This window comes from Paenarthrobacter sp. PH39-S1, assembly GCF_030063245.1.
Taxonomy (GTDB): Bacteria; Actinomycetota; Actinomycetes; order Actinomycetales; family Micrococcaceae; genus Arthrobacter_M.
The window spans coordinates 1-50,792 of the sequence record NZ_JASISR010000029.1; the positions used below are offsets into that span (position 1 = coordinate 1).

Sequence of the window (50,792 nt, forward strand, 5' to 3'; positions counted from 1 at the left end):
TCATTATCGGAAAAGCCTGTGGTCAAACCCGGGTCTGCCACGCATCTGATACCTGTAAGCGATGTCATGAGAGATCCTGTAAGCGATGTTGTGAGTGATGCTGTAACCGATGTCCAGAGAGATCACATACCATCACGCCGTATTTGCCAGTCGGACGCCGGCTGCAGCCCCGAGATCAGCGACAGCGTCGTGGACTTACCGCAGCCGGTAGGGCCGACGACGGCGACGAACTCGCCGGGCGCGACGCTGAGATTAACGTTTTGGATGGCGGTGTGAATGCCGCCGCCGGTCTTCGGGAATCGTTTGGTTGCCGCCCGCAGCTCGATCAGCGGAGCGGTCCGCTGATCGGAGCCCGCCCCCGGCAACGGTTCGTGCCGCTCGTGCGCGGCTAGATGGGTGGAAGGCATGTGTTCTCTCCTGGCTCAATGGCGTTATCTGTCGTGTGAGTTGTCCGTGCTGGCAACCGCGGTGTTCTAAGTCACACTGACGCTACTTTTACTCGGCATTTCGGGCGGGTTTAGCGCGGGAATCGCGACACTTCTGCATTGCGCAGGTTTTGCGCATTGTGCGCACACCCGATTGGCATCCTTCCCGCTGGACGAATACGGTTAGCTGTGCGACGGGTCACACTGGTCCTCGCGCGAGGGATATGGAGCTGCTGTACGTGCCAGGTTTTCTTCGTACTTCGGCGCGGCACCCGACGTCTCCCGTTCGTCTCCGGCCCGCAGCGGAGGAATGGCCCTCTGGCCATGGACGAATAGCGGCGGCAGCGCTACCGGGGGAGGCACTGCCTGCGGAGGCCCGGCCTGGGGAGGCCCGGCGCTTGAGGCACTTCCGGGCGAGCGTGCCATTCTCCACGCGGATGCTGCTCCAGCAGCTCGTGGTCATTGTGCTGATGATGACTTTGGCCACGGTGGTCTACGGCTGGCTGACGTTTCAGCGGCTCAGCTCGGAGGTCGGTGCCAAGTCGTTGGCGGTGGCGCAGAGCCTGTCCGAGGACCAAGGCATCCGGGCAGCGCTGTCCGGCAGACAGCCCGCGCTTCCCGATCCCCGGGTTTTGGCCGTGGGACCGGTGCAGCGGGTCGCCGAGGTGGTGCGGGTACGTACCGATGCCTTGTTCGTCGTCGTGACTGATGGTCAGGGTGTCCGCTGGTCGCACCCCAATCCCGCGCTGTTGGGCAAGAAGGTCAGCACCAGTCCGGAAGCGGCGCTCAGCGGCCAGGAAATCACCGTCCAAGAGGTGGGAACCCTCGGCGCTTCCGTACGGTCCAAGGTGCCGGTGCGCTCGCTCGCCGATAACTCCATTGTCGGCGAGGTAAGCGTCGGCTACGCAATGCAGGACGTGCTGGATGGGCTGTGGACCTCCGCCGGGCCGATCCTGGGCGTCGGCGTCATTACCTTAGTTCTCGGCGCGCTTGGGTCAAGTTTGCTCAGCCGCCGGCTCCGGGTGCACACGCTGGGTCTGGAACCGGAGGAAATCGGTGCGCTGGTCCAGGACCAGGAAGTAGTCCTCTATGGGATCGCCGAGGGAGTCATCGGCCTTTCGGCGTCCGGGCTGGTGACGGTCTGCAACGCCAAAGCGACGCGGCTGCTGCACTTGGACGATCCGGTGGGCAAGACGCCGGCGGAGTTGGGACTGCCGCGGCCGGTGCTGGCGCTGTTGGAAGCCGACGCGGGGGACGCCGCGGAAAGCGTGCAAGTTGTCATTGAGCAGTCGGTACTGATCGTTTCGGCGCGCAAAGTGGTGCGGGCCAAGCGGGATCTGGGCTGGGTGATCATGGTCCATGACAGGACGGATGTTGTGGCGCTCACGCAGCAGCTGGGCGCCGTGGGTGCGCTGACCACGGCTTTGCGGGCGCAGCGGCATGAATTCGCCAATCGGCTGCATACCGTCTCGGGGCTGCTGGACCTGGGTCATGCCGAGCAAGCCGCCGACTACCTCCATCTAACGCTGGAAAACGGCCCGCTGAAATATCCGCTGGAAAATGGTGGGCTCCTCAGCGATACCTACCTGCTGGCCTTCTTGGGTGCCAAGAGCGCCGAGGCGGCGGAAAAAGGTGTCCAATTGCGGATCGGCGAGGGCACCGTGCTGCACCATCGGGTCGAGGACGCACAAAATGTCACCACCGTGCTCGGTAACCTGGTGGACAACGCCGTGATGGCTGCGGTCGCAGGAAGCGGACCGGACCGATGGGTGGAGGTTGAGCTGCTCAGTGATCGCGCAGCACTGCATCTGCTGGTATCTGATTCCGGGAACGGCCTCCAGACGGCGGATCTCGAGCAGGTCTTTACGCAGGGCTATTCGACGGCGGCCAGCGGGCAGGGAACCGGCCACGGCGAGGGGCTGGGGCTTGCTCTGTCCCGGCAGCTTGCCCGGCTGGGTGGAGGCGACGTCTGGTTGGTCTCCGCGGGGAGCGATGATGGCCCCGGGGCGGTCTTCGCGGCGCGGTTGGAGAATGCTCTGGACTTCAACGCCCAAGTGAGAGGGGAGGGAACGCATGGCTGAGGACCTGCGGGTACTGATTGTTGATGATGATGATTTCCATGTGGCTAGGCTCCATGTGGCCTATGTCGAAGCGGCGCCCGGATTTACCGCCCTGGATCCGGTTGGTGGCGGCGAAGCAGCGGCACGGGCCGTGCAGACGCACCGACCCGAGCTGGTGCTGATCGACGTTTACCTGCCGGACTGGAACGGGCTGGACATCTTGCGCGGGCTGGACGTAGACGCCTTCGTGCTGTCCGCCGCCTCCGATGCCGAATCCGTCCGCAAAGCCATCCGCCGCGGCGCCCTGGCGTATCTGATCAAGCCCTTCAGCGCGGACATGCTGGCGGAGCGGTTGCGCGGATACGCCCGCTACCGCCGCCTGCTGGACACCGAAAACGCCCTCGATCAGAAGGCGGTCGAACGCGCCTTGCGGCAGCTTCATCCGGGCGACGGCGGCGGCCGGCCGCGGTCCGTCACGGAACGGGCGGTGCTGGAGGCACTGACACGGGCGGCACAGCCGTCGACGGCGGTCGAGGTCGCCGCTGCCGTGGGCGTGTCCCGCGCCACCGCCCAACGGTACCTCTCGTCATTAGTCGAAGAGGGCACAGTGGACGTTGCGCTGCGCTATGGGACCACCGGACGGCCCGAGCACCAGTACGCGCCGCGGAGCCCGGCCGATGGCGGTTATTGATGCAGCATCACGTCAGGCAGTGCTCAGATGAAGCGGGGGTCGTCGGTTCCAATCCGACGGGGGGCCCAGAAAGCCCAAAACACGGGGCTTGAGTGATGAGACTTAAGTTTCCACAAACTCTCCAGATGGCGATGGACGGGCTTGTTCATTTTGGTCGAGAGCTCAGTGTTTCCCGCCCCAGGGGAACAGGCCTTCCGCGATCAACGAGGCTTCCGTTGTGTCTGTGCCACGATCCCGTCCTGAGGCTCACGGCTTTGACGGTTTATCGCGGAAGCGCCTCGTCGAAATCGTTGCCAGAGATGTCAACAGGGATCGAGTGCTCGCTGTGTCGTGGGCACACAGCCAGAGATGCCCAGTCAGTCACTTTTCGTTTGGTATGTGTGTGCGTGTTGTCGTAAAAGTCGAGCCACTTTTCGGGTACTTGCTGGAAATGGAGTTTCTGGTTTCTGCACTCTGGGCAGCGCTTTGATAGGCGAAGAGAGTATGGGTAGGTCCTGCCGTTCTCTTCTTTAATTCCTGCCCAAGCGCGGAATATCCACAGCTTCGGCAGCCGGAGTACATTCCGGTGGAGGAACCGAAAAAACAACCAACCGATGAGACCGAAGACGATCATGATCATAGACCCTAAAAACCACCAGGGGCCATGCGGAAGCCCGCCCACTGCATCGAAGCCGTTGCCGGACAGGTAGACGTCGATGAGTTGCTTGACTGAGAAGCCGCCGGTGATAAATCCCGCGATGGTGATTACCCCAGAAACGGTGCCAATGAGCGATGCAGGGATTGGGATCCTTGTTTTCTTGCTGACCTCGAAGGAGCGCCGCGGCTCATCGGCAGTTGCAATTGAAGTGATCACGACGCCGAAGTTGTTACCGCCGATGTTGACACCACCATCCATCGCGGATGGGGCGTTGACATCCCCATCCGCCTGGATCTGTTGGTTGTGGTTGCTGTTGCCGCCGGTGGATTGAGAGTGCATCACGTTTGCTCCTGGTTCGTTCCGAGATGATGAAGCTCATCGTAGCGAGTACCTCTGACACTGCCCGCTCAGCGCCATCGGGCGTTCTGTTTGGTCTTGGCAGCAATGATTCGAGATTGGAGTTCAATTTAATGGGCGTCGTTGGGAGTATTTTGGATTGCGGCGAACTGGCCATAGGAGTCCGTTTCTTCGTAGAGCATGCCGTCCGGGGCATTTTTGTGCGAACACACAGTTTCAAAGTGAATCGATCGCCGTATTACTTGACCTGCCGCAGGATTTTTGGACCGGTCGTTACGGTGAAGCGGCCAAAATGTTTTGAACCGATCCGCACGACGGTTGTCTGAGGGTTCTTTGGCAACGTCGGAGACAGGTCGTTAGTAGAAGTTCGCCGGTTCTGCCGCATTTACAGATCAGCCATCAGTTGCGCCCTCCTGACCCGCTGCCACGACTATGGCGAATCAGCAGACTCCAAATCCCGAAACTGTTCCGCCCGGTGGGCGGCACCCTGGCCCACCGTTTCATACAACCACTTGGCCACATTCTCAGCCGCCAAACCCAGCTTCCTGTCGAGCACGTCGGTGCTGGCTGCCGCCGGGGCGAGTCCGACGACGCAGCCCTCATCATAGGTCTGCTCCCAGCAGTCGCGGATGGCTGCCATAGTGGTGGTCTTACCCGAGTCTGCGGGACCGACGACGGCGTCAAGGAACCGGCCGCTTGAAAGCACCTCATGCGCTGCGGAGCTTTGGTCAGGGGCCAGCGCTGTCCTGCCCTTGCCATCTTGGGTGAGGAAAATGTTGGCGAGATGAGGCGCGATGGCGGGTCCGCCGTCATCGTTCCTGGTGTCCAGGACCAGCTGTTCGTTGGCAAGGATACCGGCCTCCGTGTACAGGCGGCCGCCGTGAAACTCGAAGAGGGCGTGGTCAGCGAAGGCGACGTCAACGCTGGCGTTGAGGGGGACCTTGTACCGGTAGGCGTTGAGCGCGATGCACTGGGACGCTGCAGCGGCGGCGACGGCGTCGATCATGTGGCGGCGGTCGGCGGCGGAAGAGCACCTGATTTCGGCGCAGATGCGCTCTGCCTCGGCCAGGAGATTCCAGCGGTTCCACGTGGCGCGGCTGTGGGCCATTGCCTGCCGTGCGGCGGTGGCAGCGGCGGTGACCCATGGCTCGGTGAGGTCCGCGGCGGTGACGGGGCGTTCGTGGGAGCGGTTGATGGTGTTGCGGATGGTCTCTGTCGGTTCAAAGCCGAGTCGTTGGGCTTCACTAGGAACGTGGGTCAGTAATGAAGACTCATTGATGAATTTTTGCAAATTTGAAGCAATTTGGCGCCAAATAGGCCTATTTCTTGTGGGTTCTCAACATAAAAAATCGGCAAAATCGACTACTGACCCACGCTCGCTAGCATGTATTGTCATGCTCCTGCCGGCAACGGGGGCCAGGAATGGCTTTTGACAAGTCGAAATAGTCCATCGAGTTGAAAGCGGGGGTCATCAGTTCGAATCTGATAGGGGGCCCAAAAAGCCCGGATCTACAGGGATTTTGGATGTGAGAATGGCCCCGAAAGGGGCCATTCGTCCTTAACTCTCCACAAACTCTCCAGATTGACTCTCCACTTTAGTTATTTGCCGCTAGTTTCCGCTGTTTTTGGAGGGTCTTCATGGGGCCCATTGTCCTCCGAAAGTGGGGACTTGTCAGCCTCCGGCGGAGCACTTGGTGCTGCCGACTCCCCAGCTGTGGCTCCTTGGGTGGAGGCGCTCAGTCCATTGTTAGGGACTGTTCATGCGTGGGTAGTGACTTGCGTGGCGGGCTGAAGGCGTCAACGATCGCCCTAGTGTCTAAAGCCCCGCGGCGTTCTTCAATGTAGTGCTCCTGAGTCATGGACACCTTTGAATGGCCGGCCTGGTAGGCGGCAGCCTCAGGCCCCATGGTTCTGGCGATGATGGTCGCGTTGGTTTTCCTGAAGGTCTTCAGTGTCACCCAGTCGTAGCCAATCGCATCCGAAGCTACCCGCCAGATCTTGCCAACGTTGTTCGCATCCATCACAGTGCCGGTGGACGATGGATAGATCAGGCCCAGTGGGTTGGGCATCGCTGATCTAGTTTGGCGTATGTGGCGTTCGCGAAGTTGCTTGACCAAGAAGTCGGGGACGGTGAGTTGGCGGATGCCATGTCTGGTTTTCGGATGGTCCTGGATTCTCACTCCACCAGCGGTGGTTCTGATGACCGTCGTGTGGATGAAGATGGTGGGCGGGTTGGCTTCCATATCAAGGTCTTCCCAAAGCAGTGAGAACAGCTCCCCTGGCCGGACCCCCAATGCGACCAGACCGTCCGCTATTTCGTGGAGTTCCTGTGAACGCGGCCGACCGAGCGTCGAAGCTCTTTCCCACTCAATGAGCTTCTTCCGCAGGTCCTGATATTGCCCTGCGTCTAGGGCTTGAGGTTTCTTCGTACGAAGCCGGGGGATTTGTACCCCGAGGACTGGGTTGACGATGACGGCGTCGTGGCGGAGGGCAATTTTGAACATCCAAGAGAGCACGGCGCCGCAAGTCCTTGCGGTGGACGGCCCCGACTCCTCGACAATCGAGCGAATGAAATGATCAATCAGGCCTGAGGTCGCCTCACCTACTCTGACCGAGCCGATCCTAGGGGAGATATGTTTCTTTACCATGTAGGCGTATTTGTCTTTGGTACGCGCTGCCCTGTCGGACGCCTCCAGATCAACGAGAAATATCTCAATGAGGCGGTCAATCTTGTCGGTACTGGAGACCAAGCCGAATCGTGGGGTCTTGCGGTTGGCAAGCTTTTGTTGCAGTTCTCGGCGGGCGCCAGCAGCGGAAGGACCGCGTGCCTCCACTCTCCGGACTTTTCCGTCCATGTCACGGTAGCGGGTCTCCGCCAACCAAGTCTTGGCCGATGAGCGTTTGGTGTGGATGGATCCCCAAGCACCGAGGGGGAGGGGTTGTCTGCTCATTTGAAGCGCTCCTTGCCTTAGCCGTCAGGTCTCGGACTGGAGGGAGATCCATGCATCAAGGTCCGAACGGCTGACGCGCACGTGCCTGCCGATCTTGTAGGCATGCGGACCGATTCCCTTCGAACGCCACTGGTAAAAGGTTGGCAGCGGGATCTGCAGCTCCCGGCAGATCTCCGTGGGGGACAACCACTCTTCAGCGAGGCCTTGGGTGGTTGTTGAGTTGGCTGGCTGATCGGTCATTGGGGGTCTCCTTAATTGTGCGGCATTCATCAGTCCATGACATATACCCATCGAAGTTGCATGACTTGAGTTAGCGGCCAGGTGATTCGGAGACAAAAGCCGAGCACGGGGACGAGGCAGCGAAAGGAACACGACCGTGCGTAAATAGATGAATTCCTGATGTGTGCCTTACTCCGTGGCAATTCCTGAATAGTTGCCGTTAGATGTCCTCAGACCCATCCACTAGGGTTGGGTGGCAGGTTCTGTCTTGGGTCTGGAGGTCGTCCTAGCTAGTGGACTGCGTCTAGGATGATCACCACTATGACTGGTAATTGTGTGGGCGCTGTGGGGTAGGTTCGAGGCGAGAAGAAAGATCGGCCTGTCTGGGGACCACAATGTAGGGAGAGTAATGACGACAGCATGGGTGGTCCGACAGGGCTCGGGTGGCAAAAACGCCGAAGAGATGATCAACGCTGGATACCTGGGTGTTGGCTTCATCCGCGACTACGACATTAAGCCTCACCTTGGCAGTGGAGCAGCGGCCTTCCGAGCGGCGATGAACACTGTGTACTTGGAGATGTACCCGGACAAGTCGCGCATCGCTGCGGGGCTGGCCATGGGCAACCTGTGGGCAGCGTGTGAGGGCATCAGCGAAGGCGATATGGTGCTTGCACCTAAACCCGGCCGTACGTACCAGTTCGGGATCGTCACAGGGGGATACGAATTTCATTCTGGCACTGAACTGCCACACCGGCGTCGGGTTGAATGGAAGGGGGCATTGAACAAGGATGATATGAGCCCCGTCTTGGCTTCCTCGGCAGGGTCATTGATGACGGTCTTCCAACTGTCCGCGCACGTCGCAGAGTTGGCCGCCCTCACGCAGTTGGCAGACCAGACTCAGCCAATCGCCCAAGCAATCTCCTCCCAAGTCGAAGATCAGCTCGCTTTTCAGATGGAGAAGCAGCTTGAAGATTTTTTGGTCCATAACTGGCGTAGCACCGCCCTTGGCCGCGAATACGACATTTACGAAGAAGACGGCCACCTGGTCGGCCAACAGTACCCCTCTGACACCGGACCCATGGACATACTCGCGATCAGCAAAGACCGCACACGGCTTCTGGTAGTTGAGCTGAAGCGGGGCAGGGCCAGTGATGTTGTAGTTGGCCAGATCCAGCGCTACATGGGGTTTGTTCAAGAAGCCCTGCTTGAACCTGGTCAGACTGTTGAGGGCGTAGTTATAGCCCAGGAAGACGACCTGAGAATCCGTCGGGCACTGTCCATTGCCAGAGACATCCGGTTTATGAGGTACCGAGTTGAATTCCATCTAGAGGCCTGACCTCTGCTCCCAGTGCTGGAGTGCAAGGCGAGTACTGGCAGGAGAGCTTCACCAAGGCGTGACGGTGCTATAACCGTGCCGCTGGCGCTGATCCATGCGCTCCCATTCTTCCGGGCAGTCTCCTATGACCAAACTGCATTGAGTTGCGACTGATTTTCAACCGGTCGTTCAAAATGAAGGCGCGACGTCCACCGTATGTCCATGCGGAATCTCCGATTTGGGCGACGGCCACGTATTTAACACACTCATGTCAGTCAGTATTCGTTAGGTCCCGGGAGATGGAAAGGTACTTCGGACGCCCTTTCTGAAATGGTGGACAAGATTCCTTGGGGGAAATTATCCAGCTGCATCCGAGCTGAGCGCGCCGCGCCTGAGCCATATCCAAGCGTCGATACAGATGTGAGTCCAAGCTGGGGCATGCATGATCGTTTCGCCTATCGTGGTTCGGCTCGTGAGCCGCAAGACCAGACGTCACTCGAACGTGACGCCAGTCCACCTCGGTGCCAGAAGTGTGAAGGATTTTTTGGTTGCGGAAACTGCGCGGTAATTAGGGGTTCTTTTGCCAGGGGAATGGTCCTGGTGGGCTCTGGCTGCAGCGTTGGGTGGGGGAAATTTCGGTGAACTGGTGGTGGCGCAAAGGAGTGCCGCATGAGTTTTTCATGCGGCACTGGATCTCCATCTGGGGCGTGATTAGTGGATCGCGAGCTTGAGCCGTTCGATTTCGGTGGGGTTGAATCCTGACCAGTGGTGGTGGTCGTTCACGACGACGATCGGCGCTTGGGAGTAGCCGAGGTCTTGGACGTATTCGAGGGCGGCTGCGTTAGCCGTCAGGTCAACGACCTCGTAGTGGATGCCGGCATGGTCCAGGCTGCGGCAGGTGAACTTGCATTGCTGGCAGTCCGGCTTGCTGTAGACCGTGACGTTCATTTTGCTCACCTCGTTCTCTTTCGGTTGTGGTGTTGAACTTCGTGGTGACCCTATTGGTGGTTGCGGTAGGCGGTGTTTTTGTGTTGTGCCCAGCCGGACACAACACCTGCTCCGAGCATCTGGTCCAGCAGCCTGGCCAGGTGGTAGTCGGGATCGAACGTCAGGGCGACGTGCATGTAATTCGCGGCTGCCGTTCCCCTGCCTTTCCACCAGCAGATGTGGCCGAGCATCGTCAACGGGGCGGCAGCATGTGCCGGGGCTGCGATGGTGAGCAGCTGGCGCAGCAGCTTTTCGGAGTTGTCGATCCGGTCCCATTGCGGGGCTTCTTCTGTGGCACCAAAGAGTGTGGCTGCCATGGGTTGGTTGATGCCGGGCATATCGGCCAGGATCTGGTCGCGGAGTCCGACATGCTGCAGCCCGGCCAGGACCTCGGCCAACTGCTCATGGGTGGGTTCCCCGCCGTGGTCGATGAGTTCCATCCACAGCCGGTAGGCCGCGTCAAGGCTCTGGGCAGGGCTGATGGCCATGTCTCGTATTGCTGAATCGACGGCGTCGTGGTCGGCGTGTGTGGCGGCCAGCTCGGGGATGGCGGGTGCGTCGTTTTTTTCGATGAGGCTGCCCTGGTAGACCAGCTCGACGTTCAGCATGCTCGATTCAATTGCGGCCAGCGGAGTTTCCTTGTCGCAGTTGGTGGGGTTGGCGCCGTCGTACGTGGCGAAGGATGTGGGGCCGACGATCCACATCATGGACGAGCAGTCCGGCCGTCAAGAGTCGCCGTTTGAGTCCTTGGATCATGGAAACGAAGGGCTTGGGGTGGCCCTGGCCCCATGGCTGGTGGGTGAATAGGGCTATGAGGACGGCGGTGGCGTCGTGGTCGATGCCGATGGAGTGGGCGACGACTTCGGCGTAGTTCTCAGCGGGTCCCGTGGTGCGGGGGAGGTTGACGCGGAGGGTGGGGCCCAGTGTCTTGCCCTCGAGGGCGACGCAAACGAGGCTTTCCTTTGGCCAGTAGCCGAGGCTGTGGCCCATGTAGCTGATGGCGTCGGCCGGGCTGCTGATTCTGATCGGTTCCATTGTCCTGCTCCTCCTGTGTGAACGGTGGCTGGGTGTTCGAGGCCGCCTGCTCTGTTGGTGCCTTCTGGTAAGAGGAATCACCGCTGGGTGTTAGGGGCCGGAGGGCAACTTGGGGTACCGGGCGCGGGGCAAAAATTGTTTCGAGGAAATAAGCGACGCAGGAGCGCCGAGGAAGAATTTTTGGGGGAGGGACCGGCGCGTAGCGCCCTGGTTGCGTGGAGGGCCCGCCCAGCGATGATGGGGTACCAGAAGGCACAACGAGGTTTGGCATGTGTTCATATGGGTCCATCAACTCAGACGCTATGTCCGAATGACCGCTCGAACTCCGCGGCCGTTGCCCCCCGACTTTGCCTGTCTATTTCATATCAGTTCACAGGGTGGGCCCAGTCTTACTACAAGGCTGGCCGTCCCGAGCCCGATAGAGAGGACTAAGTCTTGAAAGAATCCGCATGAGATGTCTCAGATCTGAGACGAATGCAGTGGTTACTGTGCAGGATTCTGCACAGTAACCACTGCGAGAGAGCCAGTCTGACGATGCAGCTCAAAACAAGACCAGCAGGCGCGGACGGCACCAAGAAATGCGGCCGACACACGGCAAAGCTGAGGGCTGTCCACCTATAACTGTTGCCAATTGTTCCTAGGTATCCGGTGCGCAGCCTTGCTTCGTTGCACTGGAATTAGGCGTTTCACGCGTAGATGTGGGCCTGACTCTCACCTCACATCTTGACGGTTCCGGGCAACCTTGGTTGGAGGGCCTGTTCGAGTGCCTGCTCATAGTTCACGCCTGGAAACTCCTTGAACGTGTAGCGCTGCCAACGAGATGGATGTCTAGGTGCTTTTCCAACCCACCAGACAGGGAGGGCTCTTGTGGCTATTTGTTCTTCCAACCATTCGACTTGTTCGCGGTGCCATCGACGAGCCAGCCCGTTCGGAGCCGAAACACCGTATGCGAGGAGGACACCATTACATTCGTCGAGATTCGTCGAGAGCGGAGCTCTGGCATCCATCCATCCATCGACTGATGCCCCGACCTCGCCGATGTTGTCCGTACGGTATGTCGGCAACGAAAAGATGTTAGCAATCCTGACTTCGTCGAACCTCAACAGTCGACGAGCTTGTTCGATCCGTCCACGTGTTCGGCTTCCATCTGTAGTTGAGGGGTTGGTCCCCACAACCAGTAGTTGACGTTGATTCCCCTCGAATTTCAAACCGACCACACTAGGACTCGAAGCTGTTTGGATGCCTCGCACTGCTTAAAATCGCTTCGAGGTAAACGTCTGATGACCGAAAGATCCTTACAGACCACGAACGCAGTCCTTGAGTCTGGACTATCAATGAGAAAGTAGCTCGACTGCGCAGGTAGGTAGGTAGGCCGGCTCATTCCATCGACCAATCGTCTTTTCCGAAGCCGAGAGTCTGCAGATTCTCGCGAATAGCAACACGTTGGACGGCAGTGAGTTCGCCAATCTTGTCGGACTCTATGTCGATGGTGACACTGACCCCGACTCCAGCACTAACAAAGTGTGAGATAATCTCCTCGTAGATTTGGCCGACATCTCGAACGAGTCTAGTTGGACTTAGCTCTTTGGTGGCGTGGAACCGTGTTACCAATTCGGCCGATGTGTGCGTCGCGGAGGCCGATTCCTCTTGTTGGTTACCCTCTGCTGATGGTGCATCAGATTCGTTTGCTCCTGATGCTGGCCGCCCTGCGGGCGTGCCGTTGCCAGACTCGTCTTCCGCCTTCTTCGCAGCTGCAAGATCAGCGGCAAATTGTTTGCGGGCGACTGCGGGGTCAACGATGAGTCCCTTCGGCCGGACGTCGGTGGGAGAGCTAAGAGTCAGTCCCAAGAAGCGACCGTTTTCATAAGCGTCCGCGTAGGCGAACCCGTCAATGTCCGCGTGCAGGATTTCGTCTAGTCGCCATACCGCCTGTATCACGACCTGTGGATTGACGACCTTGGGCATGTATACATACTGGGTGAAGTAGCCAGCCATTGTGTCAACAGGAATATATGGTTGGTCACTCCATAGTCGGAGCTTATTGATCTCCATGCGAAGGAGTGCCGCAGAGTAGTTGCGGACTACGAACTCGCTTGCGTCAGCCTTCTTTGTCACCCGGGCAGCAAGTGACCCGTCTCCGTTCATATGCATTGCTTCGAGCTCAATGACTGCAGCACCAGGCTGCTGATGCGGAACCAATATCCACTTGTACGCTTCACGAATTGACTCAGCAACAGTTTGGCCGGCTTGCCTTACTCGTGAAGTTGCTAGCTTGACGTTGTGCTGGTCGAGATTAAGCGAGTCCTTATTGTCCAGAATGTACTCCCACGCCAAACGGTCTCGTACCGCATTGAGCATGACGTCCACTCTGTCGACTTCCGGGGCAAGGAATACGAGGCTATTTTTGTGAATACGAGCGTTGGTTCCTCTTCTAGTCAAGAACTCCAGCGCCGCTACCTCGGCTTCGGACTTGGCTCTCTTTGAGAACGCCCGATCAGGACCGAATATCACCAAGCCGATGCCCGGGTCATCCTCTACATCAACACTGCCTGCAGGGAACCTATGGATACGTTGGAATAGACCTTTGTCTGTTTCCTGCCTAATGACAGAAGCCAACTCATCGAAAACCTGATCCTCGTGGTAGCCGTCGGCGCGCTCCTGAACGATCTGCGACACGGTTTGTTGGAGGCTAAGCCAGTATCGGTCGTGGTCCCGATTCATATACTTTCCGTAGTCCCCAAGACGCCGCAATGCATCAGCAAGGTGTGCAGGGTTGTCACCCGGGTAGGTGGCTCCAAGGACAACCCGTTTTTGTTCGATGCCTCTGATAGTCGCTGCCGAGCCGTTGCGTTCCCGGCGGTTTGCCATCGGCGCCGTACCGAGAAATACACACCGGGCGGCGCGCTTCGCAGCCATGGAGCGCCCGAGGATCTTGATTTCGTTGTCGATGGTGTTTGCGGCCGACGAGTCGCCAGCGATATCTGCATCTACTATGGGTTTCCACATGTCGTCGAGGTGATTGGTAATTTCCTCGAAGACCTTCTGGTTGTCCAGGGGGATAGACGATGGAAGGATGAGAGGTGATCGGTCACCGCTCGTCCACAAAGCGTGTACGACAGTAGCCATGAGTCGCAAAACTCCACGGGTCCGTTGGAAGCGCTCCAATGTAGACCAGTCCTGATAAAGGCGGTCAAAGACCTCCGGGTGGACTGGGTAGGCCGCCTTCATCGTAGAGCGATACCCGGGTTGCATCACTTCATTCGGCAGATCCGCCGCGTGTGTTCGGTAGTGTTCCAGGAATTTTCCGACAACCAGTTCGCGAGAAGCGGTTTCAGAACTTCCAAATGGCTTGAAGATTCGGCGTCGAACGATTTCGAACGACTCTTCCGATGTCGCGGGCTGCCATGCGGTCTCTAGCCGGTGAATCACCGAGCGAAGGTGGCGGAGGGCTTCGAGACCAGCTGTCCCGCCAATTTCATGTTCGTTTTCGATCAAAATATCCGACTGCTTCATATCGCGTACGACGTCGGAGGCGGGTAGTGAGACAACGAGGAGCGCGTTATTGACAGCCTTGGTTGCCTCGGTTAGCGATTGCACGAATGTCATATGGGTGTCGAATGTACCGGCCGGGAGTGAGTCAGCTCTTGACCACAGCTGCCGCAAATATGCTACCCATTCGTCGATGAGGATGATGCAGGGGCCGTACTTTTCGAATAGGGCGGCAAGATCGCTAGTCGGTGGGGGAGCAGAACTCTCGTCGTATCGCGCGACCATCTCGAATCCCTCACGACCACCAAGCTGCCATGCGAGTTCCCCCCACATGGTGTTCACTACAGTGCCATCAGACTTGGTGGAACCCAGCACGGATAGGTCGTTGCCAACCAGAACAGCACGATTTACCTTGCTTGGAAGCTCCGTGAGGCCGAGATTGTCAAGAACCTCCCGCATTCCGGGCAATTTATCTACGGGCGTACCGGACGCGGCATGATATACCGCGAGTAGCGAATGAGTCTTCCCTCCACCGAATGTAGTCATCAAATCAATTACAGGTTCACCGCCGACTCCATTGAGTCGCTGAACTGCTTGCTCCAGAAGATACCGAAGACCACGAGTCAGATAAGTACGGCCGAAGAATTCTGTAGGGTCACCATATTCGGGTCCAGCGACCCCTTGGTGAACCTGCCTTAAGTCGGCCGCGAATTGTGCCAGCTGGAACGATCCACGTGCCACGTCGTCGTGGGGCTCCACAACATCTCGCCAAGCAGGGAGTCCGGTGGAATCGACTTGGACCGAAAGTGACTTTTCTGTCGCACGTTGGAGGCGCTTCTGATCTTCCTCGAACATTATCCGTCGGAAGTCACGACGCATTTCATCGACCGCATCGGCCTGATTGACAGCACCTATGGCTCGCAATAGATGCTCACCATCCATCAGTACTCGCTCAGTTCTCTCGGAAGAAATCTTTGCTCCATGCGCCCATTCCTTACGTGCGTCCCAGAGAACTGAAATCGCGCGCTTCTCTTCAAAGCTGGCATGATCCTTGAACAAAGGGTGCCACTGCTTATCAAAGACCCAGAAAAGGTATGCAGGGTCTGTCGAATTTGGTGTCGCGTCTCGACCCGATAGCCCCGGTGTACGGCCCACCTGGTCTGCCCAGTCGGGCCCGCACTTACTTTCCAATAGACCAATCATCCATGGGCCAAGACCCTCAGCCACAAGGTCAAGAACTCGTCCTACTCGTTCTTTGTTTGTAGGTGCCATTTTTAGAACAACCCTTCGGTTGGAGCAGACAGTGTAGAGGCTAGCTTGACCAATTCGGCCCAAGAGTTGATCAGTGCGTTGTAGCGCTCCTGATCCGAAGTGCGGCCCTTCTTGGCGGCAATGTCGTGCAGTCGATAAACGAGCGCCATCGCGGGATCCTGTAGATTTCCAAGTACAGACATGAGTTGGGAGGCCTCCAACTCGCCGCCCCGGTCGATCAGCCGGTGGGCAAGATGATGGACCGCTTCCCAGGCAGTAGGACAGATATCCGATGACGGGACCCAGCCTTCGTCAAGGTCGTTGGCGCCGAGCAGTTGCACCTTGTTTCCTTGGCTGGAGATGACTTGTGCCCGGGCAACGTCGTCAACTCCGATACCGAGAGGACGCGCCGTCTTGTCTGCCTCACCAAACGATGCGGGTTCCCATCCATACGATTCCCACCAGCGCACGGCGAACCTAGATTCTGGATCCAATTCACCTTCTTGCTCATCCAAGACTTCCGACAGAGCAGCGTTGATCAGGCGAAGAGCCTTATCCACCGGAACGTTTTCTCCTGACTGGTCGAGCACTGCTCTGTACCGTGAGTACACCTGCATCCCTGGCCCTATTGCTGCTTGGGCCAAGTCGACCGGGAGAATTGAGGCGGCTTGGAGATCACGGACTGAGGGCCCGAGCTCGCGTCGAAGAGCTCTGTTAAAGTCGGCCAGGGTGCACGAACTGGCCGAGCCCGAACGGGGGCGGCAAATCATTACAATGTATGTTGCAACCGCATTTGACCCGATACCGCGCATTCGAGTACTGCCAGTTCCGTGGACGGGCCATGTGCCCGTGATTTCAAGCCCGGCGTTGATCATTGCTGTAAGGATGGAGGACCAGCGAGTTTCCTCTTCGCGACCTCCCTTCTGTTCTTTGGAGGCGTAGACGACCAGTATCGGCAATTCATCAGCTGCGGCCTTTTGCAGGCTCTTGAAGGTTTCCGTAAAACCCTCGATGAAATAGGCCTGGGCGGTTTCCTTCGTCCCACCGTTACGCCAGGGGAATGCTGTTAACTCGCCAGCCTTGGGCGCGGCAATTGTGTGGTACAAATCTGGGTGTACCGCACGGAAAGCAATACGATGCCACATGTAGAAGAAATCGGACAGATCTGCATAACCAATTGCATCAAAATAGGGAGGGTCAGTAGCTACCAAAGCCATACCTGTTCCGCTGGCTTCTCGAGCGTCACGGCGAACGACTGTGCCGGAACCTTCCGCGACATAAGGGAAAGCTCGCGTAACGGATTTACAGATCTGTGTCCAATCGCCCACTGATCCCCCATCAAAATAGGTCTCAGCAAAATCCCACATCATCGGAAGGTCTGCCCGGCTAAAGGCTGCCTCTGCCTTTGAGTTTGCGGCAGCGCGGAGTCTCCACTGACAGAGGCTAGACCCGAAGCGTGCCAATTGACCTACGGCCAATCCCAGCACTGTAGTTACCGCCTTGGACCAGTCTTCGCTACCGCCTTCTTTGCGGACTAGCTCCGCTGTGTCGGCTACAAGCTGAGCAAAGGTAGAAATCGTGAGTAATTGACGAGGCGTGTATAGATCTTTGAACTCCGTAAGCCCATATCGCGGTGGTGCAACATACTGGTTCGCAGGACCAAGACTAATATTCGAAACTATATCGGGGACTTGTACATCCGCGGCTGCTAGCTCCTCTTCGGGGCTGGGAATCCGGTACTTTCGGTGCCCATCTACTTCAGTCGCAACCGCAACTATTCGTAGTCCCATCCTGCCACTCTCGGCCAGGCCACGTACGTCAGCTTCAGTGACGAGCTGGGCACATGAAACACATGCGAACGAAGCACCTCTTCCGAGCTTGGGCGGATCTTGGGGCCCGCCGGATTGACTGGCCTGTTTGACTTCGAGAATGACTTTGCCATGGCGGGTTGAGGGCTCGAGCCACACTAAGTCGCCCTTCTTTTTCGAGAGCCACCATGTTGTGGTGAGAATAGTCTCGATGCCGCAAGCGGGGTTGGTACAGGGAACAGTCCGTGCCCACAACCAGGCAACTGGCGTTTCTCCCTGTGTAGGAGGGAACACAGCCCTAAGTCGCTCAATCGCGGCTTGGCGGATTCGTTCAGCGTGGTACTCGACGTCACGGACCAAGCCATCGAGACCGCTGAAGGGGCCTGCCGTATCGGCGAAGAGACGTTGTTGCTTTGTCGAGACATTTTCAACTACTTCGGCTCGTCCGAGCGGATGACAAGGCTGGATGCCCTTGACCGCGGGTAGTAACTGAGTCAGGGTTCGGCTGATAAGCACTGGAACGGGATTGAGGTCTGATCCTTCTGACTTCAATCCGAGCCGCTGTGCTTCAACCAATGTAGAGCCGCCACCACAAAAAGGATCCATGACCGTCGGTGTGCCGTCAGGGAATTGTTGACTGATGATTTTTTGGGCTTCTTCGAGGGTGTCGTCGTCCGGGAGATCGGCACCGTTGACGACAAGGCGCTTAATCAAATCAAGGAGATATACGCGACGATTGTCATGTTCCGGGTCGTCGATAAGGGCCGCGAAAAGTAGCGCTCGCCAGGCCGGCAATGGCATCGGCGCGAACCATTTGTGCATGTTGCGAATTGTGCCCGTCTTGCGGTCTTTGTCGGCCTTGCAAGCTGCGTTTATCTCTTCGAGAGGCAGCGCAACTTCGATTAGCTTTCTCTTACGACTGGTCTCTGCCACTATGGCTCCATCTTCTCGGCATTGTTCCAAAACGGGTCCCAGTCGAATTCGACGCGGGCAGCTCGGGGATCTATTGATGAAGTGATTGGGTTGCGTATGTATCCAACGGCGGTGCTGTCGTCGGAGTTTACCCGTACGAGTGCGAGGACGCTGTGAATACCCTTGTTTAGGGCGGTGACAGCTTCCTGCCTGGTCAATACGAAGGTAGTCCCCCCATGGAATCGTCCTTTGACTTCTATAAAGTCGAGTCCGTCAGGAGTCCCTGATTCGATGTCGTAGCCAGGATTATTATGCGGCATTTCCGTGCAGGAATGCCCGAGGGAATCTTCCACTCGGAGCACGGCATCTACGGCTAGACGTTCAATACGGATGGTTTCCTTCGCTCGATAAGTTGCGGCATCCGGGTCCTCTAGAGCATCTAACCAACCCTGAGTAATAACTAGACACGCCCCGGTGATTCGGGGTGGGCGTGCCGAGACGTCTCGCTCCTTTTCGAGTTCTTTGAGCCTACGCTCGAGGCGTCTCGACAGAGCTTCGGCGCGCTGGCGGAGCTGGGATGCAGGGAGACGGGTTCGCTTTCCCGCACGCTCATGCTCAGCGAGTTCGAAGGCGCGCTGGTCCCAGTAGTTGATCTCCTTAGTGAGACGATCCCGTACTAGTCGTTCCGTCTTCGTGACACGTTCTACTGTGCGCGCCAAAACCACTTCCGCGTGTTCCCGAGCCACTGTCTGGGAGGCGTATCGAACGACGCGAGTATCGAGATCGAGAGACTGACACCAAGGTTCCGTGAGTATTTCTTGGCCGGTCGAACTTTCCTCTTCACTCGCCGCATCCAGATTAGGTATTGGGCTTTGTGTGAGCGCGGAAATAGTACTGTCCGCATCGACTCTCACATATTGAGCACGTCGGGAAACTACTAATGGCTGGCCGTCCTTTCCAGTTCGTCCGTCTGTGACGTCATGTTCGAGGAGGCAAACAACGTACGGTGTTGTGGCCAGGGCGGCCCGATCAACGAGAATGGCGCCTCGGCGCAGGGCGTCACGGTAATGGTCCGTGATTACATCCATTGTTGCTGCCATGAGCGGGTGTCCAGGGTGAAGTAGCGTGGCGACATGGGCGTTACCTGCCACTCGCACGTACTGCGGGTCGAATGCGACGCGATGATAGGCGTTCACCACCGGGGCCCCGGAGCCTGTGAGTCTGTTTTGCTCCCTGACATCGGCAGGAACCGTCTTGATTTCGTAACGATGGTTCTCGCGAATACGGAGGTTTCCGCCGAGATCTTTGAATGCCTTGTGGAAGAATGCCTCCACGTGGTGCGGCTGCAGACGCGCCGCCTCAGCACGGTCCATTTGTCGGCGTACTTCCTCAACCGTAGACTTCGCAAGGTTTGAGGACACAAGTTGATTGGCCTCAAGTAGGTCGGCAACCCCGTCGGCGATCTTCGCGTCTACTACCTCGGTGAGATACCTCTGCCTTTCGGGCGTGTTTTCTTCGCGGACAGCTTGAATCATAAGGTCGCGCAGACTATTACCCTCGAACAAGCTTCCCAGCACATCGTAAACTCGCCCTCCGAGTGCGGAGCGTTGTTCACCCATTTTTTCCAAGAGCCTCGTGTAGACGTTTCCTTCACGGGTGTCCTTGGCCACAAGGGACCACATATGGCATACGTTTAGTTGTCCGATGCGGTGGACCCGTCCGAATCGCTGCTCTATGCGATTCGGATTCCAAGGCAAGTCGTAGTTGAGAACTAGATGTGCGTTCTTATGAAGATTGACACCTTCGCCGGCAGCATCCGTCGCCACGAGGAAAATACACTTTTCGTCCTGTTCAAAAGTTTCTTTCGCCTTTTTTCGATCCTCGCGCCGTGTACCGCCGTGGATGGTGACGACAGCATCTTCCCGTCCGAGGTGATTGATGAGCCTCGCTACGAGGTCGTCGAGGGTGTCTTTGTGCTCGGTGAAAATAATAACCTTACGGCGGGACCCTATGGCGTCACGCATTTCACTGCTGTCCTCTAGGGTGTCTCGAAGTGCATCCCACTTAGCGTAGGAAGTGCTTGTCTTGACTGCAAGCGATTTTACTAGAAGACAATCCAGTATGATGATTTCCGCTTTGAGCTCTTCCGGTGTTCTAGCAGTGGTTGCATCCGAAACCGTTTTGTCTTCTAATGCCTCACGCTCGGCATCCGTAAGGTCTTCGATGTCCGCGTCGTCTTCAGGGACTTCAATGTCGTTGTACAAGTCGGAAGGCGAAAGGTGGCTGTCTTGGAGCTCGCTTGTAAGCCGAGTCCTTCGTCGTTCCAAAGAGCGATGGATGGCTGCTGGCGACGAGGCCAGTCGCCTTTGAAGTGTGGTCAGAGCGAATCCCACGGCGATCTTTCGCCGCCTGTCACCCTCCATGCTGTCTGCACGGTTCATCTGATCCCGCACATAGTTGGTAACTGAGGTGTACAGGTCCTTTTCAGCCTGGCTGAGTTCGTACTGGACTGTGTATGCAAAACGTTCAGGGAAGAGCCTAGTGCCTTCGAATGTTAGAAGTTCTTCCTTGACAAGACGCCTCATCAGGTCAGAAACATCGGTCTTGCTCGTACCTTCGCGAGCGACGCCTTCGAATCGATCGGAGTCGAGAAGAGCCATGAATAGCTGGAACTGGGCCTCCTTACCGGAATGCGGCGTTGCCGTCATCAGCAAGAGGTTCCGTGTGTGCCTTCCGAGCTCTTCTGCCATCTGGTAACGCCTGGTTTTCTTTACCTGGGACCCGAATGCTGTGGCAGACAATTTGTGTGCCTCGTCAAAGACGATGAGGTCCCAGTCGAGGCCACAAGCCTTGTCGAGAATTCCCTCGCTATTTCGAGCCAGCATGTCAAGCCTCGCTAGCCACAGCCCGCCACGAGAGAATGGGTTTACTTGACCGAGAATTCTGTCGCGGGTAAGGACTTCGAATTCGAGCCCAAACTTCTCCCGCATCTCCTCGTCCCACTGATCAACTAGGACACCCGGCGATACAACGAGAACGTTTGCAGCGTCTCCGCGCAGAAGTAGTTCCTTGATGAGTAACCCGGCCATGACGGTCTTGCCGGCGCCAGGATCGTCCGCAAGCACGTACCGGAGGGGTTGACGAGGTAGCATCTCCCCATAGACCGCTTGGAGTTGATGCGGCAATGGGTTCACATTGGATGTACCCAAGGCGGCGAGCGGGTCAAACAAGTGTGCCAGCTTCATCCGTCGTGCCTCCGCGGCAAGGAGGAAAGCTTCTGGAGTGGCATCAAACGAAAAAGCGCCCCCGACTGACGTGGGCTGCAAATGTGGCAAGGCGTCTGAGAACACGATCTTCTCAGCCAAGTCGCCGTTCTCCATCCGATACGCCACAGAAGCCGAGTCGTCTGTGAGGCGGTCAACGGAAAGGATTTTCACTGGGGCTGGTCCTGCAAGGCCGGAGACCGTTGCGCCGACTCTCAGGATTGAATACAACAAGCCCGTCAGTTCATTAGCCATGTCCCCAAATGTTCTCTTGCCAGTCTATTGTCCAAACAACCCTACACCGGTGAGCAGGCCCTAATAATTGGGACATACCACGCTGGACAGACTTTCCTGGTGACAACCATGTGCCGTCTACTTTGGAAGGTGCCGGTACAGCGAGTCAAGGGCTCCGATTGCTTCGGTCGAGTCATGGCGTCTGCCATGCTCTGCGACGGGAGTCGTGAGACAGCCTTAAGTCTTTGAGAGGATTCCCGATTGTGTAGTTGTGCAGTGGTGTGCCCAGCTCACAAGCCGACAAGGTACCCCCTCGATGGTCTCAACGGACACTATCTGTGTCGCCGACAATTTCCTAAACGAAGTCCAAGTCATGTATCTGGCGTCGAAAGGCCACGGGTTAACAGAGCTGGCAGAGGGGCCGTAGGCCTCGGTCCGCAAGGTATTCTCAAATGACAATCGCTATCAATTGATAGCAATAAACGCTGCAATGACTAGCTGGGGGAAAGCATGCCAATTTCCTATCGATCAATTTTGAGTGTTCCGTCGTCCTCAACGTTAATTGCGGACGTCGACAAAGTTGTGGCCTCATGGTTGGAGAGCAAGCAGATCACCGTCCCGCTCCTACCTGGGACGACGATTCATGATAACCAGGAGATATCGCGCATCGATTGGTCCAATGAGGTCGTTGCGAGCAGGCGCTGGCAGCTGCGGGAGCATTGGGACGAACCCATCTGGTTCACTGGAGATCGGCAACCAGAGCGTATCGCTGTGACGTCAATTACGGTCATTCAGGGTCGCGACCAAGCACGGATCTGGGTAGATATAGATGCTCCCGTTCTCCGCTACACGAATAGACTCGGCGAAGAGGTCACTGAAGTTCAAGAGTCCGGCACCCCGCGTGTCATCAGGGCTTTGATAGCAGACCTTGAAACGAATGACGGTGCAGCTCATCCGTTCGCAGCTCCCCTTGTAGTCCGAACCGTAAAGCATGTTCAAGAGTTGGTTACCATACTGGCCGATGACCAACGGATTGGTTCATCTTTGGTTTCCTCGCCGCCTCTTGGAATCGAGTCCGCACAGTGGGTCACTGTCGTTGCCGACCTGACTCGCGGCCTCGACGGGATGGCAACCAGCTACGTAATCGATCCTGAGCAGCTGAAGGAATTTAACACGGCAGCGGGGGCTGCTCTGTCCATAGGTCCGGGCAGCCTCAGAACATTTCAGCCGGGCGTCAAGCTTGGCATTCCTGCGGATGCATTCCGTCATCGTGTTCTGAGCGCTCGGAAGATCAGGGAAACCCCGCTCAAGAAGATTGCCCGGATGCTTCGGAATGCGGAGGTCAAAAGACTGGCCGACCTGCGGCTACCGCTAATTCTGCGCGATGTCGACTACGGACTCCTTCGTAGCCAGCGCTACCAGCCACTGCAAGGAATCGAAGAGCTTCGCGAGGAAACGAAGACCGTTGCTGAGGAGCGCGACATTGACCTTGCCCTGCAGCTCAACGATCGCCTCGCAGCGGAACTCGAACGCCAGAAGAAGGACGCGCTTGATGCGCTAGAGCAGGCTATCGGGCTGATGACACAGCTTGATGATCTTAGAGAAACGATCGAGATCATGGAGCTGGAGACTTCAGAGGTGGCTGCTCGTGCAGATGAATCTCAAGATACCGTAGAGGTTCTTCGCCGCAGGCTCATTGGTCTTACGGCTGTTGCCGAGGCATATGCGCCACTTACAGATGACGAGAGAACCATCTACCCAGAGAGCTTTGATGACCTTGTGGATCGGCTCGAAGATTTTGATCGCCTCTCGTTCGTCGGCGATGCTGAAACCGCTCGAGCCTTGGATGAACACCCCAACATGACCGTTGCTGTGCACAAAGCTTGGGACGCCCTGGCGTCGTTGCAGGATTACGCGGCGTTGACGTCAGACGGCAGCTGGACTGGCGGGGGCATCTATAGCTATATCAATGATGGCGGTCACAGTGGGCGTTGCCGACTCTTGGGCTTTCGGTCAACGGAGAGCGACACAGTGCAGAATAATCCAGGAATGATTGCTCAACGGACTGTGACAGTTCCCGCAACTGTCCATTCGACTGGACGACTAATGATGACGACACACGTGGCACTTCTGAACGGGCGCGCGGGTGCTCCACGAATGTACGTGTACGACAATGTTTCATCCGACGGACGTGTCTACGTGGGGTATCTAGGAGAACATTTGCAGACGGCGCGGTATTGAAGTTGATCTAGGGCATGCAGTTGAGACTCACGGGGCAATCATCATTTCGCTCGCGTAGGTGGAGGAAATCAGCTAGGACTGAGGTTGCCGCCCCGTGAATGGGTTGGCCTTTCAAGGTGACTTGCTGTGCAATAACACTCATTGCATTGAACGATCTCTAATTGCAATCGATCGTATTCTTTTGTCTTTGAAAACCACAGAGTGTAGCGAGATTTCTCGAAGAATGTAGGCAAAATCGACATCCCTTTCTACTGGGTCGTCTGTGTGAATTAAGTTGGGATCCCATCATGCTTGGTTCCCAAGCTAGACAGCTGACTATTGGTCAGGTGCAGGTGTCAATTGTCGAACGATTCCTGCCGCTTGATTTGTGCTGCCAGGGAGGCGCCGTCCCGGTAGATTTTGTTCGCGACGGCCGTGCCGTTGAGATCGCCGACTTTGACGAAGTGTATCTGCCAATCGGAGGGGCGGACATGGTTTGGCGTCACTTCGCTCGGTCGGTCGGTCGGTTATGGTGGTGCTCGGCAGCGTTGATTTCCAGGTGCATCTCGGAGACGTGAAAGCCGACGCTCACCCATCGAAACCAGGGCCTACACTCACGCCCAAAACCAGAGAACCGGCTCGGCAGGGAATCAAATCCCCGCAGAGCCGGCAACCCGACCATCATGGAAAACACGGGCCAACGGTCTCGATTGCTTGGGCCAGCGGCGAAACAGTTTCTGGAGTTGTGGGTTCACTCTTCCGCCATTGACAAGTCTTGCATTCTTGCCAACAGTGATCGGCCGAGTGCTGAGTGGAGGCCGCGAACCCATACAGCAGATTGAGCTCCTAGTGAGATGAAGTCTACCAACCGATCATCGTGGTACTTCGGTTGGAAATGAAACACTCCGTTTCTGAATTTGCGCAGCGAGGAAAGGTTTTCTTCATGATCCAGGAATTGCCCAATCTCGTCATCCACGAGCCCAAGTTCCTGCCAGCCCTCCGCCACAACAAATAGAGTTGAATACCACAGGGAGAGGTATATCCACTGGTCTGACCAATCGCTGTCTCCGGGATAAGCAGCAACGCCATGCTCCACGGCGCGCGCATCATAGTGAGTCTTCATCCTTGAACTGTTGAGGAAGTATTTGTGCAATGATGCGACTCTTTCGCGATTCTCCAGATTCATACAAAAGTCATGTCGGCTAGGGACACTACGACAGCTCAGCAGAGGTTGCTGTGGACACCAAGTCGAGAGCCTCGGTAAGCAAGCCGTCTGAGGCTAGCGAGGAACCGTCCTCAGTGTAATTGCTGGGCTGGGGCTCGGGCACGCAAAGAGACGCATCATCCTTCGGTATTAGAAGGAGGACCACCTCTTGGAGGGCACGGCGGCCACCGCGGCCGCCAGCGCTGGATGAGCCACCGAGTGTACTGTGGACTGAATCTACATACTTGTCGTAAACATGCCACTTCTCTTGCGCAATGTGAATGATGTCACGAGCGCTGAGGCCATTGCTTGCGTCGGCATCCGGAAAAGTGATGATCACCCGGCATGAGGATGTGCGCAGTGTCTCGAGAAGTTCGGTCATTGCTTCTGTTGCCTGACTTTTCATGCTGAAGTCTGACGTTTCTCGGAGGACACGTGCTGGAGCCCGACCTGCACCCGACACTTCGGGCCACCCGCCGAGTGCAATTCCTTCAAGTACATGATAGAACCGGCTGTACTGAACCGCCGAGTAGGGAGGGTCGCAGAACACGAGGTCTCCCGGTTCCAGACTTTCTGCGACGCTGATAGCGTCAGCTACTATAGCTTTGCCTATTTTCGTTGCATGTCGGTTCGCAAGCGTTTCGACTTGCTTCTGACAAATTGCAATGACGTCTCGCGTCCAAGAATTCTTGATGTATGGCAGCAGCTTTTTGGTCGGTTGAAATGGCTGAGCTGTATGACCAGGAGCTGCAGCACATACGCTTGCCGCGTGAAGGATTGCTGCAAGTCCAATCTTTCGCTGGTCTGCTACTGAAGGTAGAGATGAGTAGAGCAAGTCAAGAATATAGGCCTGCTGTGGCGAAAAATAGTGTCCGCCATAGTCACGCGTGATGAAATGCTCTTCAGTAAATCGAGACGACTTTTTCCTTGCTCTCATGACTGTTGCTTTTCCGAGGCGTGCGATTGGTTCTTGGAGCTGTTCGTAGAGTGGGTCGTCAATTAGTGAGCGGTGAACTGCACCTGTCCATGACGTTACGACGTCTGACTGGCTAAGCTTGGCGTCTCGCTCAGTGATGCAGCCAGCCAACACGCTGGAATAGTGTTGAAGGTCTACGCTCACCACCGGCAAGGCGGTGTTCTCGGCTATGTAATGACCGACGGAGCCGGAACCAGAAAATAAGTCTATAAACCGGGTTGAATTCTGAGCCTCCTGCAGTAGCAGTGTGCCGAGCTCTCCGCGGAGCAATACGCTCTTGCTTCCCATGTATTTCACGCAGAAACTCCAGAATACTTACTGTTTAAGAGCGACTCAATCAAGCAAAACTCCATGCCACTACACGCTCCGTTTGCCCGAGAATAACCGTGTGGGCTCTAAGTTGATCGATGACACCGTGAGCATCAGAGTTCGTAACGGTGTCAAGTAATTCGAGTGCGATTTCCGTGTCAACCCATAGATCAAGTTTTGACTCAGGAACTTCACTAGGTGACCATAGGCCGCGGGACAGACCAAGGCTATCAATCCAGGGTTCGATTGCGTCCATGTCGATTCCAGAGTCCTCGAGGAGCCGAATGCACATTCCGGTAGATAGACGCAAGAGCACCGTGGTTCGCGCAAACATAGATTCGATGAAATCACCCGGAGCGGTGGACGCTGCGTCATTTCGGAAGGCCGCAGCCAGAGTCTCATCGATCTGTGTTGCAGTGGGATCCGTTTTGAGTTGTTCATAGAGAGCCGTCGAGACACTTTGTGTCGGAGTGGCCATTTTTAGCCATGGCTCCCAGCCAGACCAATCGATCTGCCCGGTTGGTTGGCCGGCTGCGTCGTGAACTTCATTTATGGAACTAAAATTACTGGTCAGTATTCGCCGCAGCAGTGCATGATCGAGCACTGGAAAGCCGCCGCGGACATCCGGTTCGAGAGTTGTCCAGAAATGAGAAACTACTCGGCACATGTCGGAAGTGGAGAGGTCCTCAGCAACCAGCCGCGTGGGATTGTAGCTTGCGGTGTTTCGTCGCGTGCGGTCAGCGGAGAACGACTGCAGATCGAAGGCGATGCTTGAAAGTAGATCGTCCACGATGGGACGAAGCGCACCACCAGGCAACGCATTTACCCATGAATCGAGTTCAACGCCACCGGGGCGGAGTACCTTGCCCATTACCTGGCTCGATCGAGCGGACGTGTTCCATGCATCAAGTAATTTCCAGACTGCGAGGTGGGTGCCTTCTTTCGAAACATCCTCAATTTGACCAGTGGCCGTCACTACGCAGTTGTAGCCATTCCCGACATAGATCCCTTCCGACGCCAGAAGTGAAATGGCGCCTCGAAGCTCAGCGTAATACGTGAGATGCACAGCCGTGGCCAGATCTCCTCGAACGAGCGCATCAACGGCACGGCCCAAATATCCCCAAGCATCTCCGCAGTGAACGAATGCTCCAGCTGCCAGATACTCGGCAAAAGCGTCCTCTTGGCTAGACGGAACTGCAAAGTTATCTGATTTGAGTTGTTTTTGTGCGTCCGCTGAATATGGATTGGAGTTTGATAACCATGAAGCATCTGTTGTTACTTTGATGCGGGATAGGGCACTTACTATTTGATTGTGATCGGCATGTTGCATCAATAGTTTTTGGGCCGCCGAAAGTGGCGTTTGTACCGACGTTGTCACAGTCAGCTCTCCAAATAATGTGCAGCGCTAGCAACTGCTGCATGGGGAGAATTGCGCAAATGGAATGCGAGCTGGTTTCTGAGTTCCCTGTACCCACCGCTTCCTCGAAGCACTGCTTTCACGAGTCGTTCCTGCTCGGTTAGGCCCAATGCGCTGCTAGATCTCCAGTCAAAGCTGGTGAGGCTCTCGCAGATTTGCCCCAGAAACTCAAAGACTGGCTCATTTTCGAGTGACTTTGCTGCCAGGGAGACGTTCTCCGGTGACACATCAGAAAAGTCGGTAAGGTCCCGCCATGAGGACAATTGGAGTTCGCGATGGCGGATGTAACAAAGATCATTGATGACAGACTGGAAACCACGTACGCCTTGATCTGTTGCGAGGAGACTGTTGGTTCCGGCGAAAGCTGGATCAGTGAAACGATTCGGAGTATGGCCGTCGACATCGAGTTGCCCTGCCTGCTCCCTCAGATGTTCGGCCCAAGGTTCCTTGGCTGAGCTGGTCTTCTCTGCGAGTAAGCGCCATGCAGTTAGCAGGAAGGCCCCTTGCTGAAGACGCGACCAGGCGAGGCCGTCCCCAGCATCTGGAGTCCCGCCAAATATGCCGCCAGCGGGGCCTTTGGTTGGTCGCCAAGACTTGATCATGCTCGAGGTAAGGCTCCGGATGAAAGCTGCTTGAGTAACGGGACCGTTGTCTTTTCGTGTGCCCCCCAGCATATTAATTCGGCGATACCATGGGCTGTCCGGACTTGCCCAGAGGATCTCCGTAAGTTCCTGCGCCCTGCTTTCTCTGTAAACTTGAACGACTTCTCCACTATCGAGCCATGACTGTTCTCGGAGCAGTGGATACAAGTCGAATGCAAGCGATGGATTTATCTTCTTAGGCTTAATATTGATGGTCCAGAAAAGGTAGGCCTGCCAGGAGATATCAAGGCCATGGAATGCGACTACCGGGAGATAGTACTCGTCACCGTCTTTGTCGTCGTCTTCAAATGCGAAGAGTCGATGCTGGCCATCGATGACCTCGATCGGGGGCATTTGATTTTCATTATCGACAAGTTTAGGTAGGTGAAGTAATGCAGAGTTAGTTAACTGATCGTCTTCGACTTTGATTACTTCAGAGCTAGTGAGCCTTCTCCCTGAGCGTTGGTCATTGACGTTCAGGATGTTCACTACGACTGCAGTTGGTAGCCAACCAGGCTTCTTTAGGCTGTCGCTCTCGGGTTTCTGTCTTTTCGCTTCGCTGAGACCAGACCAGGGATACCCGCCTTCTACGTACCGGCGGATCTCCTCGCTTCGCTCAGGGTCGTGTTTTCTTTGGATTCCCAAGTCATCTTTACGCGGGACGCCTTCGTCTGTGGATCGGCGATAGATACCGGCCAGGGCACGTAGTTGCGATGCAGGAAGTGAAAAGAGGTAGAAGTGCTCTTTTGGACGAGCTTGGTTCTGCTTTGGGTCGTAGGTTAGTTCATCCCACTGGGCGAGCCACTGACGGACGCGTAGCGCGGGAACTGGAGTAGCAGCATCACCCTGAGTCATGGGAATCCTTTGTTGTCTTACGAAGCGTCGATAGGCTAGCCTACCCCGGTGGACTATTGACGCCCAAGTTGCGGACTAGTATGGCGGAAAGCAGAGGAATCACAACTGGTAGATACTGCGCGCCGCGGTGGTGAACTTGAAGCGCCTCTCCGGCCAAGGGTTGGAACACGGAAGTGGGGTACGGGCCTTTGCCTGTACACATCGGCAAGCGAAGGCTAGGCACCGTCACATTCAGCACAATCCCTCGGGCCGCGGCAAGACCCCAAATCAGTTCCAATCCACAAATACCAACTCGGTCCGATGACATTAGGCCGACCCCTTCCAAACCCCTAGGAACGTGGGTTAGCGGCGGTCAACTACCGCTCAGTGCAATTTGTTCTGACTATTGGCATGGTGTTGTCGATGCCACGAGTAGTACTCCCGCGACTGGTCATTGAACGCCAAACATGTTAGTCCTATGATGCACTTCGTCTTGTGTTCTACTTGCTGAAAGCCTTGGCTGCCGTGCTCGATTTTTCCGTCATCATTGATGGCAATGTAACCGAGCTCGAACAAGGCATCGCAGCCGAAAAGGCAGGCCAACATCGAGACATGGTGAATGTCCATGCGTTCATCTTCGGTACAAGCCCAGCGCGGTTTGATATGTGCAGCGACCAAGAACGCTGTTGGAAATGACTCGCCACAGAGCGAGCAAACATTCCCGCGGCGCTTCAGCTGTTGGTCCCTGAGGAAGCGCTGCTCTCGTCGCACGGCCACGATGGATGATTTGTCGCTCAAGCCTTCAAATGCTGGCTCTGACGTTATGTCATGGAGCACATCGGTGGACGCTGTTTCGGTGACGATTTTGACACCGGCCTGACCTAATAACGCGAGGGCTCCTTCAGTATTCAGGGGAAAGAAGTATCCGTTTCGCAATCCTCCGAGAGTATTGACTGGCCCATACTTGTCGCTTGCCAGCGTTCGAAGCGCTAGGTCTCGATGAACCTGAACTCTGCTTATTGGTTTTGTAAGCACCAGGTTTCCAGCGGTTTTTGTCCCGGATTCAGCGTAGCCATGGGGCGCGTACGTGGACCCTGGCATGGTCTCAACCCGGCTCACGCCACGAATTTCAGGGGTGCCATAGTGGAAAACAACGTCTCCTGGGCTGGCGCTGTCCAGATTTCTCCAATGATCGACCTGCCTGCCACGGCTATCGCTCCGCGGGGCCCAAAGTGTCCCTTCCTGGAATACGGTGTCAAAGTTTGCCGTTTGATTGGCCCACCAGAACTTCGTGGAGGGATCTATAGAGATAGTTGCGGGCTCAAAGAGTTGATTTTGGTCAGCTGTACGGAGATCTATTAAGTCATACCTAAGACGTTTGAGAATCGACCTTGTTTGGTCCCCTCCGGTGAGGCTCGGAGGACCATCCTTGCTGCAAGAAAACTGAAGTTGGAACGCCATGGCGAGCAGAGGTTTACTTGAAATCAGTTGCCCCTGATCTATCACAACGTACCGCTTTGATTCCTTGAATCTAGTGCGTGAAATGAATTCTTCGTTGCCAAGTTCATGCCACAGTTCTATGGCTTTAGCGACGTTATGACTGTCCAGTTCCGACCAGGTTCTCTCCATCTGTCCATTCATACAGCATTTCGGTCGCATCCGGCGCCTTAGCGAGCATCAATTTGCACTTCAGTGTTTGGTCCCCGGCGGTGGGCCGCGTGTAGGTGATGCAATGCCCAGCAAACGGCGGACTTCTTCTCATGTGACTCGATTTCGAGTGTGCCTCCGCCCTGCTGCCTAGCCCAACCATAGTGTGGACCGCGTGCTAGATGCTAGCTAGCGTCTGCAGACGGAGAGTTCTCCAGGAGGTGGGGTGCGGAGTCAGAGCCAGCGGTCATGCCGCATTCGTTCCGGGCCAACTTGCCCGTCTGCTCGGGCTCGAATTGGAATGTGCATCCACAAACGACCTCAGGGATGGTTAATGGCAGGTGCAGAGCTGCGCTCGTGCCCGAGCTGTTGCCGAAATCGGCATCAGGCGCGTGTTCGGATGGCGCCCTTGTCGTGTCTAGAGAAGTGCCAGCGGAGTCCGCGGTGCACCGCTTTGTTGCCTCAGGAAACGAGTCGACGGGATCTTGGTCGAATAAGAAGTTAGATAAGTACGTGCACTTGTTTTGTCTGTACAGTGCCTTAATCTGCATCTACATGTAGTCTACTTACGTGCAGTGTTTGACTGGACGCAAAACCCCCTGGCTTGAGCTTTGGATTCGTCTTGGCCGGGGGCTTGACTCTGAAGGGGAATTATGACTGATCGCAACCAACTGATCACGCTGGATGTTTCGAATCTCGCTGCCGACGCGGTGGCGGAATTATTGTTGATGCATCGGACTCTGCTAACGCAGTTCGGCAGCAGTTCGGCCGCAGATCAGCCGCTCTCTGAGGTATCGGCACTGTCTCCGGCACCCATGAGGGTGCGTCCCACCGCGGAGTCCATTGCTGCGGCCGGATCCTCCGGCTGGACTGCCGATGCATACAGGCTCTTGCTTGATCGACTCATCTTGAATGGGCGGAAAGAATATGCAGAACTTCTTGAAGCTGCTGTGGAAACCGGTGGTTCATTGGATCGAGACTCGGTGTTCGGGGTAATGGTATGGCGTGATGGTCGGCAGATGAAAGGGTTCACTCGGCCGTTCGCTACGGCCATGAAGTATCTTGTATCAGCGGGCAACCTGCCAGAATCGGCCGATATGCCGCTGGACGCAAAATACGACGAGAGCATTAAGGGATATCAGAAGGCCATCGGTGTGGTCGTGGCCGCAGATCTTCTTAACGTCCTTGGTGTTGTTGCGGTGCAGTAGATAGTTTGAGGCATTGGCGCTAGCCGGGGAGACGCTCTATGACTAACGCCGATGCCTCAGTGGACCTGTTGCCACTTCCAGCTTTGCTAAGTCAAAGTCGGCCGTTCGTTTTCCGAAACGGCTTCCATATAGCTAGCCGGCTTTTTCGGTCATGAGTGCGTTCTGGTTGGCCTGATGGGATTATGACCGACTCGCCATAAACTCTCCAGAATCAACGCAAACTGGAGAGTATTTGGTATCTATCATTGTTCCATGATATTCCCGGGAACATGGGTCATTACGGGGCGTTGACAAGGGGTGGCAACTCGATACTTGTAAAGCGGGGGTCGTCGGTTCGAATTTAACGGAATCTCACGTTTTGCCCGGGGCCAGGCCATGTCCGACATTGCAGTGACGCGGCTCCGACTCGGATCTTCCTACACCCGGCTTATCGGAGCAGCGCTGAGTAAACCAGAGCTCCGGTGCATCAGTGCTCAACGACGGCAGTTCCCACTAATCCCGTCTCGGCCGCTCGGGCAGGCTGATGGGATCAGTGGTCTGCCCGTAGTAAGGGGCGGACGCTACTGTCATGCCGCCATCGACCACGAGGATCTGCCCGGTGATGTAACTGGAATTGGGGGAGAGCAGGAATTCGATGGCATTGGCCATATCCGCCACGGTGCCGGGATGTCCCAACGGGATTGTTGCGAGTACGGATTCCATCGGGGCCATGCCCGGCATGCTGTAGAAGTATTCCAGCGAGTCCGAATCGATCAGGCCTCCGTTGACGCCGTTGACGTTGATGCCGTAGCCGGCAAACTCCACGGCCATGTAGCGGACGAAGGATTCCACCGCTGCTTTGTAGGATCCGAGGGCAGCGTAGGTGGCGAATCCTCGTTGACTGCCGTAACTGGTGACCGCCACGATGCGGCCGCCTTGGTCCATGAGTTTGACCGCCTCCTGCGCCCCGAGCACAAAAGGCCGGACGTTCATGGCGTAGGAACGGTCCAGGTGGTGGGTCTTGAGGTCCAGCAGCTTTTTGAACGCCGAAGCTGCGGCGTTGTTGATGAAGAAATCCAGCCGCCCATAGGCAGCGTCCACCTCGTCGAAGAGCCGGATGATGTCGTCGGGGTTTTCGACATCCGCCTGGACCGCGATGCCGTCCCCGCCGGCGGCCTTGGCTTCGGCAACGACGGCCTCGGCCAGATCGGCGTTTTTCCGGTAGTTGATCACCACGCTGGCCCCTTCCGCAGCCAGCTGCAGGGCCAACGCGCGGCCGATCCCGCGCGAGGACCCGGTGATCAGTGCCACCTTGCCGGCGTATTTGCCGGCTGAACCGACTGCAGCACCGTCCGCATCGCTAGATGCACCATCGGCCGCGCCGCCGGCGGTCACCGGGCTGCCCCGGTCAGGCCCGAATCCGCGTCGTGGGCTGCGCCCATCGGTGCGGCCGGGTCCGGTGCCGCAGGGTCCGGTGCGTCCGGGGCCGCCCCGTGGCCCGCCCGGGAGAGGAGGTCTTTGGCGATCACGGCCTTCTGGATCTCATTGGTTCCCTCCTCAAAACGCTGCGCCCGGGCGTCCCGATAGACCCGTTCAATCGGTTGCGATTTCCAGTAGCCGAGCCCGCCGTGAACCTGCAGGGCCTTGTCCGTCACCCGGGTGAGCATGTCGACGGCGGTCAGCTTAGCCATCGAGGACAGGGCCGGGGCGCGATCGGAATCGGCTTCCCACTGGGCAGCCGCGTACATGACCAGGGCCCGGGCCGCCTCGATGTCCGCAGCGTTTTCGGCGAGTAGGAACGCGATGGCCTGGCGCTGTGCGATCGGCTTCCCGAAGGTAACCCGATGCTGGGCATAGCCGACGGCGAGCTGCTGGGCGCGCTCGGCCAGCCCGACGCAGCTCATCGCCACGGAGATCCGGCTCGGTGTGAGAAATCCGCCCAAGGCAATCGTCAGGCCGTCACCCTCGGCACCGAGGCGTTGGGACACCGGGACGGGGGTATCGCGGAACGTGAGCCGGGCGTGATCGGTGCCCCGAACGCCCATGGTGTTGGAGGTGTCCTGCACCGTGGCGCCGGCAGCGTCGCGGTCCACCAGCAGAGCCACGGTACCTTCCGAGCCGCTGCTCCCGGCCAGCCGGGCGAAAAGCAGCCAATAGTCACAGTTCACGCCGAACGTGATCAGATGCTTTGTCCCGGTGAGGTAGTAAAAGTCCCCGTCCCGGCGGACGGAGCAGCTGATGTCCGCGCCTGTTCCGTTATCCGGTTCGGTCAGGGTAAAGGCCACGGTGATGTCTCCGGCGACGGAGGGGATGATGAACTTTTCCCGCTGCTCGGCGCTGGCGTGCGGGTTCATGGACCGCCACGTGCCGTTGACCACATGGACGATCATCCGGATGGAGGCGTGGGACCGGGAGAAGACCTCCATCAGACCCATCCACTGCGTGAAGCTCAGACCGCGTCCGCCCAGTTCCACGGGCGCCGCCAGGCCCAGGAAGCCCTTGCTCTTCAGCTCGGCGCGCAGGGCCGGTTCCACCGTCCCACTGGCCTCGATCCTTTCGGCCCACGCCTCGGCGGGCCCCTCGACCCAGTCCGTGACCTCCGCCAGGAGGCTGTCGTAGAGTTCCTGCGGCACGGCGCTGCCGCGCCCGTCCAAGGTGGAAGCCTGCCGTACCGTCATTTTCCGCTGGCCTTTCTTTTCGTGTGCGTCTGCGGGACCAAGTTCGCGGCGCGCTCACGCAGCACGAATTTTTGGATTTTGCCCACCGGGTTGCGCGGGATCTCGTCTATTGGTTCGAGCCGTTCGGGCCAGTAGTGTTTGCTCACGCCGCTGTGCTGCAGGAACCGCTGCAGCCCGCTGAAGCTCAGTTCCGCCGCGGGTGCCAGCCGGACGAAGGCGCAGGCGCGCTCGCCAAGCCGGGCATCAGGCATGGCAACGATGGCCACGTCGGCAATGGCGGGGTGGGTGTGCAGGAGTTGTTCGAGCTCTGCGACCGGAAGTTTCTCCCCGCCGCGGTTAATGATGTCCCGCACGCGGCCGGTGATGCGCAGGTAGCCTTCATCGTCGATGGTGGCCAGATCTCCGGTGCGGTACCAGCCGTCGGAGCTAAACGTCTCCGCGGCCAGGTCGGGCCGGTCCAGGTAACCGTCGAAGACCGTCGGGCCGGTCAGTTCCAGATTCCCCTCCGCCTCCGGCGGCAGCCGCAGCCCGTCGTCGTCGACAATCCGCAACTGCACCCCGGTCAGTGCCCTGCCGTCGGTACCCCACGCCTTCGACGGCGGGTCCGCCGGTGAGGTGAGCGCGCCGAGCCCCGTCTCGGTGGTGCCAAAAGCCCCGCACACTGCCGTACCAAGCACGCGCGTGGCGCGTTCGGCCAGCGCCCGGGGCACGGCCGCGCCCGTCACCACGAAGACACGCAGGCGTTCCGGCCGGGTCCCGCCGTCTTCCACTGCCTGCAGCAAGTCGGTCAAAAAGGGCGTCGCGGCCTGCACGAATGTTGCTTCCCAGTCATGCAGAATTTCCAACGCCCGGGGAGCATCCCAGACGCTTTGCAGGATCTGCGGGACGCCCAGAGTGAACGACAGCCACATTCCGTAGAGGAATCCCGTCTGATGCGCCAGCGGCGACGGGATATAGATGGAATCGGTGGCGTTCAGGCCCAGCTGGCGCGCTGCCATCAGGGCAGCCCGGGAGAGCCGCCGGTGCGTATGGATCACACCCTTGGGCCGGCCCGAGGTGCCCGAGGTCAGCAGCAGTTGGGCGGCGTCGTCCGGACCTGGCGCGCGCGCGTCCAGGGCTGCGCGGTCGACGACGGCGGACGCCCAGGCGTGATGCCAGGGTGACCATTGCACCCGGGGATTTGTGTTGTTGGGCATCAGCCGCGGGACACCTGCCGTGCCGTGCACGACGAAGACGTGCTCGACGCGGATCTCGGCGGTGCCGGCGGTGGTGTCCGTGGCGGCGGCTGCGGTCGCCTCATCCGCGCTGCCGCCCGCGCCGGGATCCGCTCCGCTGCCCGGACCGGTGCCGGGGCCGCTACGGTCGAGGAGCCGGGCGATTTCGCTGGCATGCTGGCGGCCGCGGAAATTGTCCGCCACCAGCAACACCTTGGCGCCGGACTGCTGCAGCGCATAGGCAACTTCACGGTCCCCGAAGATTGGCATGATTGGCGCGATGACCGCCCCGATCCGCAGCGCCGCTGCGGAGATCACGACGAACTGGCGCCAGTTCGGCAGCTGGACGGCGATTCTGTCTCCGGCAGCTACCCCCAGGTTGAGGAAGACGGTCGCCGCGTGATCAACTTCGTTGTCAAGGGCCGCCCAGCTCAGGTGCGACGTCGTATTCCACCGGGCGTCCACCACGGCCAGGGCATGCGGTTTCTCTGTGGCCCAGCGACGGATCCAGTCCGAGGCCGTCATGGACTCGGCAGCGGCGCTCTCCTTCGCATCAGGCTCGGCGGGATGATGGAGCACAGGCCCGCGTGCGGAGCCCTGCTCCACCTCCATGTCCAGGCCGAGCGTCTGCATGGCGGCCAGGAACTTCGGGTAGGAGATTCGGTACGCATTCGGGTATGTCAGCGAGGATCTGCCGGCCGCGGCCGTTGCCGCGACGGCCAAGGACATCAGGACCCGGTGATCGTTGAAGGATGAAAGGTGGGCGCTGTGCAGTCGGGGAACACCGCGGACGCGTAAATTGCTGCCGTCAAAGCTCAGGTCTGCGCCCATGCTGTTGAGCTGGAGCATGGCCACCACGCGGTCTGACTCCTTCAGCCGGACGTGCTCCACATGCCGGAAGGCGCTTTCACCATCGGCCAGGGCCGCCATGACCGAGAGCACCGGCAGCATGTCCGGCACCGTCCGGCAATCCACGTCCAGCGGGCCCATCCGCCGGCCCTGGTGCCGCACCCTGACGCCGTCGGCCTGCCTGTCGTACTCCATCGGCAGCCCCATCGCGGCCACGATGTCCAGCAGCTCGGACTCCGGATGGTCGGTGCCGCTGGAGCTGGTCTGGCGTAAGCCGCGCAGCAGAATGTCCGACGGGTGCAGGGCCCCTACCGCCAGCCCGAAGGCGGCGGAGCCGATGTCCGGCGGCAGGACCAAATCCGTGGGCCGCGGCATCTGGTTTGGCGGGATGGTGTAACGCCTGCCGTCCGCGGACACATCGACCTGCAGGCCGAATTGGCGCATCATGCGCACGGTGAGCTCGATGTAGGTTCGTTCGTTGAGCGGCCCGTCGATGACCACTGTGCTCTCATCCAGCGCGAACGGAGCGAGCAGCAGCAGCCCCGAAACCCATTGGGAGAGCGTGCCGGAGATGTGCACTATGCCGCCGCTGGGACGGCGGGCCTTGACCCGGATTGGTGGGCAGTCAGTGGGGGAGGTGGCGTCTACCCCGAGTTGGCGCAGGGCGGCGAGCAACGGGCCGATGGGTCTGCGTTGGAAGTACTTTTGACCCGTGATGGTTACGTCGCGGTCTGCCAGGGAGGCCAGTCCCACCATGAAATACAGAGTACTGCCCGAGCTGCCGGCGGAGGCTGTATCCGAGCGCGGGTGGTACGGGCCGCCATGGACAATGAAGGTATCCCCGCTGATCTCGATTTGGGTGCCGAGCGAACGCAGCAGCGAGACGGTATAGTCCACATGCCGGGCGTCGCTGAGCCCGGAAATGTGGCTGATGCCGGGAGCCAGCGAGGCGAGAATCAGCGCCCGATGGGCATGATATTTCGAGTTGGGGATTTGGACGTCCCCACGGATAAGGTCGTCGGAACCAATGACGGATAATTGCACGATGCCAACCCGTTTCCACGATTTTTAGACGGAGTGTAACGCCTCTAGTTCTGCTCTCCTGTGGTGAAACTAGTCTTCGACCCATGTGGCAGGGTCGTTGGTAGTGAGCATACGTGATTTGGATCCTGGCGGCGCGGGCAGAAAGCTATCTCGTGGAAATTGTTGCCTTAAGCAGCTGAAACGCGGGCAGCTACAGCGCAGGCAACTACAACGCGGGCAGCTACAGCGTGACGGTGATCCAGTCCCCGTCAATAGCGGCCCGCAGCGGCACCAGGGGGCGCTGGGCCGGTCCGGTAATGACAGTCCCATCCGCGGCTTGAAAGGACGATCCGTGACAGGGGCAGTCAAACTTTTTGCCGGCTGCCGCAACCGTACAACCGGCGTGCGTGCAGACGGCGCTGTAGGCGAGGACGGACTTTTCGTCCCGCCGGAACAGCACAATGTCCTTACCATTGGCCTTCGCGCCCCCCGTGGCACCAACTGCCAGATCGGCCAGACGCCCCACCCGGACGGGAGCTCCGCCGGCACTGGGAACGGCCGATGGTGTCTGCTCGCTGGCCGAGGCAGCCTGCTGCGCAGAGCATCCCGTCAGTGCCGCAATTGTGCCGGCGGCGGCACCTGCCGTCAGGAGAGAATGGTTCAGCAGGGTGCGGCGGTTTAGCGGAGCGCTCGAAGTCATGGATCCAGTCTGCCAGTTCTGACTGGGAAGTTTCTCAAAGCCCGATGCAGGCCGGCCGGCCCATCACCGAGGACCCCTGCCAGGCCCGTCGCCGAGGACTCCGGCCGCCCACGGATTCGCCACGGCTCAGGCAGCCAGCTCCGGGTGGAAGAGCCTGCCGTTGACGCGCTCGGACGCCCCCACCCGGTCCAGATAGGGGGTGATGCCGCCCAGATGCATCGGCCAACCGGCGCCGGTAATGACGCACAGGTCGATGTCCTCCGGACCGGCCACCACGCCCTCGGCGAGCATCCGGCCGATCTCGTCGGCCAGTGCATCCTGCGTGCGGATGAGCACTTCTTCGCCGGTGGAGGGGGTGTTGCCGAAGCTCAGCAGCGCCAGCGTCTCCTCAAACACAAACTGGCTGCCGTCGTCGTTCTTCTCCCACAGGCCCTTCTTGCCCGCATCAATCAACCGCTGCTGGTTCGCGGAGACGTGGAAGCGATCGCCAAAAGCCGCGTGCAGGGATTCCTGCACATGCTGGCCCACCGGCAGCCCCACCAGCGCGAGCAGGCCGAACGGGCTCATCGGCAGGCCCATCGGGCGCAGCGCATTGTCGGCGGTGACCGCATCGGTGCCCTCGTCGAAGACGGCGGTGATTTCGCCGAACATCCGGCCCAGAATGCGGTTGACCACAAAGGCTGCGGCGTCCTTGACCAGGACCGCGGTCTTCCGCAGCGCCTTGGCTGTCTCGAACGCGGTGGCCAGCACGGCGTCGTCCGTCTTCGGGGCGCGGACAATTTCCAGCAGCGGCATCACGGCTACCGGATTGAAGAAATGAAAGCCGACGAGCCGCTCGGGGTGAACCAGGTCCTCGGCCATCGCGGTGACGGAGAGCGAAGAGGTGTTGGTGGCGAGGATGCAGGTTTCGGAAACCACGGCCTCCACCTCCGCGAAGACCTGCTTTTTGACGCCGAGTTCCTCAAAGACGGCTTCGATGACAAAGTCCACGTCCGCGAAGGCAGCCTTGGAGACGGAGCCGGAGACCAGCGCCTTGGTCCGGTTGGCGGCGTCCGGGGAGATCCTGCCCTTGGCCAGCAGCTTGTCCACCTCCGTGTGCACGTAGCCCACGCCCTTGTCCACGCGGGCCTGATCGATGTCCGTCATGATCACCGGTACCTTGAGCTGCCGGGCGAAGAGCAGGGCGAGCTGGCTGGCCATCAGGCCGGCACCCACCACACCCACCTTGGTGACGGGGCGGGCGAGTTTTGCATCCGGTGCACCGGCGGGACGTTTGCCGCGCTTTTGCACCAGATCCAGGAAGGCATAGACGGTGGAGCGGAATTCGTCCGTGCCGATCAGGTCCGCCAGCGCCAGATCCTCCTGCGCGAAGGATTCGGCCTTGCTGTAGTACTTTCCCTTCTCCAACAGGTCCAGGAGCCGAGCCGGAGCGGGGGCGGCGTTGGCTGTCCTGTCTTCGACAAACTTACGGGCACCGGCGACGGCGGCATCCCAGGCCGCGCTGTTGGCGTCCGAGAGCGGTTCGGAGACGGCATTGGGACGGGTCACCGTGACCTTGCCGGTGATGACCTTGGCGGCCCACGCGAGGGATTGTTCCACGAAGTCCGCCGGTTCGAAGAGAGCATCCGCGATGCCGAGTTTGAACGCGGCTGCACCGCTGAGGGTGCGGTTGTTGCTGAGCGCGTTTTCGATCATCACCTTGACGGCATTGACCGGTCCGATAAGCCGGGGGAGCAGGTAGACCCCGCCCCAGCCGGGCACCAGACCCAGGAACGCCTCGGGCAGTCCAATGGCACCGGCCCCGGTGGAGACGGTCCGGTAATTCGCGTTCAGGGCGATTTCCAGCCCGCCGCCGAGGGCAACGCCGTTGATGAAGACGAAGCTGGGGACGCCCAGATCGCTCAGGGTGCTGTAGACGTCGTGGCCAAGGCTGGCCATTAAGACGCCGGACTCGCGGTCATGCAGGCCCTTGACCGCGGAGAGGTCTGCCCCTGCGACGAGGAAGTGCGGCTTGCCGGTGACGCCGACACCGATGATTTCCCCTGCGGCTGCCCGGGCCCGCTGGGCCTCCAGCACATCCTTGAGCTCCACCAGCGTGTTGGGTCCCAGCGTGCTGGGGCGACGGTGGTCCAAACCGTTATCCAGCGTGATCAGGGCAAAGGTACCTGCGCCGGGACGGCCACCTACCGCGGGAAGCTGAACGTCCTGTACATACGAGTGGGTGACCACTTCACCGGGAAAAAGCCCGGTAAGGGTGCTGTAATCCTGCGCGCTCATGCTGCGTTCTCCTTTTCGGTGGCCCTGCCTGCTTCACTGGCGGTGCCGGTTTCACTGACTGAGCCGGTTTCACTAACAGAGCCAACCGCGCCCGCTGAGCTCTGTGCAGCCGTGCCGTCCCAGTGCGGGTTTTCCCAGATCACGGTTCCGCCCATGCCCAGGCCGATGCACATGGTGGTGATGCCGTAGCGGACTCTGTGATCCTGCTCGAACTGGCTGGCCAACTGAGTCATCAGGCGCACACCCGAGGATGCCAGCGGATGCCCGACGGCGATAGCGCCGCCATAGCGGTTGACGCGCGGATCGTCGTCGGCGATGCCGAAGTGGTCCAAAAAGGACAACACCTGCACCGCGAAGGCCTCATTGATTTCGAAAAGCCCGATGTCCGCAATGCCCAGGCCGGCCATCGTCAAGGCCTTTTCCGTCGCCGGGACCGGGCCGATGCCCATTACCTCCGGCTCGACGCCGGCAAAGGCGTAGGAGATCAGCCGCATTTTGACCGGCAGGCCCAGTTCCTCCGCCGCTTCGGCCGAGGCCAGCAGGGCTGCCGTGGCGCCGTCGTTCAAGCCAGCGGCATTGCCGGCGGTCACCCGGCCGTGGGCCCGGAAGGGAGTGCGCAGGGACGCAAGGTCCTCCACGGTGGTGCCCGGACGCGGCGGCTCATCGACGGTATTCAGTGCCCAGCCCTTTTCGGGCTTGAGCGTTGCGACAGGGACCAGGTCCGGCTGAATCAGGCCGTCCTGGTAGGCCTTGGCCAGCTTATTCTGGCTGCCGACGGCGAAGGCATCGGTGCGGTCCTTGGTGATGGCGGGGAAACGGTCATGCAGATTCTCGGCGGTGTTGCCCATATTCAGTGCCGCTGGGTCCACCAGGCGCTCGGACATGAACCGCGGATTGGGGTCGGCGCCCGAGCCCATGGGATGGTTTCCCATGTGTTCGACGCCGCCGGCGATGACGACGTCGTAGGCGCCGAAGCCGATGCCCGACGCCGTCGTCGTCACCGCTGTCATGGCGCCGGCACACATCCGGTCGATCGCGAAACCGGGGACGGACTTCGGCAGGCCCGCCAGCAGCGCGGCGGTGCGCCCGATGGTCAGGCCCTGATCGCCGGTCTGCGTGGTGGCGGCAATGGAAACTTCATCGACGCGTTCGGGCGGCAGCGAAGGGTTGCGGCGCATCAGTTCCCGGATGCATTTGACCACCAAGTCGTCGGCCCGGGTGCCGGCGTAGATGCCCTTTTCGCCGGCCTTGCCGAAGGGTGTGCGGACGCCGTCGACGAAGACAACATCCCTTACTTGCCTGTTGTGGCTCACCTGTAACTCCTCATCGGGACATGGATGTAGGGTCCTGCATGCTGCCGGTGTGATGTTCGACGGCGTCACCGCCTATGTTACTAGACGGTAACTTAGCTGACAAGCGGAGCCGTTGAGCCTCATTGTATTGCCCTCCCGGGTGCGGCCAGGTGCGCGGGACTTTCGGTACGCGCAGTCGGCAAGTGGCTCGGCTGGCAGCTGGGCAAGCGGATCAATACGCGGGTTCGGGGGCGCCGTCGGCCACGAGCGCACAGCCTCGGCTGGGGGAGGATCGGTACAGAATTGAACGCTAAGGTATTTTGAGATGGAAGTATCGGGCTCCGTGGTCCGACCGTTGCCCATGAATGGTGGCAATTTCACAGTCCGGTTTGGCGGTTTTCGGGCATCCCGCAAGTCGCAATGGCTGCACCGCGGCACTGTTGGCTTCAGCCGGTCGGGCGAATGTAGTGGTAGACCGTTTCGCGACTGATGCCGAAATCGCGGGCCAGGACCGCTTTCGGCTCTCCGGCAGCGGCACGCCCCAGCCAGTTCTGCCGCCTGCTCGGAGGACAGCGCCTTCTTGCGTCCCCTGTAAGCTCCCCGCTTTTTGGCCAGGACGATCCCTTCCCACTGGCGTTCGCCGATGAGGGCCCGCTCGAACTCCGCGAACGCACCCACGACGGAGAGCATGAGGTTTGCCAGTGGTGAGCAGCAGCACTCGCCCTGGTCCTGGCCGGGCGCCGCACCCGAGCGGCCAAATAGACAACAACGCCGCAGGGCGCCGATCCGGGACATATAAGTCTCCGGACCGGCCCGGACCACTCCGGGCGGTGGTGGACGGTGCGCCACTCATTCGGTCCTGGTGGTTCCGGCCAGCCGTTGGATCAGGGTGAGGCCGGCGGGTGTGCCGGGCCAGTGGTGTTCCAGTGGTCCGTTGCCGGCTTTGCGGATAACGGATCGCAGGACCAGGGCGGTGATGATGGCGTCATCGGCGTATCCGATGACGGGCAGGAAGTCGGGGACCAGGTCGATGGGCGAGACGAGGTAGATCAGCAGCAGCACGAGCCGGACGCGGATTCCGCGCGGCAGCGTCCGGTCGGCGGTGAGCCGGCGCAGCAGGGTGAGAAGGTCCGGCAGCAGCCGCAGGGCATCTCTCATTCCACCGTATCCGGATGTTTATGGGCGTAGAGGACCAGGAAGACCAGCAGGATTGCGTAGATCAGTACGATCCCGCCGATGACGGCGATGAGTGCGTCCCACCCGTTCATGCGGTGGTCTCTTCGCTGGTGTGGGTGAGGGCGTGGTGTGCTTCCCGTGCGGCATAGTAGATGATCACGGCTCCGGCCAGCGGGTCGGCCCACCACCAGCCGAAGAGGGCGTTCAGGACCAGGCCCGCCAGGACGGCGCCGGCCAGGAACGCATCGATCAGGGTCACTATCCCTTCTGCCGTGAGTACCGGGTTGCCGAGGGCGCGTCCGGTGCGGATCTTGCCCCAGGCCAGGGCCAGCAGGACAAGGAACGTCAAGGCCGTCCAGATGATCCCCAACATTGATACGGCAGGGCATCCGCCGGTGGCGACGACGATGATGAGCTTGATGATCAGGTAGACGACGAGGACGGCGAAGCCGGCCCCGATCAGCCGCATCGCCCGGGCCTCCCGGTCCGTGTGGACGCCCTTGAGCTGCCACACCACGACGAGTGAGGCGCAGATCTCGATCAGGGAGTCCAGGCCGAAGCCGGCCAGGGCCGGGGAGCCGGCCTGGATGGCGGCGGCGGCCAGGACCGCGAGGCCGATGGTGTTCCAGCCGAGTGTGGCGTATTCCAGGCGCAGTCCGCGGTGCTGCAGCAGGCCCGTGCTCCTGATGGTGGCCGTGGGGTCGGCACCGGTCATGGCGTGTGTCCGTTTCGTCAGTGGGGAAGTGTTCCTGGTCGCGGTGCGCGGCCGGTTCGAGCTGGAAAGTGGAGTGTTCGACGGAAACGTCGAAGTGCTCCGCCACGCATTTTTGCAGGTCCGCGAGGATCACGGCGGCGTGTCCGTCCGTAAGGCATTCATCTTCGAGGGTGACGTGTCCGGTGATGACGTCGGCGGTGTCCTTGAGCAGGCGCAGGGAGCGGGGAATGATCAGCACACCGATCAGCAAAGACACCAGCGCGTCGGCCCGGGTCCACCCGGTCACGGCGATCACCACGGCGGCGACGATCACGGCAACGGATCCGAGTGCGTCGTTGAGGACTTCCAGGAACGCGGCTCTGAGGTTGAAGTTATGGTGCCGGCCCGAGGCCAGGATGATCAGCCCGACCGCGTTTCCGGCCAGTCCGATGCTGCCGAAGACGAGCATCAGCCAGGAGCCGAGCTCCGGGGGATCGATAATCCGGTGGATGTCTTCGTAGATCACGAACCCGCCGACGATGAGCAGCAGGCCCGCCTGGAGTGCTGCGGCCAGGATCTCGGCGCGGGCATATCCCCAGATGCGCTTCGCGGTGGCCGGTTTCAGGGCCAGGGAGGCCGCGATCAGGGCGATCAGCAGCCCGGCGGCGTCGGTGAGCATGTGCCCGGCGTCGGCCAGCAGCGCCAGGCTGCCGGTCATCACCGTGCCGATGACTTCGGCGGCCATCACTAGCAAAGAGTGCTGGGCGGGTTCGTCCGTGCAGTCAGCCGTTCCGCAGCACGTGTCCTGTGCGGACGTGTCGTCGATGATCATGGCTGCCATGCGGGGGCGGCACAGCAGCCATCTCCCCGGAAGGTGTCCAGACCTTCCTTGACCGCGAGGCCGGCGAGGAGAGCAGCGGCATGATCAGCAGGCTCAGCGCCGTCAGGCCGAGACCCACAGGGGAATCAACGGGCTCGTCGACGCCAAGAAACTTCGGCCCGGCGGTGACGACCAGATAGACGGCCAGCGCGAAAAAAGAGAATGCCACGACCCGCAGGGCCGTTTTTTCCCGTTCTTCGGGGTCGCGGCCACGAACCAACGGATCCGCCGGCTCAGGACCCTGCGTCGGTCAACGGTGACGACACTCATACGGCTCATTCCTCGATCGGGCAGGAACAGATCGGGTCGACCGTCAGGATCACCGCAAGCAGATCCTCGAGCGCGTGGGCGAGCTTCGTATCGGAGAGTTCGTAGCGGACCCGCCGCCCGACAGGTTCCGCGACCACGAGCCCCAGTCCCGCAGACAGGCCAGGTGGTTCGAGAGTCTCTGTCTGAGCCCCATACATGCTACGGCCTTCGGCACAGAGGTGCGGTGCAGACGATTTCGGACACTCCGTGCAGGCGACTTCTGAAAGTGACAAGCGGACTTCATTCTGACAGTGACCAGCGGTCATGCCTGACGCCCGGTTGGGGTATACCCCAAACTGTCACCCGTGGCATGAGGCGTGATTCCCGACACGGCATGACCCAGACCGGAGAGGATGCCAGCGGGTGTTGGCGCCGCGAAGCGCGGATTCGCCAAGTGCGGCTCGTGACTGCACCGTTACCAACACCGCCACTGCCACTGCCATCGTTGCACCCTGCGGGGCCCAAGCCACGGTTCTCCGGCTGATGCGCGCCTGTGCCTATGTGGGAGTAGGCTTTCTAGAGTGACACGGGGTGCCTTGGGAAACAGGGCTGAGATAAGACCCGTTGAACCTGATCTAGTTCGTACTAGCGAAGGGATGTTGCGGATGACTGTTCGCCTGACACCTGACCATGTCTGCACGATGCTCGCCCGGTTGCGGGAGACGGGGCCATTGGTGCAGTGTCTGACCAATACGGTTGTGACAAACTTCACCGCGAATGTGCTTCTAGCCCTCGGGGCGGCGCCAGTCATGGCTGATGTCCCCACCGAGGCCGGCCAGTTTGCCCGGATAGCTTCCGGAGTGCTGATCAACGTGGGTACTCCCCACGCGGAGCAACGGGTCGCCATGGTCGAAGCTGCCTCGGCCGCTCAGGAGGCAGGCAGCCCGTGGGTTCTTGACCCGGTCGCGGTCGGTGTCCTGCCGGTGCGTACTGCCCTTGCCAGTGAACTGCTCCCTTACGCCCCGACCGCCATCCGGGGCAACGCTTCAGAGGTTATCGCACTGGCCGGGTTGGGGGCAGGTGGCCGTGGTGTTGATGCCGTCGATACTCCCGACAGTGCGTTGGCAGCGGCCTGCCGCCTGACCAGCGTTCACGGTTCCGTCGTGGCCGTTTCCGGGGCCGTTGATCTGATTACTGATGGCACCGACGTGATCCGGATCAGTAACGGCCACCCCTATCTGACCCTGGTCACCGGGGGTGGCTGTGCACTGGGTGCGGTCACCGCAGCTTTTTTGGCTGTGAATGGCGACCGTCTGGCAGCGACGGCTGCAGCCACCGCGGTGTATACCGTCGCTGCCGAAATCGCCGCTGCCGGCGCCCGCGGCCCGGGCAGTTTCGCGGTCGCGTTCCTGGATGCGCTGGTGTCTGTGGATGCCGAAACAATCCGGTCCCGAGTGGCTATCTCATGACAGGCGCCGGCAGGGCTGGCTTCACCCCGGGGATTTACCTGATCACTGATGATCAGTTATGCGGGGAACGCGGAGTGGTGGAGACGGTCAGCGCCGCCGTTGCCGGAGGCGTGCGAATGGTACAGATCCGGGAAAAAACGGCCAGCGCCGCCCGGTTCTACGATCTGGTGATGCGTACCGCCGATGCCGTCGGTGACCGGGCCACGGTGTTGGTGGATGACCGGGTGGACGTTTTTCTCGCCGCCCGGGCGGGCGGTGCGGCTGTCCACGGCGTCCATATCGGTCAAAGCGATCTTCCGGCACCCCAGGTCCGAGCAATTGTTGGCCAGGGCGCGTTGATCGGGCTGAGCGCCAACACGGCCGAACATCTCGCGCGGCTGCACGCCCTGCCCTCAGGGACCGTGGACCATCTGGGCGTGGGCGTGATCCGTCCGACGTCGACCAAACCGGACCATCCGGCGCCCCTGGGCATCCAGGGGTTCGCCGCTATCGCTGCTGCTACGCTGCTGCCCTGCGTCGCGATCGGCGGCATAACCCCCGCCGATGTCAGGGCACTGAGGTGCGCCGGAGCGGCCGGCATCGCCGTGGTCTCAGCAATCTGTGCCGCCGAAAACCCTGCCCGCAGCGCCAAAGAGTTTCTCAAGGAATGGACCCAATGAACACCGCAACCGCCGACATACCCCGCCCAGCCATATCTCTATCTCCGGCACCCCGCGCCGCTCCTAAATCGCGGCACCGCGCGGCCGGATATTCCCGGCGGAAACCGGGCCACCGTCTATCCGGCACCAGCAAACGCTCCGCATACGCGGGGAAAGGACTTCTCGTGAACACACGACGCTTCCTCGTGGGCGCGGTCAGCGCCCTCACCCTTACCGCCATGGCAGCCCTGTCAGCCTGCGCCGGTTCGGGAGGAAGTCCCACTCCGGCTTCTTCCGGGACCACACCCATTACTTTCGCCCTGGACTGGACGCCCAACACGAACCACACCGGGCTGTATGTGGCGATCAACAAAGGCTACTTCGCCGCCGCCGGACTCGACGTCCAGGTACTGCCCTACAGCCAGTCTTCCACTGACACCCTCATCAACTCGGGTGCGGCGGACTTCGGAATCAGCTTCCAAAACACGGCGACGTTCGCCACAGCAGCGGGGGTGGCCAACACCTCGGTCATGTCGGTGCTCCAGCACGATGCCACAGCCATCGGCGTCCTGGCCAGCCGGAAGGACATTACCAGCCCTAAAGACCTCGATGGTAAAACCTTCGGCACGGCCGGGCCCAGTGCCACGTTCCCTACCGAAGCCGCAGATGCCATCAGGAACGCCGGCGGAACAGGCAATTTCAGCAGCGTCACCCTGGGCACGTCCGCCTACGAAGCCCTGTATGCCGGCAAAGTCGACTTCACCTCAGCCTTCAAGACCTGGGAAGGCATCGACGCCACCCTCCGCGGCACTCCGATGAAGTTTTTCAACCTTCATGACTACGGCGTGCCGGACCAGTATTCGGTGATCATTGAAGGCAACCGGGAATGGATCAAGGGACACCCAGACGTGACCCGGAAATTCGTCCAGGCCCTCCAAAAGGGATACCAATATGCCGCAGCCGAACCCGACGCTGCCGCGAAAATACTTATTGACGCCAACCCCGGTATCTTCGCCGACGACCAGCTTGTCTACAAGAGCCAGGAAGAACTGAGTGCTTCCTACCTCAAGGACGCCAACGGCCAGGTCGGCACCCAAACAGCCGATCAGTGGAAGCAGCTGGCGGATTTTCTCTACAAGGCCGCCCTGCTGGCCGATGAAAGCGGCAAACCCCTCGCCAAACCCCTTGACACCACGGCGTTGTTCACCAATGAGTATCTGGCCGGCAAATAGCTCCCGCGCCCTCCTCTTTCCCGATCGCCGGCCACGGGACCGTAACGGCAGAAAGTTAACGCTGTGAGTGGGGGTCCGGGAGACGGAGCGGGGTGTGGGGGAAAAACCGGCCGCAACCGGAAAACAGGGTCTCCCCGCCGGTTCAGGACGCTCACCACCGCCGTACCCCCGGCCGTGATTGTCCTCGCTCTCCTGGCAACCTGGCAGGGCGCGGTCGCGGCCGGCGGGGTGAAACCAACTGTGCTTCCGTCTCCGCAGCGGATCGTGGAGCAGGGCTGGTTGGCGCGCGGGATCATCTGGGCCAACACGGTGCCGACGCTGCAGGAAACCTTTCTCGGTTTCGCCGTCTCCCTGACCCTGGCGTGGGTCCTTGCCGTCGCCATCGACTTCTCACCATGGCTTCGCCGAGCCCTGATGCCCCTGCTGGTGGCATCCCAGACCATACCCATCATCGCCATTGCCCCGCTGATGATCATCTGGTTCGGCTTCGGTCTGATGCCAAAGATCATGGTCATCGCCTTGGTCACGTTCTTTCCGGTGACCGTCGGCCTGATCGACGGCTTCAACCTCACCGATCGTGACGCGGGCAATCTGCTGCGCAGCATGGGGGCCAACCGGTGGAAGCAATTCGTCTATGTACGCCTTCCATCGGCTCTTCCTTCCTTCTTCACAGCCCTGCGGATCGGCATTGCCTACGCTGTTACGGGCGCCATTTTCGCCGAGTACATTGGCGCCCGGGAAGGGTTGGGTATCTACATGGCCACGATGAAAAACTCGTTCCGCACCGACCTCGTACTGGCAGCAGTCGCAGTCACCGCTTTCCTTAGTGTGGGCCTGTTCCTGCTGACCTACGCCGCCGAGCGGCTGATCATCCCCTGGCACTCCAAGGAACGCAGGAACCGCCATGTCTGAAACCACCGCTGCCGCACCCAGGGTCGAAGTACGTGCAATTACCAAATCCTTCGAGCTGGGCCACGGACAATCCCGTCCCGTCATCAACAAAGTCGATTTCTCCGCACAACAAGGAGAATTCCTTGCCATCATCGGTCCCAGCGGATGCGGAAAGAGCACCCTGTTCAACATCATGGCCGGTCTGGAAAAACCCCGCGACGGCGAAATCCTCGTCGACGGGCGCCCCGTCACCGGGGAACGTGAACACTTCGCCTATATGCCGCAAAAAGACCTCCTCTTTCCTTGGCGCACTATCCTCCAGAACACCGCCCTGGGCCTGGAAGTCCGCGGCGGAAGCAAAAAGACCGCGCGGGCAAGTGCCGCCAGCCTCTTCCCGGCTTTCGGGCTGTCCGGTTTTGAGAACTCGCATCCCTTTGAGCTCTCCGGAGGAATGCGGCAAAGGGCCGCACTGCTGCGCACGGTGGTCCAGGCCCGTGACGTCCTATTACTGGATGAGCCCTTCGGTGCCCTCGATTCCCTCACCCGCACCGACATGCAGGCGTGGCTTCAAGATGTCTGGTCCCACAACTCCTGGACCGCGGTCCTGATCACCCACGACATCCGTGAAGCGATTTACCTGGCCGACCGGGTCGTCGTACTCAGCCCCCGGCCCGCCTCCGTGCGCCTAAACCTCCCCATCGACCTGCCCAGACCACGTCAGCTGTCGATGATGGCTTCGGCCCGGTTCGCCCACTACGAACTCCAACTCCTCGAAACCCTTCACCGCCCCGGCAACCCTGTCCCGGACGGTATTGGATGATCGGAACCGCCGCCATGCCGTGGTGGCTCTCTTACGCAGGGGCGCCAGCAGCCGGGCGGTCCAGCCCCAGATGACCGCGCAGCGTCGAGGCGGTGTAGCGGGTGCGGAAGAGTCCCCGGCGCTGGAGGACGGGGATGACGTCATCGACGAACTCGTCCAGGGAATCGGGCAGCAGCGGGGGCATCAGGTTGAACCCGTCAGCGCCTCCGGATCGGAACCAGAGCTCCATCTGGTCAGCGATCTGCTCCGGCGTGCCGACCATGGTGCAGTGGCCCCCTCCTGCGGCCAGGCGCCCCAGCAACTGCCGCACGGTGGGACGTTCGGTTTCAATAATGCGCATTATGGTGGCATAACGGCCCTGCGGCCCAGTAAATTCTGCCGCCGGTGGCAGGGACGGCACGGGGGCGTCCAGTTCCCAGCCGGTACAGTCCTGCTGCACGAACGTGCCCAGCCGTGTCAGGGATTCTCCGGTGGGCAGCAGCGCATCCGTCTGGTCCTGTTTGGCCCGGGCTTCGGCCGCGGTGGAGCCCACATACGTCACCAATCCGGGCATGATCGCTACCTTCTCCGGATTACGCCCGGCAGCAGCGATCCGCTGTTTCATATCCGCATAGTAGGCCTGGGCGCTGGGAAGATCGTAG

38 protein-coding genes, 2 pseudogenes and 1 riboswitch are annotated in these 50,792 nt (G+C 59.5%); of the genes and pseudogenes, 10 read left to right on the forward strand and 30 right to left on the reverse strand.

Annotation, left to right across the window (positions count from 1 at the left end; all coding sequences use genetic code 11):
- Nucleotides 1-122: 122 nt before the first annotated feature.
- Nucleotides 123-407: an ATP-binding cassette domain-containing protein gene (locus tag QMG52_RS16570; protein WP_283561533.1), complete on the reverse strand. Its 285-nt coding sequence runs from the start codon at nt 405-407 to the stop codon at nt 123-125.
- Between the two features lie 437 nt (nt 408-844).
- Between QMG52_RS16570 and QMG52_RS16575 the strand changes: the two genes are divergently transcribed.
- A complete protein-coding gene (locus QMG52_RS16575; RefSeq protein ID WP_283561534.1) occupies nt 845-2,506 on the forward strand; it encodes a sensor histidine kinase in 1,662 nt (553 codons plus the stop codon).
- Nucleotides 2,499-3,176, forward strand: a complete 678-nt coding sequence (locus QMG52_RS16580; RefSeq protein WP_283561535.1) for a response regulator — start codon at nt 2,499-2,501, stop codon at nt 3,174-3,176. The genes QMG52_RS16575 and QMG52_RS16580 overlap by 8 nt, the downstream gene beginning before the upstream one ends.
- 262 nt (nt 3,177-3,438) lie before the next feature.
- Here the strand turns inward: QMG52_RS16580 and QMG52_RS16585 are convergent, their stop codons facing one another.
- From QMG52_RS16585 to QMG52_RS16600, 4 genes are all read right to left on the reverse strand, one after another.
- On the reverse strand, nt 3,439-4,155 hold the full coding sequence (locus QMG52_RS16585) for an acyltransferase family protein (RefSeq protein ID WP_283561536.1): 717 nt from the start codon (nt 4,153-4,155) through the stop codon (nt 3,439-3,441).
- A 445-nt stretch (nt 4,156-4,600) separates the two neighbouring features.
- The gene (locus QMG52_RS16590) at nt 4,601-5,461 is read right to left on the reverse strand and encodes an AAA family ATPase (RefSeq protein ID WP_283561537.1); all 861 of its coding nucleotides are present in this window, start codon (nt 5,459-5,461) and stop codon (nt 4,601-4,603) included.
- 445 nt (nt 5,462-5,906) lie between these two features.
- Complete coding sequence (locus tag QMG52_RS16595; protein WP_283561538.1) at nt 5,907-7,004, reverse strand: site-specific integrase; 1,098 nt, start codon at nt 7,002-7,004, stop codon at nt 5,907-5,909.
- A 141-nt stretch (nt 7,005-7,145) separates the two neighbouring features.
- Nucleotides 7,146-7,361 (reverse strand): helix-turn-helix domain-containing protein, encoded by a 216-nt coding sequence (locus QMG52_RS16600; RefSeq protein WP_283531797.1) that lies wholly within the window; start codon nt 7,359-7,361, stop codon nt 7,146-7,148.
- A 388-nt stretch (nt 7,362-7,749) separates the two neighbouring features.
- Here QMG52_RS16600 and QMG52_RS16605 point away from each other — a divergent pair, with 388 nt between their 5' ends.
- Complete coding sequence (locus tag QMG52_RS16605) at nt 7,750-8,676, forward strand: endonuclease NucS domain-containing protein (RefSeq protein WP_283561539.1); 927 nt, start codon at nt 7,750-7,752, stop codon at nt 8,674-8,676.
- 690 nt (nt 8,677-9,366) lie between these two features.
- Here QMG52_RS16605 and nrdH read toward each other — a convergent pair.
- The 7 genes from nrdH to QMG52_RS16635 form a co-directional block, all read right to left on the reverse strand.
- The gene (gene nrdH, locus QMG52_RS16610) at nt 9,367-9,603 is read right to left on the reverse strand and encodes a glutaredoxin-like protein NrdH (RefSeq protein WP_283561566.1); all 237 of its coding nucleotides are present in this window, start codon (nt 9,601-9,603) and stop codon (nt 9,367-9,369) included.
- Nucleotides 9,604-9,653: 50 nt separating this feature from the next.
- Nucleotides 9,654-10,349, reverse strand: coding sequence for a DUF4192 family protein (locus QMG52_RS16615; protein ID WP_283561540.1), 696 nt, complete (start codon nt 10,347-10,349; stop codon nt 9,654-9,656).
- Nucleotides 10,258-10,677 carry a DUF4192 family protein gene (locus QMG52_RS16620; RefSeq protein ID WP_283561541.1) on the reverse strand — a complete coding sequence of 140 codons (420 nt, stop codon included), beginning with the start codon at nt 10,675-10,677 and terminating at the stop codon, nt 10,258-10,260. Before QMG52_RS16620 ends, QMG52_RS16615 begins: the two co-directional genes overlap by 92 nt.
- A gap of 716 nt (nt 10,678-11,393) precedes the next feature.
- Entirely contained in the window at nt 11,394-11,927 is a 534-nt protein-coding gene (locus QMG52_RS22390) for a DUF1643 domain-containing protein (protein ID WP_502920556.1), read from the reverse strand.
- 127 nt (nt 11,928-12,054) lie between these two features.
- Nucleotides 12,055-15,438, reverse strand: coding sequence for a DUF499 family protein (locus tag QMG52_RS16625; RefSeq protein ID WP_283561542.1), 3,384 nt, complete (start codon nt 15,436-15,438; stop codon nt 12,055-12,057).
- A gap of 2 nt (nt 15,439-15,440) precedes the next feature.
- The gene (locus tag QMG52_RS16630) at nt 15,441-18,158 is read right to left on the reverse strand and encodes a DUF1156 domain-containing protein (protein WP_283561543.1); all 2,718 of its coding nucleotides are present in this window, start codon (nt 18,156-18,158) and stop codon (nt 15,441-15,443) included.
- Nucleotides 18,158-21,655 (reverse strand): helicase-related protein, encoded by a 3,498-nt coding sequence (locus QMG52_RS16635; protein WP_283561544.1) that lies wholly within the window; start codon nt 21,653-21,655, stop codon nt 18,158-18,160. Before QMG52_RS16635 ends, QMG52_RS16630 begins: the two co-directional genes overlap by 1 nt.
- Nucleotides 21,656-22,144: 489 nt before the next feature.
- On the opposite strand from QMG52_RS16635, the gene QMG52_RS16640 reads away from it, so the two are divergent.
- Nucleotides 22,145-23,875, forward strand: coding sequence for a hypothetical protein (locus QMG52_RS16640; RefSeq protein WP_283561545.1), 1,731 nt, complete (start codon nt 22,145-22,147; stop codon nt 23,873-23,875).
- A 730-nt stretch (nt 23,876-24,605) separates the two neighbouring features.
- Here the strand turns inward: QMG52_RS16640 and QMG52_RS16645 are convergent.
- The 5 genes from QMG52_RS16645 to QMG52_RS16665 all read right to left on the reverse strand — a co-directional run bounded on the left by QMG52_RS16645 (nt 24,606) and on the right by QMG52_RS16665 (nt 30,864).
- The gene (locus QMG52_RS16645; RefSeq protein ID WP_283561546.1) at nt 24,606-25,040 is read right to left on the reverse strand and encodes a hypothetical protein; all 435 of its coding nucleotides are present in this window, start codon (nt 25,038-25,040) and stop codon (nt 24,606-24,608) included.
- A gap of 25 nt (nt 25,041-25,065) precedes the next feature.
- Nucleotides 25,066-26,322 (reverse strand): DNA adenine methylase, encoded by a 1,257-nt coding sequence (locus tag QMG52_RS16650; protein WP_283561567.1) that lies wholly within the window; start codon nt 26,320-26,322, stop codon nt 25,066-25,068.
- A 49-nt stretch (nt 26,323-26,371) separates the two neighbouring features.
- Entirely contained in the window at nt 26,372-27,721 is a 1,350-nt protein-coding gene (locus QMG52_RS16655) for a hypothetical protein (protein ID WP_283561547.1), read from the reverse strand.
- Between the two features lie 2 nt (nt 27,722-27,723).
- Entirely contained in the window at nt 27,724-29,256 is a 1,533-nt protein-coding gene (locus QMG52_RS16660; RefSeq protein ID WP_283561548.1) for a DGQHR domain-containing protein, read from the reverse strand.
- Nucleotides 29,257-29,619: 363 nt separating this feature from the next.
- Nucleotides 29,620-30,864, reverse strand: coding sequence for an HNH endonuclease signature motif containing protein (locus tag QMG52_RS16665; protein WP_283561549.1), 1,245 nt, complete (start codon nt 30,862-30,864; stop codon nt 29,620-29,622).
- A gap of 671 nt (nt 30,865-31,535) precedes the next feature.
- Here QMG52_RS16665 and QMG52_RS16670 point away from each other — a divergent pair.
- Nucleotides 31,536-32,090: a hypothetical protein gene (locus QMG52_RS16670; RefSeq protein WP_283561550.1), complete on the forward strand. Its 555-nt coding sequence runs from the start codon at nt 31,536-31,538 to the stop codon at nt 32,088-32,090.
- Between the two features lie 492 nt (nt 32,091-32,582).
- Here QMG52_RS16670 and QMG52_RS16675 read toward each other — a convergent pair whose 3' ends face one another.
- From QMG52_RS16675 to QMG52_RS16730, 12 genes and pseudogenes are all read right to left on the reverse strand, one after another.
- The gene (locus tag QMG52_RS16675) at nt 32,583-33,464 is read right to left on the reverse strand and encodes an SDR family oxidoreductase (protein ID WP_283561551.1); all 882 of its coding nucleotides are present in this window, start codon (nt 33,462-33,464) and stop codon (nt 32,583-32,585) included.
- Nucleotides 33,461-34,747 carry an acyl-CoA dehydrogenase family protein gene (locus QMG52_RS16680; protein ID WP_283561552.1) on the reverse strand — a complete coding sequence of 429 codons (1,287 nt, stop codon included), beginning with the start codon at nt 34,745-34,747 and terminating at the stop codon, nt 33,461-33,463. The genes QMG52_RS16675 and QMG52_RS16680 overlap by 4 nt, the downstream gene beginning before the upstream one ends.
- Nucleotides 34,744-37,854 (reverse strand): 3-phosphoshikimate 1-carboxyvinyltransferase, encoded by a 3,111-nt coding sequence (aroA, locus tag QMG52_RS16685; protein WP_283561553.1) that lies wholly within the window; start codon nt 37,852-37,854, stop codon nt 34,744-34,746. Before aroA ends, QMG52_RS16680 begins: the two co-directional genes overlap by 4 nt.
- Before the next feature lie 220 nt (nt 37,855-38,074).
- On the reverse strand, nt 38,075-38,533 hold the full coding sequence (locus QMG52_RS16690; protein WP_283561554.1) for a QcrA and Rieske domain-containing protein: 459 nt from the start codon (nt 38,531-38,533) through the stop codon (nt 38,075-38,077).
- 126 nt (nt 38,534-38,659) lie between these two features.
- Entirely contained in the window at nt 38,660-40,810 is a 2,151-nt protein-coding gene (locus tag QMG52_RS16695) for a 3-hydroxyacyl-CoA dehydrogenase NAD-binding domain-containing protein (RefSeq protein WP_283561555.1), read from the reverse strand.
- Nucleotides 40,807-42,123: a thiolase family protein gene (locus QMG52_RS16700; RefSeq protein ID WP_283561556.1), complete on the reverse strand. Its 1,317-nt coding sequence runs from the start codon at nt 42,121-42,123 to the stop codon at nt 40,807-40,809. The genes QMG52_RS16695 and QMG52_RS16700 overlap by 4 nt, the downstream gene beginning before the upstream one ends.
- 425 nt (nt 42,124-42,548) lie before the next feature.
- Nucleotides 42,549-42,810 (reverse strand): annotated as a pseudogene (locus tag QMG52_RS16705) (helix-turn-helix domain-containing protein); the annotation flags it as partial.
- 141 nt (nt 42,811-42,951) lie between these two features.
- A complete protein-coding gene (locus QMG52_RS16710; RefSeq protein ID WP_283561557.1) occupies nt 42,952-43,260 on the reverse strand; it encodes a YkvA family protein in 309 nt (102 codons plus the stop codon).
- Nucleotides 43,261-43,366: 106 nt separating this feature from the next.
- The gene (locus tag QMG52_RS16715; RefSeq protein WP_283561558.1) at nt 43,367-43,993 is read right to left on the reverse strand and encodes a cation efflux transmembrane domain-containing protein; all 627 of its coding nucleotides are present in this window, start codon (nt 43,991-43,993) and stop codon (nt 43,367-43,369) included.
- Nucleotides 43,994-44,024: 31 nt separating this feature from the next.
- A pseudogene (locus QMG52_RS16720) lies at nt 44,025-44,720 on the reverse strand (cation diffusion facilitator family transporter); the annotation flags it as partial.
- A 34-nt stretch (nt 44,721-44,754) separates the two neighbouring features.
- Nucleotides 44,755-45,021, reverse strand: a complete 267-nt coding sequence (locus QMG52_RS16725; protein ID WP_283561559.1) for a hypothetical protein — start codon at nt 45,019-45,021, stop codon at nt 44,755-44,757.
- A 106-nt stretch (nt 45,022-45,127) separates the two neighbouring features.
- Nucleotides 45,128-45,319 (reverse strand): hypothetical protein, encoded by a 192-nt coding sequence (locus QMG52_RS16730; RefSeq protein ID WP_349361748.1) that lies wholly within the window; start codon nt 45,317-45,319, stop codon nt 45,128-45,130.
- Between the two features lie 359 nt (nt 45,320-45,678).
- A riboswitch (TPP riboswitch) is annotated at nt 45,679-45,775 on the forward strand.
- On the opposite strand from QMG52_RS16730, the gene thiM reads away from it, so the two are divergent.
- The 5 genes from thiM to QMG52_RS16755 all read left to right on the forward strand — a co-directional run bounded on the left by thiM (nt 45,767) and on the right by QMG52_RS16755 (nt 50,151).
- The gene (gene thiM, locus QMG52_RS16735) at nt 45,767-46,570 is read left to right on the forward strand and encodes a hydroxyethylthiazole kinase (protein ID WP_283561560.1); all 804 of its coding nucleotides are present in this window, start codon (nt 45,767-45,769) and stop codon (nt 46,568-46,570) included. It overlaps the preceding riboswitch by 9 nt.
- Nucleotides 46,567-47,229 (forward strand): thiamine phosphate synthase, encoded by a 663-nt coding sequence (gene thiE, locus QMG52_RS16740; RefSeq protein ID WP_283561561.1) that lies wholly within the window; start codon nt 46,567-46,569, stop codon nt 47,227-47,229. The genes thiM and thiE overlap by 4 nt, the downstream gene beginning before the upstream one ends.
- A 164-nt stretch (nt 47,230-47,393) precedes the next feature.
- Nucleotides 47,394-48,440, forward strand: coding sequence for an ABC transporter substrate-binding protein (locus QMG52_RS16745; protein ID WP_283561562.1), 1,047 nt, complete (start codon nt 47,394-47,396; stop codon nt 48,438-48,440).
- 63 nt (nt 48,441-48,503) lie between these two features.
- Complete coding sequence (locus QMG52_RS16750; RefSeq protein WP_283561563.1) at nt 48,504-49,352, forward strand: ABC transporter permease; 849 nt, start codon at nt 48,504-48,506, stop codon at nt 49,350-49,352.
- Nucleotides 49,345-50,151, forward strand: coding sequence for an ABC transporter ATP-binding protein (locus QMG52_RS16755; protein WP_283561564.1), 807 nt, complete (start codon nt 49,345-49,347; stop codon nt 50,149-50,151). Before QMG52_RS16750 ends, QMG52_RS16755 begins: the two co-directional genes overlap by 8 nt.
- Before the next feature lie 31 nt (nt 50,152-50,182).
- On the opposite strand, the gene QMG52_RS16760 is transcribed toward QMG52_RS16755, so the two are convergent.
- Nucleotides 50,183-50,792: LLM class flavin-dependent oxidoreductase (locus QMG52_RS16760; protein WP_283561565.1), on the reverse strand; the 610-nt coding region annotated here is incomplete at its 5' end.

Bases quoted from the DNA above. Each gene is read 5' to 3' on its own strand.
- nrdH (WP_283561566.1), bottom strand. From the start codon at position 9,603: ATGAACGTCACGGTCTACAGCAAGCCGGACTGCCAGCAATGCAAGTTC.
- thiE (WP_283561561.1), top strand. From the start codon at position 46,567: ATGACAGGCGCCGGCAGGGCTGGCTTCACCCCGGGGATTTACCTGATC.
- QMG52_RS16690 (WP_283561554.1), bottom strand. From the start codon at position 38,533: ATGACTTCGAGCGCTCCGCTAAACCGCCGCACCCTGCTGAACCATTCT.
- thiM (WP_283561560.1), top strand. From the start codon at position 45,767: ATGACTGTTCGCCTGACACCTGACCATGTCTGCACGATGCTCGCCCGG.
- QMG52_RS16640 (WP_283561545.1), top strand. From the start codon at position 22,145: ATGCCAATTTCCTATCGATCAATTTTGAGTGTTCCGTCGTCCTCAACG.
- QMG52_RS16710 (WP_283561557.1), bottom strand. From the start codon at position 43,260: ATGAGAGATGCCCTGCGGCTGCTGCCGGACCTTCTCACCCTGCTGCGC.
- QMG52_RS16650 (WP_283561567.1), bottom strand. From the start codon at position 26,322: ATGGGAAGCAAGAGCGTATTGCTCCGCGGAGAGCTCGGCACACTGCTA.
- QMG52_RS16615 (WP_283561540.1), bottom strand. From the start codon at position 10,349: ATGATGTGGATCGTCGGCCCCACATCCTTCGCCACGTACGACGGCGCC.
- QMG52_RS16755 (WP_283561564.1), top strand. From the start codon at position 49,345: ATGTCTGAAACCACCGCTGCCGCACCCAGGGTCGAAGTACGTGCAATT.
- QMG52_RS16665 (WP_283561549.1), bottom strand. From the start codon at position 30,864: ATGGAGAGAACCTGGTCGGAACTGGACAGTCATAACGTCGCTAAAGCC.
- QMG52_RS16600 (WP_283531797.1), bottom strand. From the start codon at position 7,361: ATGACCGATCAGCCAGCCAACTCAACAACCACCCAAGGCCTCGCTGAA.
- QMG52_RS16625 (WP_283561542.1), bottom strand. From the start codon at position 15,438: ATGGCACCTACAAACAAAGAACGAGTAGGACGAGTTCTTGACCTTGTG.
- QMG52_RS16730 (WP_349361748.1), bottom strand. From the start codon at position 45,319: ATGTATGGGGCTCAGACAGAGACTCTCGAACCACCTGGCCTGTCTGCG.
- QMG52_RS16645 (WP_283561546.1), bottom strand. From the start codon at position 25,040: ATGAATCTGGAGAATCGCGAAAGAGTCGCATCATTGCACAAATACTTC.
- QMG52_RS16605 (WP_283561539.1), top strand. From the start codon at position 7,750: ATGACGACAGCATGGGTGGTCCGACAGGGCTCGGGTGGCAAAAACGCC.
- QMG52_RS16695 (WP_283561555.1), bottom strand. From the start codon at position 40,810: ATGAGCGCGCAGGATTACAGCACCCTTACCGGGCTTTTTCCCGGTGAA.
- QMG52_RS16660 (WP_283561548.1), bottom strand. From the start codon at position 29,256: ATGACTCAGGGTGATGCTGCTACTCCAGTTCCCGCGCTACGCGTCCGT.
- QMG52_RS16570 (WP_283561533.1), bottom strand. From the start codon at position 407: ATGCCTTCCACCCATCTAGCCGCGCACGAGCGGCACGAACCGTTGCCG.
- QMG52_RS16670 (WP_283561550.1), top strand. From the start codon at position 31,536: ATGACTGATCGCAACCAACTGATCACGCTGGATGTTTCGAATCTCGCT.
- QMG52_RS16680 (WP_283561552.1), bottom strand. From the start codon at position 34,747: ATGACGGTACGGCAGGCTTCCACCTTGGACGGGCGCGGCAGCGCCGTG.
- QMG52_RS16620 (WP_283561541.1), bottom strand. From the start codon at position 10,677: ATGGAACCGATCAGAATCAGCAGCCCGGCCGACGCCATCAGCTACATG.
- QMG52_RS16635 (WP_283561544.1), bottom strand. From the start codon at position 21,655: ATGGCTAATGAACTGACGGGCTTGTTGTATTCAATCCTGAGAGTCGGC.
- QMG52_RS16580 (WP_283561535.1), top strand. From the start codon at position 2,499: ATGGCTGAGGACCTGCGGGTACTGATTGTTGATGATGATGATTTCCAT.
- QMG52_RS16715 (WP_283561558.1), bottom strand. From the start codon at position 43,993: ATGACCGGTGCCGACCCCACGGCCACCATCAGGAGCACGGGCCTGCTG.